Annotated in this window: 57 protein-coding genes (2 of these 57 only partly in view); 30 read left to right on the top strand and 27 right to left on the bottom strand. The window is 74.7% G+C overall.

Going from position 1 to position 54,652, the window contains the following annotated elements; all coding sequences use genetic code 11:
* Together GA0074696_RS22185 and GA0074696_RS22180 are read left to right on the top strand one after the other, a co-directional pair.
* On the top strand, positions 1 to 458 hold the end of the coding sequence (locus GA0074696_RS22185; protein ID WP_088962886.1) for a Na+/H+ antiporter. It extends 1,123 nt beyond the left edge of the window; the window shows 458 of its 1,581 coding nt (coding positions 1,124–1,581); the start codon falls outside the window, past its left edge; it ends in the stop codon at positions 456 to 458.
* Positions 455 to 712 carry a UBP-type zinc finger domain-containing protein gene (locus GA0074696_RS22180; RefSeq protein ID WP_088962885.1) on the top strand — a complete coding sequence of 86 codons (258 nt, stop codon included), beginning with the start codon at positions 455 to 457 and terminating at the stop codon, positions 710 to 712. The genes GA0074696_RS22185 and GA0074696_RS22180 overlap by 4 nt, the downstream gene beginning before the upstream one ends.
* Positions 713 to 785: 73 nt before the next feature.
* Here the strand turns inward: GA0074696_RS22180 and GA0074696_RS22175 are convergent, their stop codons facing one another.
* Both GA0074696_RS22175 and GA0074696_RS22170 read right to left on the bottom strand, forming a co-directional pair.
* Positions 786 to 1,319, bottom strand: a complete 534-nt coding sequence (locus GA0074696_RS22175) for a GNAT family N-acetyltransferase (RefSeq protein WP_088964719.1) — start codon at positions 1,317 to 1,319, stop codon at positions 786 to 788.
* A 13-nt stretch (positions 1,320 to 1,332) separates the two neighbouring features.
* Entirely contained in the window at positions 1,333 to 2,607 is a 1,275-nt protein-coding gene (locus GA0074696_RS22170) for an MFS transporter (protein ID WP_157746083.1), read from the bottom strand.
* A 24-nt stretch (positions 2,608 to 2,631) separates the two neighbouring features.
* On the opposite strand from GA0074696_RS22170, the gene GA0074696_RS22165 reads away from it, so the two are divergent.
* A complete protein-coding gene (locus GA0074696_RS22165) occupies positions 2,632 to 3,948 on the top strand; it encodes a snapalysin family zinc-dependent metalloprotease (RefSeq protein ID WP_407940505.1) in 1,317 nt (438 codons plus the stop codon).
* Between the two features lie 257 nt (positions 3,949 to 4,205).
* The gene (locus tag GA0074696_RS22160; protein WP_231925111.1) at positions 4,206 to 4,718 is read left to right on the top strand and encodes a GNAT family N-acetyltransferase; all 513 of its coding nucleotides are present in this window, start codon (positions 4,206 to 4,208) and stop codon (positions 4,716 to 4,718) included.
* 142 nt (positions 4,719 to 4,860) lie between these two features.
* Here the strand turns inward: GA0074696_RS22160 and GA0074696_RS22155 are convergent, their stop codons facing one another.
* Entirely contained in the window at positions 4,861 to 7,470 is a 2,610-nt protein-coding gene (locus GA0074696_RS22155; RefSeq protein WP_407940504.1) for a glycoside hydrolase family 9 protein, read from the bottom strand.
* 240 nt (positions 7,471 to 7,710) lie between these two features.
* Here GA0074696_RS22155 and GA0074696_RS22150 point away from each other — a divergent pair, with 240 nt between their 5' ends.
* Positions 7,711 to 8,436: a PP2C family protein-serine/threonine phosphatase gene (locus tag GA0074696_RS22150; protein WP_088962883.1), complete on the top strand. Its 726-nt coding sequence runs from the start codon at positions 7,711 to 7,713 to the stop codon at positions 8,434 to 8,436.
* Between the two features lie 12 nt (positions 8,437 to 8,448).
* Here the strand turns inward: GA0074696_RS22150 and hrpB are convergent, their stop codons facing one another.
* Genes hrpB through GA0074696_RS22135 form a run of 3 tightly spaced genes read right to left on the bottom strand, consistent with a single transcriptional unit; the run spans position 8,449 to position 12,073 of the window.
* A complete protein-coding gene (gene hrpB / locus GA0074696_RS22145) occupies positions 8,449 to 10,965 on the bottom strand; it encodes an ATP-dependent helicase HrpB (RefSeq protein WP_088964716.1) in 2,517 nt (838 codons plus the stop codon).
* Positions 10,966 to 10,989: 24 nt separating this feature from the next.
* The gene (locus GA0074696_RS22140) at positions 10,990 to 11,190 is read right to left on the bottom strand and encodes a DUF397 domain-containing protein (protein ID WP_088962882.1); all 201 of its coding nucleotides are present in this window, start codon (positions 11,188 to 11,190) and stop codon (positions 10,990 to 10,992) included.
* A gap of 40 nt (positions 11,191 to 11,230) precedes the next feature.
* Positions 11,231 to 12,073: a helix-turn-helix domain-containing protein gene (locus GA0074696_RS22135; RefSeq protein ID WP_088962881.1), complete on the bottom strand. Its 843-nt coding sequence runs from the start codon at positions 12,071 to 12,073 to the stop codon at positions 11,231 to 11,233.
* A 144-nt stretch (positions 12,074 to 12,217) separates the two neighbouring features.
* On the opposite strand from GA0074696_RS22135, the gene GA0074696_RS22130 reads away from it, so the two are divergent.
* The 3 genes from GA0074696_RS22130 to GA0074696_RS22120 are packed head-to-tail and all read left to right on the top strand — an operon-like array spanning position 12,218 to position 15,008.
* The gene (locus GA0074696_RS22130; protein WP_088962880.1) at positions 12,218 to 12,844 is read left to right on the top strand and encodes a GOLPH3/VPS74 family protein; all 627 of its coding nucleotides are present in this window, start codon (positions 12,218 to 12,220) and stop codon (positions 12,842 to 12,844) included.
* Between the two features lie 50 nt (positions 12,845 to 12,894).
* The gene (locus GA0074696_RS22125) at positions 12,895 to 14,418 is read left to right on the top strand and encodes an APC family permease (RefSeq protein WP_088962879.1); all 1,524 of its coding nucleotides are present in this window, start codon (positions 12,895 to 12,897) and stop codon (positions 14,416 to 14,418) included.
* Positions 14,415 to 15,008: a GNAT family N-acetyltransferase gene (locus tag GA0074696_RS22120; RefSeq protein WP_088962878.1), complete on the top strand. Its 594-nt coding sequence runs from the start codon at positions 14,415 to 14,417 to the stop codon at positions 15,006 to 15,008. The genes GA0074696_RS22125 and GA0074696_RS22120 overlap by 4 nt, the downstream gene beginning before the upstream one ends.
* 108 nt (positions 15,009 to 15,116) lie before the next feature.
* Here the strand turns inward: GA0074696_RS22120 and GA0074696_RS22115 are convergent, their stop codons facing one another.
* Complete coding sequence (locus GA0074696_RS22115) at positions 15,117 to 15,941, bottom strand: SigB/SigF/SigG family RNA polymerase sigma factor (protein WP_088962877.1); 825 nt, start codon at positions 15,939 to 15,941, stop codon at positions 15,117 to 15,119.
* Between the two features lie 376 nt (positions 15,942 to 16,317).
* Here GA0074696_RS22115 and GA0074696_RS22110 point away from each other — a divergent pair, with 376 nt between their 5' ends.
* A complete protein-coding gene (locus tag GA0074696_RS22110; protein WP_231925110.1) occupies positions 16,318 to 17,094 on the top strand; it encodes an acetoacetate decarboxylase family protein in 777 nt (258 codons plus the stop codon).
* Here the strand turns inward: GA0074696_RS22110 and GA0074696_RS22105 are convergent.
* On the bottom strand, positions 17,023 to 18,612 hold the full coding sequence (locus tag GA0074696_RS22105) for a phospholipase D family protein (RefSeq protein WP_088962876.1): 1,590 nt from the start codon (positions 18,610 to 18,612) through the stop codon (positions 17,023 to 17,025). The two genes, GA0074696_RS22110 and GA0074696_RS22105, sit on opposite strands and share 72 nt — an antisense overlap.
* Before the next feature lie 136 nt (positions 18,613 to 18,748).
* Here GA0074696_RS22105 and GA0074696_RS32315 point away from each other — a divergent pair, with 136 nt between their 5' ends.
* The gene (locus tag GA0074696_RS32315; RefSeq protein WP_257028442.1) at positions 18,749 to 18,877 is read left to right on the top strand and encodes a hypothetical protein; all 129 of its coding nucleotides are present in this window, start codon (positions 18,749 to 18,751) and stop codon (positions 18,875 to 18,877) included.
* A gap of 47 nt (positions 18,878 to 18,924) precedes the next feature.
* On the opposite strand, the gene GA0074696_RS22100 is transcribed toward GA0074696_RS32315, so the two are convergent.
* Entirely contained in the window at positions 18,925 to 19,911 is a 987-nt protein-coding gene (locus GA0074696_RS22100; RefSeq protein WP_088962875.1) for a pirin family protein, read from the bottom strand.
* Between the two features lie 10 nt (positions 19,912 to 19,921).
* Entirely contained in the window at positions 19,922 to 20,401 is a 480-nt protein-coding gene (locus tag GA0074696_RS22095) for a MarR family winged helix-turn-helix transcriptional regulator (protein ID WP_088962874.1), read from the bottom strand.
* A gap of 159 nt (positions 20,402 to 20,560) precedes the next feature.
* Between GA0074696_RS22095 and GA0074696_RS22090 the strand changes: the two genes are divergently transcribed.
* Entirely contained in the window at positions 20,561 to 21,103 is a 543-nt protein-coding gene (locus GA0074696_RS22090) for a GNAT family N-acetyltransferase (protein WP_088962873.1), read from the top strand.
* Between the two features lie 9 nt (positions 21,104 to 21,112).
* Complete coding sequence (locus GA0074696_RS22085; protein ID WP_088962872.1) at positions 21,113 to 21,703, top strand: DUF1684 domain-containing protein; 591 nt, start codon at positions 21,113 to 21,115, stop codon at positions 21,701 to 21,703.
* Between the two features lie 52 nt (positions 21,704 to 21,755).
* Here the strand turns inward: GA0074696_RS22085 and GA0074696_RS22080 are convergent, their stop codons facing one another.
* Complete coding sequence (locus tag GA0074696_RS22080) at positions 21,756 to 22,343, bottom strand: general stress protein (protein WP_088962871.1); 588 nt, start codon at positions 22,341 to 22,343, stop codon at positions 21,756 to 21,758.
* Positions 22,344 to 22,451: 108 nt separating this feature from the next.
* On the opposite strand from GA0074696_RS22080, the gene GA0074696_RS22075 reads away from it, so the two are divergent.
* The 3 genes from GA0074696_RS22075 to GA0074696_RS22065 are packed head-to-tail and all read left to right on the top strand — an operon-like array spanning position 22,452 to position 25,628.
* The gene (locus GA0074696_RS22075; protein WP_088962870.1) at positions 22,452 to 24,299 is read left to right on the top strand and encodes a glycoside hydrolase family 15 protein; all 1,848 of its coding nucleotides are present in this window, start codon (positions 22,452 to 22,454) and stop codon (positions 24,297 to 24,299) included.
* Positions 24,299 to 25,078 carry a glucose 1-dehydrogenase gene (locus GA0074696_RS22070; protein ID WP_088962869.1) on the top strand — a complete coding sequence of 260 codons (780 nt, stop codon included), beginning with the start codon at positions 24,299 to 24,301 and terminating at the stop codon, positions 25,076 to 25,078. The genes GA0074696_RS22075 and GA0074696_RS22070 overlap by 1 nt, the downstream gene beginning before the upstream one ends.
* A 49-nt stretch (positions 25,079 to 25,127) precedes the next feature.
* The gene (locus tag GA0074696_RS22065) at positions 25,128 to 25,628 is read left to right on the top strand and encodes a metallophosphoesterase family protein (protein ID WP_088962868.1); all 501 of its coding nucleotides are present in this window, start codon (positions 25,128 to 25,130) and stop codon (positions 25,626 to 25,628) included.
* Positions 25,629 to 25,631: 3 nt separating this feature from the next.
* Here GA0074696_RS22065 and GA0074696_RS22060 read toward each other — a convergent pair whose 3' ends face one another.
* Positions 25,632 to 25,847: a DUF3072 domain-containing protein gene (locus GA0074696_RS22060; RefSeq protein ID WP_088962867.1), complete on the bottom strand. Its 216-nt coding sequence runs from the start codon at positions 25,845 to 25,847 to the stop codon at positions 25,632 to 25,634.
* Positions 25,848 to 25,947: 100 nt separating this feature from the next.
* Here GA0074696_RS22060 and GA0074696_RS22055 point away from each other — a divergent pair, with 100 nt between their 5' ends.
* Complete coding sequence (locus GA0074696_RS22055; RefSeq protein WP_088964715.1) at positions 25,948 to 26,895, top strand: NAD(P)/FAD-dependent oxidoreductase; 948 nt, start codon at positions 25,948 to 25,950, stop codon at positions 26,893 to 26,895.
* 99 nt (positions 26,896 to 26,994) lie between these two features.
* Complete coding sequence (locus GA0074696_RS22050; protein ID WP_172894380.1) at positions 26,995 to 27,987, top strand: anti-sigma factor RsbA family regulatory protein; 993 nt, start codon at positions 26,995 to 26,997, stop codon at positions 27,985 to 27,987.
* Here GA0074696_RS22050 and GA0074696_RS22045 read toward each other — a convergent pair.
* The 3 genes from GA0074696_RS22045 to GA0074696_RS22035 form a co-directional block, all read right to left on the bottom strand.
* Positions 27,946 to 29,232 (bottom strand): cation:proton antiporter, encoded by a 1,287-nt coding sequence (locus tag GA0074696_RS22045; RefSeq protein ID WP_088962865.1) that lies wholly within the window; start codon positions 29,230 to 29,232, stop codon positions 27,946 to 27,948. The two genes, GA0074696_RS22050 and GA0074696_RS22045, sit on opposite strands and share 42 nt — an antisense overlap.
* 68 nt (positions 29,233 to 29,300) lie before the next feature.
* A complete protein-coding gene (locus GA0074696_RS22040; protein WP_088962864.1) occupies positions 29,301 to 30,014 on the bottom strand; it encodes an HAD family hydrolase in 714 nt (237 codons plus the stop codon).
* Positions 30,015 to 30,056: 42 nt separating this feature from the next.
* Positions 30,057 to 32,183, bottom strand: coding sequence for an ATP-binding SpoIIE family protein phosphatase (locus tag GA0074696_RS22035; protein ID WP_088962863.1), 2,127 nt, complete (start codon positions 32,181 to 32,183; stop codon positions 30,057 to 30,059).
* 201 nt (positions 32,184 to 32,384) lie between these two features.
* Here GA0074696_RS22035 and GA0074696_RS22030 point away from each other — a divergent pair, with 201 nt between their 5' ends.
* Entirely contained in the window at positions 32,385 to 33,260 is an 876-nt protein-coding gene (locus GA0074696_RS22030) for a mechanosensitive ion channel family protein (RefSeq protein ID WP_088962862.1), read from the top strand.
* Between the two features lie 68 nt (positions 33,261 to 33,328).
* On the opposite strand, the gene GA0074696_RS22025 is transcribed toward GA0074696_RS22030, so the two are convergent.
* The gene (locus GA0074696_RS22025; RefSeq protein WP_088962861.1) at positions 33,329 to 33,697 is read right to left on the bottom strand and encodes a DUF6401 family natural product biosynthesis protein; all 369 of its coding nucleotides are present in this window, start codon (positions 33,695 to 33,697) and stop codon (positions 33,329 to 33,331) included.
* 166 nt (positions 33,698 to 33,863) lie between these two features.
* Between GA0074696_RS22025 and GA0074696_RS22020 the strand changes: the two genes are divergently transcribed.
* On the top strand, positions 33,864 to 34,325 hold the full coding sequence (locus GA0074696_RS22020) for a hypothetical protein (RefSeq protein ID WP_088962860.1): 462 nt from the start codon (positions 33,864 to 33,866) through the stop codon (positions 34,323 to 34,325).
* Between the two features lie 80 nt (positions 34,326 to 34,405).
* Here the strand turns inward: GA0074696_RS22020 and GA0074696_RS22015 are convergent, their stop codons facing one another.
* Positions 34,406 to 34,615, bottom strand: coding sequence for a hypothetical protein (locus GA0074696_RS22015; RefSeq protein ID WP_088962859.1), 210 nt, complete (start codon positions 34,613 to 34,615; stop codon positions 34,406 to 34,408).
* 162 nt (positions 34,616 to 34,777) lie between these two features.
* Between GA0074696_RS22015 and GA0074696_RS22010 the strand changes: the two genes are divergently transcribed.
* The gene (locus GA0074696_RS22010) at positions 34,778 to 35,965 is read left to right on the top strand and encodes an MFS transporter (RefSeq protein WP_088962858.1); all 1,188 of its coding nucleotides are present in this window, start codon (positions 34,778 to 34,780) and stop codon (positions 35,963 to 35,965) included.
* Between the two features lie 97 nt (positions 35,966 to 36,062).
* On the opposite strand, the gene GA0074696_RS22005 is transcribed toward GA0074696_RS22010, so the two are convergent.
* From GA0074696_RS22005 to GA0074696_RS21990, 4 genes are all read right to left on the bottom strand, one after another.
* On the bottom strand, positions 36,063 to 36,323 hold the full coding sequence (locus tag GA0074696_RS22005; protein WP_088962857.1) for a hypothetical protein: 261 nt from the start codon (positions 36,321 to 36,323) through the stop codon (positions 36,063 to 36,065).
* 140 nt (positions 36,324 to 36,463) lie between these two features.
* Positions 36,464 to 36,925 carry an SRPBCC family protein gene (locus tag GA0074696_RS22000; RefSeq protein WP_088962856.1) on the bottom strand — a complete coding sequence of 154 codons (462 nt, stop codon included), beginning with the start codon at positions 36,923 to 36,925 and terminating at the stop codon, positions 36,464 to 36,466.
* A gap of 52 nt (positions 36,926 to 36,977) precedes the next feature.
* Positions 36,978 to 37,394, bottom strand: coding sequence for a DUF2795 domain-containing protein (locus tag GA0074696_RS21995; RefSeq protein WP_088964714.1), 417 nt, complete (start codon positions 37,392 to 37,394; stop codon positions 36,978 to 36,980).
* A 58-nt stretch (positions 37,395 to 37,452) separates the two neighbouring features.
* Positions 37,453 to 38,436, bottom strand: a complete 984-nt coding sequence (locus GA0074696_RS21990; RefSeq protein ID WP_088962855.1) for a YihY/virulence factor BrkB family protein — start codon at positions 38,434 to 38,436, stop codon at positions 37,453 to 37,455.
* 147 nt (positions 38,437 to 38,583) lie between these two features.
* Here GA0074696_RS21990 and GA0074696_RS21985 point away from each other — a divergent pair, with 147 nt between their 5' ends.
* A complete protein-coding gene (locus GA0074696_RS21985; RefSeq protein ID WP_088962854.1) occupies positions 38,584 to 39,006 on the top strand; it encodes a ChaB family protein in 423 nt (140 codons plus the stop codon).
* Positions 39,007 to 39,066: 60 nt separating this feature from the next.
* On the opposite strand, the gene GA0074696_RS21980 is transcribed toward GA0074696_RS21985, so the two are convergent.
* Entirely contained in the window at positions 39,067 to 40,500 is a 1,434-nt protein-coding gene (locus GA0074696_RS21980) for an aldehyde dehydrogenase family protein (RefSeq protein WP_088962853.1), read from the bottom strand.
* Between the two features lie 72 nt (positions 40,501 to 40,572).
* Here GA0074696_RS21980 and GA0074696_RS21975 point away from each other — a divergent pair, with 72 nt between their 5' ends.
* Complete coding sequence (locus GA0074696_RS21975; protein ID WP_088962852.1) at positions 40,573 to 42,177, top strand: phytoene desaturase family protein; 1,605 nt, start codon at positions 40,573 to 40,575, stop codon at positions 42,175 to 42,177.
* Between the two features lie 132 nt (positions 42,178 to 42,309).
* Here GA0074696_RS21975 and GA0074696_RS21970 read toward each other — a convergent pair whose 3' ends face one another.
* Positions 42,310 to 43,077, bottom strand: a complete 768-nt coding sequence (locus tag GA0074696_RS21970; protein WP_088962851.1) for a polyprenol monophosphomannose synthase — start codon at positions 43,075 to 43,077, stop codon at positions 42,310 to 42,312.
* An 82-nt stretch (positions 43,078 to 43,159) separates the two neighbouring features.
* A complete protein-coding gene (locus tag GA0074696_RS21965; protein WP_331716506.1) occupies positions 43,160 to 43,600 on the bottom strand; it encodes an SRPBCC family protein in 441 nt (146 codons plus the stop codon).
* Positions 43,601 to 43,808: 208 nt separating this feature from the next.
* Between GA0074696_RS21965 and GA0074696_RS21960 the strand changes: the two genes are divergently transcribed.
* Genes GA0074696_RS21960 through GA0074696_RS21925 form a run of 8 tightly spaced genes read left to right on the top strand, consistent with a single transcriptional unit; the run spans position 43,809 to position 52,482 of the window.
* Positions 43,809 to 45,509, top strand: a complete 1,701-nt coding sequence (locus GA0074696_RS21960) for an HAD-IIIA family hydrolase (protein ID WP_231925109.1) — start codon at positions 43,809 to 43,811, stop codon at positions 45,507 to 45,509.
* Entirely contained in the window at positions 45,506 to 46,480 is a 975-nt protein-coding gene (locus tag GA0074696_RS21955) for a glycosyltransferase (protein ID WP_088962849.1), read from the top strand. Before GA0074696_RS21960 ends, GA0074696_RS21955 begins: the two co-directional genes overlap by 4 nt.
* The gene (locus GA0074696_RS21950) at positions 46,465 to 47,682 is read left to right on the top strand and encodes a glycosyltransferase (RefSeq protein WP_088962848.1); all 1,218 of its coding nucleotides are present in this window, start codon (positions 46,465 to 46,467) and stop codon (positions 47,680 to 47,682) included. Before GA0074696_RS21955 ends, GA0074696_RS21950 begins: the two co-directional genes overlap by 16 nt.
* A complete protein-coding gene (locus tag GA0074696_RS21945) occupies positions 47,682 to 48,374 on the top strand; it encodes a D-sedoheptulose-7-phosphate isomerase (RefSeq protein WP_088962847.1) in 693 nt (230 codons plus the stop codon). Before GA0074696_RS21950 ends, GA0074696_RS21945 begins: the two co-directional genes overlap by 1 nt.
* A gap of 11 nt (positions 48,375 to 48,385) precedes the next feature.
* A complete protein-coding gene (locus GA0074696_RS21940) occupies positions 48,386 to 49,882 on the top strand; it encodes a PfkB family carbohydrate kinase (RefSeq protein WP_088962846.1) in 1,497 nt (498 codons plus the stop codon).
* On the top strand, positions 49,879 to 50,577 hold the full coding sequence (locus tag GA0074696_RS21935) for an SDR family oxidoreductase (protein WP_088962845.1): 699 nt from the start codon (positions 49,879 to 49,881) through the stop codon (positions 50,575 to 50,577). The genes GA0074696_RS21940 and GA0074696_RS21935 overlap by 4 nt, the downstream gene beginning before the upstream one ends.
* Positions 50,574 to 51,515, top strand: a complete 942-nt coding sequence (locus tag GA0074696_RS21930; protein WP_088962844.1) for a glycosyltransferase family 9 protein — start codon at positions 50,574 to 50,576, stop codon at positions 51,513 to 51,515. The genes GA0074696_RS21935 and GA0074696_RS21930 overlap by 4 nt, the downstream gene beginning before the upstream one ends.
* On the top strand, positions 51,499 to 52,482 hold the full coding sequence (locus tag GA0074696_RS21925) for a DNA topoisomerase IB (RefSeq protein WP_088962843.1): 984 nt from the start codon (positions 51,499 to 51,501) through the stop codon (positions 52,480 to 52,482). Before GA0074696_RS21930 ends, GA0074696_RS21925 begins: the two co-directional genes overlap by 17 nt.
* 185 nt (positions 52,483 to 52,667) lie before the next feature.
* Here GA0074696_RS21925 and GA0074696_RS21920 read toward each other — a convergent pair whose 3' ends face one another.
* The 3 genes from GA0074696_RS21920 to GA0074696_RS21910 all read right to left on the bottom strand — a co-directional run.
* Entirely contained in the window at positions 52,668 to 53,702 is a 1,035-nt protein-coding gene (locus tag GA0074696_RS21920; RefSeq protein WP_088962842.1) for an AraC-like ligand-binding domain-containing protein, read from the bottom strand.
* A gap of 124 nt (positions 53,703 to 53,826) precedes the next feature.
* A complete protein-coding gene (locus GA0074696_RS21915; RefSeq protein ID WP_088962841.1) occupies positions 53,827 to 54,330 on the bottom strand; it encodes a hypothetical protein in 504 nt (167 codons plus the stop codon).
* A gap of 49 nt (positions 54,331 to 54,379) precedes the next feature.
* A protein-coding gene (locus GA0074696_RS21910) for a RecQ family ATP-dependent DNA helicase (protein WP_088962840.1) crosses the window boundary here: on the bottom strand, positions 54,380 to 54,652 show its end. Its footprint extends 1,359 nt past the window's final position; 273 of the gene's 1,632 nt are visible here — the last part of the coding sequence; its start codon lies off the right edge, out of view — the gene reads right to left on this strand; it ends in the stop codon at positions 54,380 to 54,382.

Below are 54,652 nucleotides of genomic sequence, written 5' to 3'. Positions count from 1 at the left end.
ACCAGCGGGAGCTGTTCATCTGGCTGGCCTTCGCGGTGATCGTGGTGACCCTGGTGGCGCAGGGCGCCACCCTGCCGGTGGTGGCCCGCCGGCTCAAGCTGCCGCCGGACGACCCGGTGCAGGACGCGCTCTCCGCCGCGGCGGTGCAGCAGCAGGCCAGCAAGGCCGCCCGGGACCGGCTGTACGAGCTGGCGCCCGGCGCGCCGTCGTCGGTGGTGGAGCGGTTGCGCGAGCTGCTGGAGGCACGGACCAATCTGGCCTGGGAACAGCTCGGCGGCGGCGGCCGGGAGACCCCCTCCCAGGCGTACGGCCGGCTGCGGCACGAGATGATCGACGCCGAGCGGGAGGTGTTCCGGGCCGCGCGCGACTCCGGGCGGATCCCCGAGGAGGTGCTGGTGCGGGCCTACCGTGACCTGGACCTGGAGGAGTCGTTGCTGACCCGGGAGGTTGACGAATGAGTTGCCAGCACCTGACCGAGGCGGGGAACCCCGAGCCGCAGACCGAGGACGCCTGCCCGGACTGCGTCGCCATCGGCAACGACTACTGGGTGCACCTGCGCGCCTGCCTGAGCTGCGGGCACGTCGGCTGCTGCGACTCCTCGCCGTACCAGCACGCGACGAAGCACTTCGAGTCCAGCGGGCACCCGGTGATGCGCTCCATCCAGCCGGGGGAGACCTGGCGGTGGTGCTTCGTGGACGAGGAGATCGGCTGAGCGGTCCGCGGCGACGCCCCACTGCCGGCCGGCCGGACGAGATGGCGGGTCGGCCCGGGGGGGGTGCACCGGCTCAGGGCAGGCGGCGGGCGAGCACCTGGCCGGGCCATGGCTCGCGGCCGGGGCGCTCCACCGTGAACGGGTCGGTGGCGGTGAAGCCACAGCTCTCGTAGAAGCCGACGAGTGCCCGGTCCCCGCCGGCGTAGCAGTCCACCCGCAGCAGGTCCAGGCCGCGTTCGCGGGCCAGTTCCGCCGCGTGGGCCAGCAGCCGGGCCCCGATTCCCCGGCCGGCGTATGCCCGGTCGGTGACCAGCAGGTTGACGTACAGCTCCGGCGCGGTGGGCGGGGGAACGTAGTCGGTCGCCGCGCCGACCACCAGTGCACCGACCGGGGTGTCGCCGAGCAGGGCCAGGTGGAGTCCCCCGCCCGCCGCCCAGCTGTCGGCCTGGGCGATCCGGCGCGGATCGCCGGAAGCGGGCTCGGTGCCCCACTGACCGGTGCGACCCCGGGCCACCAGCCATGCGGTGGCGGCGTCGAGCAGTCGCAGCACGGTGGCCGCGTCGGCCGGGCCGCCGGGCCGGATGGTGACGGTTCGCTGATCGGTCATGGTCGACATGCTGCTACAGCGATGCGGGTCGATGCGCGACGTGTCCGCCGGAACCGGAAGCCGCTCGTCGGTCCCGGCTGGCGACCGCCCACCGCGTCAGGGCCGGGACGAGCAACCCGACGGCGGCGAACAGCGCGGCCACGCCGCACCATCCAGTGACCCCGCCGTCCAGCACCGCCCAGGTCAGCAGCGCCGGTCCGACGGCCCGGGCCAGGCCGGCGAGCAACCCGTCCACCCCCTGGTACGCCCCGATCGACTCCGGCGCGGCCAGGCCGTAGGCCAACCCCGCGCCGGCGGTGCTGTGCCACAGGTCGCCGACGGTGTAGACGGCGGTGGCGAGCAGCAGCAGGCCGGTCGCCGGCCCGGCCGGCCTGCCGGTGGTGGCCGAGTACAGCAGCATCGCCATCGCCAGCACCAGGCCGGCCCGGCGCATCGCCGCGGCGGCCGGGACGGCGGTGTCCGCGCCCCGGGCGAGCCGCACCGCCAGCAGCACCGTGAGCGACGTGTTGACCAGCAGCACCGCCGACACCACGGCAGGTGGGGCCCCGGTCCGGCTCACCGTCCACAGCGGCACGACCAGGGTGAGCACCGTCGCGTGCAGTGCCAGCACGGCCGACGCCCCGCTGACGGCCAGGAACGGCGGGTCCCGCAGCGCCCGCGCCCGACCCGACGTCGCCGGCCGCGCCGGCGTCGCTGTGGGCGGGTAGCCGGGCAGTCGCATCAGCAGCGCCGCCGACACCAGATAGGTTGTCGCGTTGCCGACCACCAGCACCTGGTACGCCAGATGGGTGTCGGCCGCCAGGGCGAACCCGGCCAGCCCGGCGCCGAGCGCGATGCCGAGGTTCGCCACCGCGCGCAGGGTGGCGAACGCGTGCACCCGCCCCTCGGGTCCACCGACGGCGGCGACCAGGGCGGCGCGGACCGCGAGGTTGCCGGCGGTGAGCAGCGCGTCCAGCACCGCCACCACCAGGAACGCGGGGAAGGACGCGACCAGCAGGTACGCCCCGGCGACCGCGGCCTGCAGCAGTTGCACGAGCGCGCGCAGCGTACGCGGGTCGCGGCGGTCGGCCAGTCCGCCGAGCGGGACGGCGGCGGTCAGCCCCAGCAGCCCGGCGAGGGTGAGCCCCAGCCCGACCGAGGCGGGACTCAGCCCGACGTCCCGGGTCAGGTAGAGGGGCGCGCCCGCCAGCCAGAGCCCCGAGCCGACGGTGTTGGCGAGCGTGGCCAGGGCCAGGGTGCGCAGCCGGCCGGGCGGCGGCAGTGGCGACCAGCGCGTGTGGACCCTCATGGGTCGACGGTAGGGGCCCAGCTGATGCCGCCGGTGTCCCGGCGCGGGCGACGACGGTCACATCCATGGCCGGCATATGACGATTCCGGTATTCCACAGACACCCATCGATGCGTCTAGCATCAATGGACATTTATCGATGGGAGGTCGGATGTTCCGACGACACAATCTTCCGCGTACGGCGGGCGCCCTGCTCGCGATGGTGCTGGCGGCGCTCGGCCTGGTGGCGGTCGAGGCGACGACGGCCTCGGCGGCCGTCCGGACCGTCTACTACGACGCCAGCCGGGCCGGCGAGTTCCGCACCAACTTCGACCAGGCCGCCACGATCTGGAACAGCTCGGTGAGCACCGTCCGACTCGCGCCGCGTACGCCCGGCAACGTCACCATCTACGTCGACGACGGCTGGCCCCGGGCGCAGCCGACCGGGCTCGGCTCCGGCCGGGTGTGGATGGGCCGGCAGGCGGTGAACCAGGGGTACGACCGGACCCGGATCGCCACCCACGAGATGGGCCACATCCTCGGCCTGCCCGACCGGCGTACCGGGCTCTGCTCCGACCTGATGTCCGGCAGCAGCGCGCCGGTGTCCTGCCGGAACGCGTACCCGAGCGCCGCCGAGGCGTCCCGGGTCAACTCGCTGTTCGGCGGCACGCTCACCGCGCCCACCACCGGGGTCAGCTACACCTGGACCGGCGCCGAGGATCCCGGGCCGTTCGTGGTCGGTGGCCGCCCGGCCAGCGAGAACTACCCGTGGATGGTCTACGTCTCCGGCTGCACCGGCACGCTGATCAAGGCGAACTGGGCGGTCACCGCCCGGCACTGCTCGACCCCGTCGTCGGTGCGGGTGGGCAGCGTCAACCGCACCACCGGCGGGACCGTGGTCCGGGTGAGCAGGGCGGTGAGCCACCCGTCCGTGGACGTCAAGCTGCTGCAACTGGCCAGCTCGGTCAGCTACGCCCCAGCGCCGATCCCCGGCACCTCCGGCGCCGTCGGCACGGCCACCCGGATCATCGGTTGGGGGCAGACCTGCCCGCAACGGGGCTGCGGCTCCGCGCCCGCGGTCGCCAACGAGCTCGACACCTCCATCGTCGCGGACAGCCGCTGCAGCGGCATCAACGCGACGTACGAGATCTGCACCAACAACACGAACGGCAACTCCGGCGCCTGCTACGGCGACTCCGGCGGCCCGCAGGTGCGGCGGATCAACGGGGTGTGGAACCTGATCGGCGCCACCAGCCGGGCCGGCAACAACAACCCCACCTGCGCCACCGGCCCGTCCATCTACGTCGACCTGCCGTCGATCCGCTCCTGGATCAACACCCAGGTGGGCGGCCTGCCTGCCTGAGCGCGACCCGTACCCCCGGGGTGTCCGTTCCTTCCGCAACGGGCGCGGACGCCCCACCGGGCCGCCCCGGCCGCCGCCGTTCCCGGAGGCGGTCGCGGCGGCCCGGTTCGCTCGGCGTTACCGCCAACCGCTCGGGCGCGGCCGGGCAGCCCGGGCCGGGCGGCGTGACCGCGGCCGGTCCGGGCGGGCGGTCCGGGTCGGCCGGGCGGCTCGAAATTCGGTGGGCGGCAACCGCCGCAGGTGGTTGGGTCTGGGCCGTGGAGCGGATCAGAACGGCCCGGACGGACCAACTCGTTGACCTGCAACGGATCGAGGTGGCCTCCGGCGCGCCGTTCCGGGAGATCGGCATGGTCGACATCGCCGACGCGCCGCCGCTCGACCTGGACGTGCTCGGGGAGGGGCAGCGGGCCGGCCGGGTCTGGGTGGCGGTCGGGCCGGACGACCAGCCGATCGCCTTCGCCGTGGCGCACCCGGTCGACGGCTGCGCCCACGTCCAGCAGCTCAGCGTCCACCCCACCCACGCCCGCCGGGGCGTCGGCCGGCGGCTGCTCGACCACGTGGCCGGCTGGGCGGAGCAGCGGGATCTGCCGGCGCTGACGCTGACCACTTTCCGCAGCGTGCCGTGGAACGCGCCGTACTACGCCCGTTGCGGCTTCGTCGCGCTGTCAGCGGCGGAGGTCGGCCCCGGCCTGGCGGAGGTGCTGGCGGCCGAGGCGGCGCTGGGGCTCGACATGACCGACCGGGTCGCGATGCGCCGGCCGACGCCCTAACGGTCGCCGCCGCCGAACGCCTCACTCCGCCCCGAAGTGGCGGCAGTTTCACGGAAAGAGTGGCCTTCCGGAGCCGGGAGGCCACTCTTTCCGTGAATTTGCGCGGATCTTTGACCGGCGGCGCGGGGCGCCGGGGTGGGGGTCAGGGCAGGGTGCAGGCGGCGCCGTTGAGGGTGATCAGGTTGGGGGCGGGGTTGGCGAGGGTGCCGGCCTTGCCGAGCAGGCCGAAGGTGATGCTGCCGCCGGGCGGGATCTTCCCGTTGTACGCCAGGTTCCGGGCCGTCACGGTGGCACCGGACTGACTGACCTGGGCCGTCCACGCCTGCTCGACCTTCTGGTCGCCGGTGAAGGCGTACCGGACGGTCCAGCCGTTCACCGCGCTCGTGCCGGTGTTGCGGATGGTCACCTGGGTGTTGAAGCCGTCCGGCCAGCCGCCGTGCACCTGGTACGTGGCGGCGCAGCTCTGCGCGGGCACCGCCCCGGCGTCGCCCTGGTCGGCGAGGAACGAGGCGAGCCAGGCCAGCGCCGAGTTCCAGTTGATCGCCACCTCGTTGGTCGCGTACGAGTTGATGTCGTCGACGTAGCAGAACATCGGCTTGCAGCCGGCGAGCAGCTGGGCGGCGTACGGATCCTGGAGGGCGGCGTTCGGGCCGCCGGCCAGCGAACCGGCCGGCGGATTCGGCAGGTTCGGGTCCAGCTGGTGGGCGAAGATCCGGCTGTGCTGGTTGCGGGCGTGCTGCTCGCCCCAGCCGGTCACGTACGACATGTTGAGCGCGTTGCGGCCGAGCAGGTAGTCCATCGCCTGCACCGCCCCGTCGCGGTAGGTCGCGTTCCGGGTCAGGTCGAAGGCGGTGGCCAGCACGATCGCGTTGTTGACGACGGTGCTGTTGCTGCCCCACACGTAGCTGCCGGCGTCAGCGGGCAGCGGCAGGCCGTACGCCTCGGCGCGCAGCGCCGCCAGGTACCGGTCGGCGGCCTCGGTCACCGAGGCGCGGATCCGGGCCTTCTCGGCGGCCGGCAGGCCGTTCGGCACGGTGGCCAGGTCGAGGCGGCCGAGGGCGGCCACGCTCTGCCAGCCGAAGGCTCCGCCGGCGGCGAAGACGTCGCCGCCGTGGTGCGGCGAGGCGGCCAGGTCGTCCAGATAGCTCTTCTTTCCGGTGGTCAGGTACAGCTCGACCGCCGCCCAGTAGAACTCGTCGGTGACGCTGGTGTCGTCGTACGCCCCGCCGCCGGTGCCGTCGGCCGCGCTGGCGTAGCTCGCCGGGTGCGCCTTGGCCGCCGCGTACGCGGTCCTCGCGGCGGTGCCGCAGCGGGCGGCGAAGGCGGCGTCGTAGGGGGCGAAGAGGCGGGCGCACTGGGCGGCGACGGCGGCCAGGTTGAGGGTGGCCGCGGTGGACGGCGGGTGCAGCTCGCGCGGCTGCGGGTCCTCGTGCGGGGCCAGCGGCAACCCGGTCCAGTTCCGGTCGTGGATCTTGTGGTGGGCCATCCCGGCGAGCGGCCGGCCGGCCGGCACCTGCATGCGCAGCAGGAACTCGAGCTCCCAGCGGGCCTCGTCGAGCACGTCGGGGACCCCGTTGCCGCGCTCGGGCACCCGCAGGGTCGCGTCGCCCAGCGCCGCGCCGCCGTCGGCGGTCTCCGCCGTCTTGGTCCGCTCGAAGGTGTTCAGCAGCTGGTAGGTGGCGATGCCGCCGTTGACCACGTACTTGCCGTGGTCGCCGGCGTCGTACCAGCCGCCCCGCACGTCGAGGGAGTAGTCGCAGACGCCGGGCTGGCAGGACACCTCGGTGTCGCCCTGGTTGGGTGCGACGCCGACGTGGCCGGCCGGGCGGGCGTACTCGGCGCCGATCAGGTCGCCGTCGATCGGGATGCCGCTGCGCTGGGCGTAGAAGAACTGGAGGGAGTCGGCGCGCAGCCGGTCGTAGCGGTCGCCGGAGATGTCGAACGGGTGGCTGGTCTCGCCGTCGGCGACCAAGGTGTAGCCGGTGCCCGGCGTGCGGTACGCGGAGAAGTCGACGGTCTGCACGTGCTGCCCGGAGGCGGCGTCCACCCCGTGCGTGGTGCTCTCGCCGCTGGCCACCACCGCGCCGGCGGCGGACCGCAGCTCCCAGCGCAGCGCGTCGGTCGCCTCGGTCACCACGGTGGCGTTCTTCGGCCCGCCCGGCAGGTAGCCGACCTGGTTGACCCGGACCCGGGGGCCGGTGTCCGGCTGGTAGGGCGGGGCCACCTCGCCGCCGCGCAGCGAGACGTTGTCGAGGCAGATCCGCTGCTCGGCGGCGGACCCGCCGACCTGGAAGATCAGCTGCGCGGCAGGGTTGTCGTCCGGCACGGTGAAGGTCTGCCCGACCCGGGTGCTCTCGGAGCCGGCGGTGGCGCCCACGGCCGCGTACGTGGTGTAGGGGGCGCTGCCGAGCTGGAGGACGGCCTTGACGGCGGCGCCGGGGATGGCGGAGACGTCGAAGCCCAGCCGGTACTCCGCGCCGGCGTTGAGCCGTACCCCGTCCTGGCCGATGCCGGCGTCCCAGGGGTTGGCCGACCCGCCGGGGACGGTGGTGCAGAGCCGGCCGTCGGCCGCGTCCAGCGTTCCGGTGCCGTAGGAGAACCAGGGGGAGACACCGGCGCTGAAGTCGCCGTTGCTGAGCTGTTCGGGTGCGTCCGGCGGGACCTCGGCGTGCGCCACGCCGGCGCCGGCGCTGGTGAGGGCCAGGGCGGTCGCCGTCAATAACGCGAGATGGCGGCGTCGGATTGGGATCACGGGGATTCCTTCCGGGCGGGGGAGCGGTGAGGTCGGGGAGGAGCGACGGCTGGGAGCGCTCCCAGCTTCGTCCCGATGTTTCCAGCGCAGCTCGTCCGTGTCAATTGATCGGGCTGGATGACCTTCCGGCCGGGATCGGCGGCTCCGGGAACGTGAAGGACAGTGAGATTCGCCGCGCCACGACCCGTCGTCGTGATCTCCTAGAGACAACAGCGCCCTTCGCCTGGCAGGCTGCCTCCCATGACCCTGAAGCTTCGTTCCGTCGGGACGAGCGACCGTGGGCTGATCCGCAGCGGAAACCAGGACGCCCTGCACGCCGGTGCCTGGCTCGTCGCCGTCGCCGACGGCATGGGCGGGATGGCGGCCGGCGACCTGGCCAGCCGGATCGCCATCGACGCGATCGCCCCCCTGGACGTGGAGACCCCCGAGGACGCTCTGGTGGCGGCGCTGCAGGGCGGCATCGAGCTGGCCACCGCGCGGATCCGCCAGGCGGTCGCCGAGGATCCGGAACGACAGGGCATGGGCACCACACTGACCGCCCTGCTCTTCTCCCGGACCGGCAGCTGCCTCGCCCTGGCCCACATCGGCGACTCCCGGGCCTACCTGTTCCGCGAGGGCACCCTCAAGCAGGTCACCCGGGACGACACCTTCGTGCAGATGCTCGTCGACCAGGGCGTGATCGGCCCCGAGGAGGCCGCCAGCCACCCCCGGCGGGCGGTGGTCACCCAGGCGCTGCAGGGTGAGGACGTCTCCCCGGCGTACGCGACCATGGTCCCCTGGGCGGGGGACCGCTGGCTGCTGTGCAGCGACGGCCTCTCCAACGTGGTCCGCCCGGACACCCTCGCCGAGGTGCTGGCCGAGACCGCCGACCGGGAGCTGTGCGCCCGCCGTCTGATCGACCTCGCGCTGCGGGCCGGCGGCCCGGACAACGTCACCGTGCTGATCGCCGACATCGTCGAGGAGTGAGCCGGAGCCGGTTCAGCGGCGCCGGGGTGTGGCGTGCCGGGTGGGCGTGGCGCTGCCCGGGTCCTCCGGCCACGGGTGGCGCGGGTAGCGGCCGCGCAGCTCGGCGCGGACCTGCGGGTACCCGGTACGCCAGAACGACGCCAGGTCGGCGGTGACCGCCACCGGCCGGCCGGCCGGGGAGAGCAGGTGCAGCAGCACCGGCACCCGGCCGTCGGCGATCCGGGGCGCGGCCGGCCAGCCGAACGTCTCCTGGAGCTTCACCGCCAGCACCGGCGCCGCCGGGTCCGCGTAGTCGAGGCGGATCTTCGAGCCGCTGGGCACCTCGATCCGCTCCGGCGCCAGCTCGTCGAGCCGGGCCGCCTGGCGCCAGGGCAGCAGCCGGCGCAGCGCGGCGGCCACGTCGACCCGGGACAGGTCGGTCCGCCGTCGCGCGGCGGCCAGCTCCGGGCCGAGCCAGTCGTCGACGGCCGCGAGCAGCGCGTCGTCGCTGACCTCGGGCCACTGGTCGCCGAGCGCCCGCCGACAGAACGCCATCCGCTCCCGCAGCGCCCGGGCCGCCGGCGTCCAGGTCAACAGCGACAGCCCCTCCTGGCGCAGCCCGTCGCGCAGCGCCGCCGCCAGCAACGCCGGCTCCGGCCGGGCCAGCGGGCGGGTCAGCAGCTCGATCGCACCCAGCCGGACCACCTCCCGGGCCACCACGTCACCGTCGACCCAGCCGACCTCCCGCGCCTCGCGCAGCAGCGGTCGGCCCGCCTCCCGGGCGGTGGCCTCGTCCAAGCCCGCCGCCAGCCGCACCCGGGCGGTCGGCGCCCCGGGTGACCGGTCGGCCACCGCGACGGCCAACCAGTCGACGCCCGCCAGCCCCGACCCGGGCGCCAGCTCCGCCGCCGTCCCACCCGCCATCAGGTACGACCGCCCGCTGGCCCGGCGGACCCGGGCCAGCCGTTCCGGGTACGCCAGCCCCACCAGCAGCCCGGCGGCCAGGTCGTCGGGCAGGTGGTCCCGGCCTCCCGACCCGGTGCCGCCGGTGGGCAGGGCGGCGCGCAGCCGGCGTACCTCGGTCCGCCAGCGGGCGGTGGCCCCCGGGTCGGCGTTGCCGCGCAGCCGCCGCCAGCCGGCGACCAGGTCGTCGTCCCGGCCGGTCAGGCCCTCCTCGGCCAGCAGCGCGACCAGCTCCGCCGCCCGGTCGGCGCCGACCCGCGGCGCGCCGTCGAGCAGGGCCCGGCCCAGCCGGGGATGGGCACCCGCGGCCGCGATCGCCCGGCCCCGCGCGGTGATCCGACCGTCCGGATGGACGGCGCCGAGGCTGGCCAGCGTCTCCCGGGCCACCGTCAGCGCCGCCGGCGGGGGCCGGTCGGGCAGGGCCAGCCCCGTGCCGTCCGGGCTGCCCCAGGCCGCCAGCTCCAGGGCGAAGCCGGTCAGGTCGGCGGTGGCGATCTCCGGCTCGGGCTGCGCGGCCAGCCGCTCGTGGGTGGCCGCCGACCAGCAGCGGTAGACGTGGCCGGGTGCCTCCCGGCCGGCCCGGCCGGCGCGTTGCGTGGCGGCGGCCCGGGAGACCGGGACGGTGACCAGGGCGCCCAGGCCGCGGGACAGGTCGGTGCGCGCCACCCGGCTCAGCCCCGCGTCCACCACCACCCGGACGCCGGGCACGGTGAGGCTGCTCTCGGCCACCGAGGTGGCCAGCACCACCCGACGGCGGTCGGTCGGCCGCAGTGCCGCGTCCTGGGCGGCGCCGGGCAGCCGCCCGTGCAGCGGCAGGACGGCGACCCGGTCGGTCAGGTCCGCCAGCCGCCGGGCGACGCCGGCGATCTCGCCGGCCCCCGGCAGGAAGACCAGCAGATCCCCCTCGCGCTCGTGCAGCGCCCGCCGGACGGTGGCCGCCACGTGGTCGAGCAGGGCCGGATCCACCCGACCGGCACCGGGCGGGGTCACCGGCCGGGGTGGGGGCGCCCAGATCCGGGTGACCGGGTGCAGCGCCGCCTCGGCCCGGACCACCGGGACCGGCCGGTCCGCGCCGAGCAGCGCGGCGAACCGGTCCGCCTCCGGCGTCGCGGACATCGCCAGCAGCCACAGATCGGGGCGCAGGGCCGCCCGGGAGTCCACCGCGAAGGCCAGCGCCAGGTCCGCGTCGAGTTGCCGCTCGTGGACCTCGTCGAGCAGCACCGCGCCGACCCCGGGCAGCTCCGGGTCGTGATGCAGCCGGCGGACCAGCAGGCCGGTGGTGACCACCTCGATCCGGGTGCCGGGGCCGACCCGGCGCTCCCCGCGCACCGCGTATCCCACCCGGCCGCCGACCCGTTCGCCAAGCAGGTCGGCCATCCGGCGGGCCGCCGCGCGGGCGGCCACCCGACGCGGCTGGGCCACCACCACCCGGCCCTCGACCCGGTCGGCCACCGCGAGGGGCGCGAGCGTGGTCTTGCCGGTGCCGGGCGGCGCCACCAGCACCGCGCCGCCCGCTTCGGCCAGGGCGGCGACCAGCGCCGGCAGGACCGGACTTACCGGCAGTCTCAGGGGTACGTCGGAGAGCACGGTGCCCACTGTGGCACCCGGCGGTCAGCCGGGGCGCACCGCGTCGACGCCGGTGACGAAGGCGGCCCAGGTCGCGGACGAGAAGACCAGCAGCGGCCCGCCCCGGTCCTTGCTGTCGCGGACGGCGACCCGACCGTCGACGGTGGCGACCTCCACGCAGTTTCCGTTGCCACTGCTGCGCGTGCTGGTGCGCCAGTCCGCCCGGGTCAGGTCGAGCGCGGTCATTCCCGTACCTCTCGTCTTCTGCGGGCGTGCCGCAATGCGGTCACGCAAAGTTACGAGACGCGGCCTCCAGGCGGGCCACGGAGTCCGCCGGATCCAGTGCCATGCGGCACAGCTCCTCATGCACAAGGCTATACCCGCGCACGTGACCGGCATCCTCCAGAGCCAGCCCCATCGTGAGATTGTCCAGGTAGACCACGGAGGCGTCGGCGGCGTCGGCGAACTGCAGGATGACGTACGGGGTGCTCATCGCCGGATGCGCCCCGGCCGTGAATGGAAGTACGTAAATAGTCACGTTCGGTGATTGTGCGATTCGGGCCATGTGGGTCAGCTGCTCGGCCATCACCGCCGCACCGCCGACCGGGCGTAGCAGCACCGCCTCGTTGAGCACCACGGAGAGCTGGACCGGGGACTCCCGGCGCAGCACCTCCTGCCGGCGCAGCCGGGCGGCGACCTTGCGCTCCAGCCCCTCCTCGCCCGCGGTGCGCCGGTAGATCTCCCGCGCGTACGCCTCGGTCTGGAGCAGGCCGGGCACCGACTCCGCCTCGTACGTGCGCAGCGTCGCCGCCTCGGCCTCCAGTCCGACGTAGAACTCGAACCACTCCGGCAGCACGTCGCTGTAGTTCTGCCACCAGCCGCGCTGCTGCGCGCCGCGGGCGATCTCGATCAGCGCCTCCGCGTCCGCGCCGGTGACCGCGTACAGCGCCAGGGCGGCGCGCACGTCGCGCGGCTTGATGCCGATCTGGGCGTTCTCGATCCGGGACAGGTTGCTCTTGGACATGTCGAGCTGGCGGGCGGCGACGTCGAGCGTCATGCCGGCGCGCTCGCGCAGTTGACGAAGTTCGCGGGCGATCCGGCGGCGGCGGACGGTGGGGCTGGCGGTCACCCTCTGAGTCTGGCACGGCAAGATCCGCAGGTCGCGCCAGCACGGAGTGCAACCGTCGAATCCGGGAGTTGCAATGGTCGCAGGGTGCGGGCATCCTGTCACCCGGCGTCGATCACTTGTGGACAACCCGCGTTGGAGGCTCGTTTGCTCATCGCCGACGAGTTCTTCCTCATCGCCCACAACGACAGCCGGGGCAAGGCGAAACTGCACCCGGCCGCGACCGGGCTGGGGCTCGCCGGCGCCCTCCTCGGCGAGCTGATCCTGTTCGGACAGATCACCGTCTCCGGTGGGCTCGTCACGGTGCTGGACCGGCGTCCACCGCCGGACGCCCTGGCGCACACCGTGCTGGACCAGTTGATCGGCGAGTCGCAGCACCAGTCGCTGCGTACCTGGCTGAGTTTCCTGGCCCAGACGGCGACCACGTCGGTGGGGGAGCGGCTGGCCCGCGCCGGGGTGCTGCGCCGGCAGGAGAGCCGGCGGTTGCTGCGTACCAGCGTCAGCTACGTCCCGATCGACCTCAACGTGGTGGCCTGGCCGGCCACCCGGCTGCGCGCCCTGCTGGAACGGCCGGATCCCCCTGGCGTGCCGGACGCCGCCCTGCTCGGCCTGGTCTGCGCCGCCGGGCTGAGCCGGGAGGTGCTCTGGAGCGCCGGACCCCGGGCGCACCACCGGCTCGGTGTGCTCATCCCCGCCCTGCCCGCCCCGCTGCGGGAACTCGTCGCGCACACCGAGGCCGCCGTCGGCGCGGCCGTGCTGCGGGGCATTCCCTGACCTGCGCCACCACCATCCCCCTCATCCCCCCTCGAACCGGAGCCGCCCCCATGTCTCCCACGTCGACGCTGGAACGCCCCAGCAACGTCTCCGACGCCCTGGCCCGTGGCCGGTTGGGCGTCCCCTCGGTCATTTTCTTCGTCCTCTCCGCCGCCGCGCCGTTCACGGTGGTCGCCGGGGTGGTCACCACCGGGTACGCGGTCACCGGCGTGACCGGCATCCCGCTGGCCTTCCTGGCGGTCGCGGCGGTGCTCGTGCTCTTCTCCGTCGGCTACGTGGCGATGGCCCGCCGGGTCGCCAACGCCGGCGCGTTCTACGCGTACATCTCCCGCGGGTTGGGCCGGCCGGCCGGCGTCGGCGCGGCCTGGGTGGCGCTGATCGCGTACAACGCCCTGCAGGTCGGGCTCTACGGCACCATCGGCATCGCCGCCGAGCCGGTGCTCGACCGGCTTTTCGGCGGGCACCCGCAGTGGTGGGTGGTGGCCCTGGTCGCCTGGGGCCTGGTCGCCGTGCTGGGCCTGCTGCGGGTCGACATCAACGGGCTGGTGCTGGCGGTGCTGCTGGTCACCGAGATCGCGGTGATCGTGGTCTACGACCTCGCCCAGCTCACCCACCCGGCCGGCGGGGAGGTCAGCGTCGCCGCGCTGTCGCCGGAGAACCTCTTCGTGTCGGGCGCCGGGGCGGCGCTCGTGCTCGCCATCACCGGCTTCGTCGGCTTCGAGTCCTCGGTGGTGTTCAGCGAGGAGAGCAAGGACCCGCGCCGGACGGTGCCGATGGCCACCTACCTCTCGGTCGCGATCATCGCGGCGCTCTACGCCCTGTCGTCCTGGACGATGACGGTGGCCACCGGGCCGGACCGGATCGCCGAGCGGGCCGGCCAGGACAGCGTCCTGCTCATCTTCAACCTGGCCGGCGAGCACCTCGGCGACACCGCGGTGCTGATCGGCCAGGCGCTCTTCGTGACGTCCGTGCTGGCCGCGATGATCTCGTTTCACAACACCACCGCCCGGTACGCCTTCGCGCTCGGCCGGGAGCGGGTGCTGCCCCCCGCGTTCGGGCAGACCTCGCCGCGCACCGGGTCGCCCCGGGTGGCGTCGCTCGCGCAGAGCGTCCTCGGTCTGGTGGTGATCGTGCTGTACGCGGTGAACGGCTGGGACCCGGTGCTGAAGCTGTTCTACTGGGCCGGCACCGGCGGCGGCTTCGGGGTGCTGCTGCTGATCGCGGCCACCTCGGCCGCGGTCATCTCGTTCTTCGCCCGGCAGGGGGTGCGGGAGACCCTCTGGCGGCGGGCGATCGCCCCGGGCCTGGCGGCGCTCGCGCTGGCCGTGATCATCGTGGTGGCGCTGGACAACTTCGCCACCCTGCTCGGCGTCGCGCCGGACTCCCCGCTGCGCTGGGCGATCCCCGCGGTCTACCCGGTCGCCGCGCTGCTCGGCGTGCTCTGGGGCCTGGTCCTGCGCCGCAGCCGCCCCGACGTGTACGCCCGGATCGGCCTGGGCGCGGAGAGCGCCGCGGCGGCCGTGCTGCCGGAGCCGGGCCCGCCGACGCCGGCCGGGGCGGGGGTACGGCGGTGACCGCACTGACCGTCGAGCGGCTCGGGCCGGCGGAGACCCGGGCGGTCGCCGAGCGGATCGCCGGCGCGTTCCACGAGCTGGCGGCGACGCGGTGGCTGGTGCCGGACGCCGCCAAGCGGGAGGCCGTGCTGGCGGACAACTTCGAGATCCTGGTCGAGTACGCGATGCGGCACGGCCTGGTCCACGCCACCGCCGACCGGTCCGGCGTCGCGGTCTGGTTCCCGCAGTCCGGCGACCCGGCGCCGCCACCGGCCGACTACGACGAGCGGCTGGCCGCGGCCTGCGGCGAGTGGACCGAGCGGTTCCAGCATCTCGACACGCTGTTCGAGGCGCACCACCCGCACGCCGACCACCACCACCTGGCGTTCCTGGCGGTGGCTCCGCAGCGGCAGGGGCGGGGCGTCGGCACCGCCCTGCTGCGGCACCACCACGCGGCGCTGGACGCGGCCGGCGTGCCGGCGTACCTGGAGGCGAGCAGCGAGCGCAGCCGCGACCTGTACGCCCGGCACGGCTACCGGGTTGGCGAGCCGTTCCGGCTGCCCGACGGCTCCCCGTTCTACCCGATGTGGCGCGAGCCCGGCAGCCGCTGAGCCCGGTACCCGACGGGAGCACGGAAAGGCCCGGTCGGCGAACCGCCGACCGGGCCCGAAGGACGCGACGGTGACCGGGTCCGCCGACCCGGCCGCCGTCAGCGCACCCTAGTAGGTTCCGTCGAGCTGACCCCGCAGCTTGGTCAGCGCCCGGGCCAGCAGCCGCGAGACGTGCATCTGCGAGACGCCGATCTGCTCGGCGATCTGCGACTGGGTCAGGTTGCCGTAGAAGCGCAGGGTGAGGATCTTCTGCTCGCGCTCGTCGAGCGTGGCGAGCGCCGGGCCGAGGGCCACCCGCAGCTCGGCCAGCTCGAACTCGCTGTCCTCGCCGCCGAGCATGTCGCCCAGCTCGGTCGCCCGGTCGCCGTCGCCGGTCGGGGTGGACAGCGACACCGCGTTGTACGCGCGGGCACCCTCCAGGCCTTCCAGGACCTCTTCCTCGGTGAGCTTGAGGTGGGCGGCGATGTCGGCGACCGTCGGCGAGCGGCCGAGGGTCTGCAGCAGCGAGCTGTTGGCGTCGGAGATGGCCAGCCGCAGCTCCTGGAGGCGGCGGGGCACCCGGATGTCCCACGTGCGGTCGCGGAAGTGCCGCTTCAGCTCACCGATGATGGTCGGGATGGCGTAGCCGGCGAAGTCGACGCCGCGGGAGGGGTCGAACTTGTCGATCGCCTTGATGAGGCCGACGGCGGCGGTCTGCGCCAGGTCGTCGGTGGGCTCGCCGCGACCGCTGTAGCGGTGGGCGAGGTGGTTGGCGAGCGGCAGCCAGGCTTCGATCGCCCGGTCCCGCATCGCGGCGCGGGACGGATGGTTGGCGGGCAGCGCGGCCATCGCGTTGAGCAGGTCGGCGGCGCTGTCGGTGAGCGCGCGCGGGTCCAGCTTCTCGGTGGTCGGCGCGGCGGTGGCCGGCTGCTCAGTGGTCGCTGGCGCGGTCATGGGTGGTCCTCCCTGCACCTCGTCCGCGGACAAAAAGACGTGACGCTTTGGTTTAGCTTCAGATGGTCCGTTCGGGACTCACCTTAGCCCGATCGGCTTGACGAAATCTAGCCGAAAGGACGATGTACTTAAGTAATTTCGAGTCATGAAAGGCACGCAACGGACAAAAACGTGCCGTCTTGTGATCACCGTTACCGGGTCGCTCGACCGATGGCGGTGTCCGACGGACTCCCGTTCGTCCCGTCCGGTCGGCTGCCCGGCCCGACCGACCGGTCAATCGTGAAACCGACATGGGGACGAGTGTCGGCTTTCCGTCGTTGTCCCGTTGACAGGACCGCACGTAGCGTCGGCCTACACCCATCGGTACGGAGGCGTCGTGCTGGACCCCGCGGATCCGCAACTCGTCGTCGACAGTCGCACGCTGCACTTCAGCTGGCTGCCGGCGGATCCGGACGCCGTCGCCGCGCTCGTGCCGCCCGGCCTGCGGCCCCGCCGGGACCGGCAGGTCTTCATGAACCAGTACGTGGTGGAGGACGACTCCCAGACCTCCGGCTTCGGCGCCTACTCGCTGACCTACCTCGGGGTGGCCCTGGAGGGGGTGAACGCGCCCGGTGGGGTGAGGCCGGGCGGCTGGTGGACGCACTACGTCACCTCCAGCCCGCTGGTGCGGGAGTACGCGGCCGCCCGCGGCGCTCCCGCGGTGCTCGGCCGGACCAGCATCGAGGTGCGGGGCGAGGCGCTGGTCGCCGAGACCGTGGCCGACGGGTCGCCGCTGATCCGGGCCCGGGCGCGGGTCGGCGAGACCGGGCACGTGGTCCACGCCGGGCACAACCGCTACTTCACCCGCTGCGCCGGGCAGCTGGTCAGCTCCGTCTACCCGTTCATCTCCGAGACGGTCGACCCGTTCGAGATCGAGTCGGTGGAGTTCCTGGAGCCCGGGCACCCGGTCTACGCGCTGCGCCCGGAGAACCCGCTGCTGATCACCTGGGGCTTCTACGCCCCGCGTACCGCGTTCGCGTACCCGGGTGGGCTGACCCCGTACCCCGGGCAGCAGGCGCGGGCGGAGGCGCGTGGCGACGCCTCACCACGTGCCGGCGCGCCGGGCCCGCAGCGGTCTGCCGTCCGGGTCGTAGACCAGCCGGTACGCCGGTAGCGCCCAGAGCCGGGTCAGCCAGGGCAGCCGTTCCGGCCGGTGCGGGCGCAGCCGGCCCGGGGGCCGGGGGCCCTGCCGGCCGCCGTCGTACCACCGCTGGAGGGCGTCGGCCGCCGAGATGATCGCCTGCACCGCCGCTTCCGGGTCCAGCAGGTCGGCGTCCTCGCCGCCGGCCGGGTCGCGGTCGAGGTGCTCGCGCCACAGCCGCAGCCGCAGCTCCCGGGCGAAGACCCGGGCGCCGTCGCCCGCGCCGGCCGGATCGGTGGGCGCCCGCTCGTCGCGGGTGTCGTCGAGCACCGCGCAGGACAGCTCGCTGTCGTGCGTCCAGGACCGGCGGTTGAAGTTGTCGCTGCCCACGCTCGCCCAGACGTCGTCGACCACGCAGATCTTCGCGTGCACGTAGACCGGCTCGCCCTCGCGGTTCTCCAGGTCGAACACGTGCACCCGGTCCGGGGCGGCCTTGTCGCAGAGCGAGAGCGCCTGCTCGCGGCCGACCATGTTCGGCGGCAGGGCCAGCCGGCCGTCCACGTCCGGGTAGCGGGGCACCACCGCCACCAGGTGCAGGTCGCGGTTGTCCCGCAGCGCGTCGGCGAACAGCTCGGCCACCTCGGTGGACCACAGGTACTGGTCCTCCAGGTAGATCAGCCGGCGGGCCCGGCGTACCGCCTTGGTGTAGCCACGGGCCACGGTGCGCTCGCCGTCCGGCGCGAAGGAGTAGCGCGGGCGGACCGCCGGGTAGGTGCGCAGCACCTGGATCCGGTGCGGGCCGCAGGGCGGCGGGTCGGCCGGCTGCTCGGGCAGGGGATCGGGGCTGAGGTCGGCGCCGCGCAGCCGGTCGCGCAGGTAGGCCAGCGGATTCTCCGAGTCCAGCGGCATCGGATCCGTCCAGCGCTCCCGGAACGTGGTGTCCAGCGCGCCGACCACCGGACCGCGGACGGCGAGCTGCACGTCGTGCCAGGGCGGGTGCGGGCCGTACCGGGGGGACATCTGCACGGCCTGCGGGTCGCCCCGGTGCGCCGCGTCGTCGCGCCGGCTGTGGCACAGGTCGATGCCGCCCGCGAAGGCGATGTCGCGCTCCGGCGCCCCGGGGTGGCGCAGTACCACCAGCTTCTGGTGGTGCGAGCCGCCGCGCCGGACCCGCTGGTCGAGCAGCACCTCGCCGCCGGCCGCGCAGATCGCCTCGCTGAGGCTGCGGTTCTCCGCCTCGCTGTAGGAGAGGGCGTCGAGGTGGGAGCGCCAGATCAGCCCCTTGACCACGACGCCCCGCTGAGCGGCCCCGGCGAAGAGCTGGACCACCGTCGGTCCGTCCGGGCGCATCCGCTGGTCCGGGTCGCCACGCCAGTCGGTGAAGAACAGGTGGTCACCGGCGCGCAGCGCCTCCACCTCGCTGACCAGCCGGTCGAAGTACGCCGCACCGTGAATCAACGGCTCGGCGAGGTTTCCCGCCGTCCAGACGGGTAACACCGAGACCGGGTTGGCGCGTTCGTCAGCGGTCAGGAACCAATCCTGGATCGCCACGTTCCAGCCCCCCGAGGTCGTCGACAACGTCCTCACGGTAGGTGTCCTGCCGCCGGTACGCACGCCGGGCCTGCTCCGCGTGCCCTGGTGGTGGCACCTGTCGGACCCGAGACGCGCACAGCGAGGAGGCCACACCATGCCCGCCGAGACGACGAACCCCGTGACCGAGTACCGCCCTCAGGCGGTGGAGAGTGAACGGGGTGCGCTGTTGGCGGTGTTGCTCATGGTGATCCTCGGGGTCGCCGGAATCTTCGCCGTCTCCTGAGGCCGACGCGGGGCGCCCCGGGGGGACCGGGGCGCCCTGGCGTGCGATCAGGGACGGTCGCCCTGGCCGCCGGTGTGCGGCAGCCGCTTGGCGGGGACGACCCCGAGCCGGCCGGCCTGGAAGTCCTCGAAGGCCCGGACCAGTTCAGCGCGGGTGTTCATCACGAACGGCCCGTAGTGCGCCACCGGCTCCCGGATCGGCCGGCCACCCATGATGAAGAGGTCCAGCGCCGGGGTGTTGGCGTCCTGCCGGGCGTCGGCGGTGACCCGCAGCGCGTCGCCCGGCCCGTGCACGGCCAGCTGGCCGGTGCGCACCGGCCGCCGGTCGGTGCCGACGGTGCCGCGGCCGCCCAGCACGTAGACCAGCGCGTTGAAGTTCGGCCGCCAGGGCAGGCTCAGCTCGGCGCCGGGCTGGAGCGTCACGTGCGCGATGGTGATCGGGGTGTGGGTCGAGCCCGGGCCCCGGTGCCCGGCCACCTCGCCGGCGATCACCCGGATCAGCGCCCCACCGTCCGGCGTGGTGAGCAGCGCCGCCTCCCGGCCCCGGATGTCCTGGTAGCGCGGCGGCTTCATCTTCGCCACCTTGGGCAGGTTGACCCAGAGCTGGAGGCCGTGGAAGAGGCCGCCGCTCGTCACCAGGTGCTCCGGCGGCGCCTCGATGTGCAGCAGGCCACGGCCGGCGGTCATCCACTGGGTGTCGCCGTTGGTGATGGTGCCGCCACCACCCTGCGAGTCCTGGTGGTCCATGATCCCGTCGATCATGTAGGTCACGGTCTCGAAGCCGCGGTGCGGGTGCCACGAGGTGCCCTTCGGCTCGCCCGGGGCGTAGTCCACCTCACCCATCTGGTCCAGGTGGATGAACGGGTCCAGCTCGGTCGTCGGCACCCCGGCGAAGGCCCGGCGCACCGGGAAGCCCTCGCCCTCGTAGCCGCGCGGGGCGGTGATCAGGCGGCGTACCGGACGGAAGTCGGTGCTCTCGTCGAGCCGGGGCAGGCGGGGCAGGACGAGGACGTCGTCGACGGTGATGGCGGGCATCGCGAACTCCTTAGTCGCTCAGGGTGGACGACGCGTCGCGGTCGGCGCGCAGGCGCCGGCCGAGTCGTTCGAAGACCCGGGTCAGGGTGGCGACCTCGGCGTCGTCGAGGTCGTCCATCAGGTGCCGGCGGACCGAGGCCAGGTGCCCCGGTGCGGCCTCGCGCAGGGCGAGCAGCCCGGCGGCGGTCAGCACCGCCTCGCTGCCCCGGCGGTCCTGCGGGCAGGACTCCCGGGCGACCAGCCCACGCCGCTGCATGGACGTGATCTGGTAGGTCAGCCGGCTGGGGGAGAAGACCAGGCGGTCGGCCAGCTCGCCCATCCGCAGCCGCTGCCCAGGAGCCTCGGCGAGCAGGACCAGCACGTGGTAGTCGGCGAAGCTCAGGCCGCGGTCGGCGCGCAGATCGTCCTCCAGCTGGGTGAACAACCGCTGACTCGCCTCGATGTACGCGCGCCAGCCGGCCATCCGCGCGCTGTCCAGACTCTCCGTCACGGCTACGACTGTAGCACTCCTTCAAATTTAAACAAGCCCTCTTTGAGCTGCCGGCGGCCGGCGGAGCGAGGGCGAGCGGGCGGGCATTTCAGTTGTGAAGGAAGACGATCGGCGGAAAGCGCGGGCGGGTCGGCGGCACCCCGTGCCACACTCCGGCCCGTGGATCCCGTCGAGCTGACCGCCCCGGGCCTGCTGCTGCGCGCCTGGCGGGCGCGGGACGCCCGCGCCGTGCTCGCCGCGCTGCGGGAACCCGAGGTCGAGCGGTGGAACCCGCAGGGCGTCCGGGACGAGGCCGGGGCGCGCGAGTGGCTGCGCCGGCGCGCGGACCCGACGGCGTTGGACCGGCTGTCCCTGGCGGTGACCGACGCGGCCGACGGCAGCCTGCTCGGCGGGGCCTCGCTCTTCCAGATCCACGACGGCAACGCCTCGATCGGCTACTGGACGGCCGCCGCCGCGCGAGGCCGGGGGGTGGCCTCCCGGGCCGTCACCGCGCTCGGCGGGTGGGCCTTCGCCCACCTGGGGGTGCACCGCATCGAGCTCTGCCACGCGGTCGCCAACCCGGCCTCCTGCCGGGTCGCCGCGCGGGCCGGGTACCCGATCGAGGGCACCATGCGCGACTCCCACCGGTACGGCGACGGCCGCCGCCACGACGAGCACCTGCACGCCCGGCTGGCGACGGACCCTGACCCGGGGCCCGGCTAGGCTCGGCGGGTGGACGATCTCGAGCTGCTCGACTGGCGGGAGCGGGTGGCCCGGCTCTACCTCTCCGACCTCGACCTGGCCGGCTTCCGGGCGGCCCGCGACGAGCTGTTCGCGGGGCACCCGCAGAGTCCGGTGCCCGCCGCCGACCGGGCGGCCTTCACCGGGCTGGGCTGGTTCCCGCCGAACCCGGAGGCCGTCGTGGAGGCGGCGCTGCGCCCCGCCTCGGGCACCGAGAGCATCGACACCGGCGGCCCGGACGGCGTGGTGACCTACCGGCGGGTGGCGGTGGCGCAGACCCCGTGGGGCCCGCTGACCCTGTGGTGGATCGAGGCGTACGGGGGCGGGCTCTTCGTGCCGCTGCGCGACGGCACCTGCGGCCGGGAGAGCTACGGCGGCGGCCGGTACCTGACCGACACCGTCAAGGGCACGTACGGCCGGGGGCTCACCGTGCTGCCCGGCGGGCGGGTACGCCTGGACGGCAACTACCTCTACAACCCGAGCTGCGCCTACGACGACCGGTGGGCCTGCCCGCTCGCCCCGCGGGAGAACCGGGTGGACGTGCCGATCCGGGCCGGCGAGCTGGCGTACCACCGGGCCTGACCCCACGTCGCGACGCCCCGGCGCGTGGTGCGCCGGGGCGTCGGGAACGTGCTCAGCGGGCGGTCGCGCCGGTCGGGGTGAGGTGCATCCGGCCCAGCAGCTGACGCGCCTGGTCGGCGAGGTTCGCGTCCACGGTCACCGCGTACTGGCCGGCGCGCAGCGAACTGGCCGAGGTGAAGTCGCGCTGGCCGCCGGACATGGCGTGCGCGACCGCACCGAAGACGGCACCCCAGATCGCGCCGATGACCAGCCCGACCAGGATCACCGCCAGCCAGTTGCCGACCGTGAAGATGCCGAACAGCAGGCCGATGAAGAGCCCGAACCAGGCTCCGGTGCCCGCGCCGAGCAACGCGGCCCGCCCGGTCGTCAACCGCCCGAGCACGGTCTCCACCAGGGTCAGGTTCGTCCCCACGATCGCGGTGTGTTCCACCGGGAACCGGTTGTCGGCCAGGTAGTCCACCACCCGCTGCGCGGACGGATAGTCCGGGTACGAGCCGATCGTCACGGTGGGCGACCCGGTCTGCGGGCCGTGCCCGTCACCGCTGGGCGCGGCCGGCCGGCCGGCCGGACCGGACGGGAGGTTCTCGTCGCCCGGCATCCCGGGACGCCAGGCCGCGGTCGGGTTCGAGGGTCTGGTCATCGCTGCCTCCTTCGTCGACCACCCGTCTTCCCGACGGTCCCCACCGGTAACGCCCAACCACGGCCGACGTCGAGGAATGCTGCTTCGCCGGCCCGGGTAGGCACCGGCGTGCAGAGCGGACGGATCAGTGAGCACGGGTTCCTGGCCGACGGCAGCAGCGCCGTGCTGGTGGATCGTGCCGGCTCGGTGAACTGGTGGTGCCCCGCCCGGTTCGACGCGCCGTCGGCGTTCGGGCGGCTGCTCGACGACCGGGCGGGGCACTGGTCGATCCGGCCCGAGGGCGGGTACACCAGCGAACGCTCCTACCTGGACGACACGCTGGTGCTGCGTACCGTCTTCACCACCGCGACCGGCGCGGTGGCCGTCACCGACGCCCTGGCGCTGGAGCCCGGGGCGCGCGGGCACGACATCGGCCGGCGTTCCCCGCGGGTGCTCGCCCGGGTGGTCGAGGGACTCGCCGGCGAGGTGCCGGTGCTGGTGGACTACCAGCCCCGGTTCGAGTACGGGAGGGTCAGCGCCTACCTGACGAACTCCGATGGAATGATCGACGCGGCCGGCGGCGGCTGCCGACTGCGACTGCGCGCCGACGTCGCGCTGGACTGCGGGGAGGACGGAGCCACCGCCCGGATCACGGTCCGCGCCGGCGAGACCTACCGCTTCACCCTCGGGCACGCCCCGGCCTACGGCGACGCGCAGCCGGCCACGCCCGACGCCGACCAGGTGGTCGCCGACGCCGTCGCCGGCTGGCGGTCCTGGGCGGGGCTGCACGACGACTACCAGGGCCGCTACCGCGACGCCGTGCGGCGCAGCGCGATGGTGGTGCAGGGCATGACCTACGGGCCCAGCGGAGCGGTGGTGGCCGCGGCGACCACGTCGCTGCCCGAGCAGCTGGGCGGTGACCGCAACTACGACTACCGCTTCGTCTGGGTGCGCGACTTCAGCCTCACCCTCCAGGCGCTCTGGCTGGCGGCCTGCCCGGACGAGGCGAACCGGCAGTTCTCCTGGGTGGGCCAGGCGATGGGCCGGATCGGCGACGAGCCGGTGCCGATCATGTACGGCGTCGACGGCGGACGGGACCTCACCGAGCACGCCCTCGGCCACCTCTCCGGCTACGACGGCAGCCGGCCGGTCCTGGTCGGCAACGACGCCTGGCGGCAGCGGCAGACCGACGTGCTGGGCGAGATCCTCGACGCGGCGTGGCTGATGCGGTACTACCTGGATCCGATGTCGCCGGACGTTCGCCGCCTGCTGCGCGCGCTGGCCGACCGGGCGGTGTCGGACTGGCGGCGGCCGGATGCCGGGATGTGGGAGGCGCGCGACGCTGAGCGGCACTACGTCTCGTCCAAGGTGCAGTGCTGGACGGCGCTGGACCGGGCGGTCCGCTTCGGCTCCCGGCTGGGCGACCCGGCGGACGTGGCCCGCTGGGCGGCGGCCCGCGACGAGGTGCGGGCGGCGGTGCTCACGCGCGGCTGGAACGAGCGGCTCGGCGCCTTCACCGGGGCCTTCGACTCCGACCAGCTGGACGCCTCGGTGCTGCTCATGCCGCTGGTCGACTTCCTGCCGGCGGACGACCCCCGGATGCGCTCCACGATGGACGTGGTGGAGCGGAGGCTGTCTCGCGACGGCCTGCTGCGCCGCTGGGAGGACGATCCTGCGGGCTTCGTCATCTGCTCGTTCTGGCTGGTCGGCTGCCTGGCCAGGGCGGGGGAGCGGGACCGGGCGGGCCGGGTGTTCGAACAGCTCGCCGCCCGGGTGAACGACCTCGGGCTGTACGCCGAGCAGATCGACCAGGTGACCGGCGAACACCTCGGCAACTTCCCGCAGGCGTTCTCGCACATCGGCCTGATCAACGCGGCGGGTCATCTCACCGCCGCCGACGAGCGGGCCCGCAGGGCCGCGGAAGGCGACCGACAGCCCGTGCCGGCCGGTACGGGACCCAGGGAGGGAGCACGCTGATGACCGGACGACTGGCAGGCAGGACCGCCCTGATCACCGGCTCGGACTCGGGGATCGGGCAGGCCACGGCGATCGAGTTCGGCCGCGAGGGCGCCGACGTGGTGGTGCACTACCTGCACGACCACGCCGGGGCGAACCACACCAGGGCCGAGGTGGAGAAGGCCGGCCAGCGGGCCATGGTGGTGCAGGGCGACATCAGCGTCGAGCAGCAGGTGGAGGCGATGTTCGACGAGGCGCTGGCCGAGTTCGGCGTGCTGGACATCCTGATGAACGACGCGGGGGTGGACGCCTCCGGCATCCCGGTGGCCGACCTGGACACCGAGACCTGGGACCGGGCCATCCGGATCAACGTCTACGGGACGTTCTTCTGCTCCCGCCGGTTCGTGCGGCACCGCCGCGACCAGGGCGGGCAGGGAAAGATCATCAACATCACCTCGATCCACCAGGAGGTGGCCCGGGCCGGCGGCGCGGACTACGACACCAGCAAGGGCGCGATGTTGGAGTTCGCCAAGAGCCTCGCCCTGGAGGTGGCGCCGATGCGGATGAACGTCAACAACATCGGACCCGGGATGGTGCTCACCCCGTTCAACCAGCGGGCCATCGACGACCCGCAGTACCTGGAGGAACAGGTGCAGTCCATCCCGTGGAAGCGGGCCGCCCAGCCCGGCGAGATCGCCAAGCTGGCCGTCTTCCTCGCCAGCGCCGACGCCGACTACGTCACCGGGTCGACGTACTTCATGGACGGCGGCCTGATGCAGAACCAGGGCCAGGGCGCCTGATCGCGCGCCGGGTGTCCACCCGGCTCCAGGACTGGCGGAGAATGACGGGATGCGCCTGGTCATCCTCGCCGACACCCACGTACCGAAGCGGGCGCGCGACCTGCCGGCGCCCGTCTGGTCGGCGGTGGAGGCCGCCGACGTGGTGGTGCACGCCGGCGACTGGGTCGACGCGGCGCTGCTCGACGCGATGACCGCCCGGGCCCGCCGGCTCGTCGGCGTGTACGGCAACAACGACGGCCCGGAGCTGCGGGCCCGACTGCCCGAGGTGGCCCGGGTCGACCTGGACGGCCTGCGGGTGGCGGTGGTGCACGAGACCGGGCCGAGGACCCGGCGGGAGGAGCGCTGCGCGACCCGCTTCCCCGACCGGGACCTGCTGATCTTCGGCCACTCGCACATCCCGTGGGACAGCGTCGCCCCCGGCGGGTTGCGGCTGCTCAACCCCGGCTCGCCCACCGACCGGCGGTCCCAGCCGTACGCCACCTACCTGACCGCCCGGGTGGCGGCGGGGCGGCTCGACGAGGTCGAGCTGCACCGCCTGCCCCCGCGCTGAGGGTCACCGGCCCCGGCCGGTCTCCTCCTGCAACTCGTCGATCCGCCGGGACGCCTCGGCCTTGGTCAGGTCGTCCGGCACCTCCTCGCCGGCCTCCCGGGCCAGCGTGTGCAGGTACGACTCCTGGGCGGCGGTCGGCGGCTCCTCGCCGGTCACCCAGTCGTCCGGGTCCTTGATCGCACCCCGCGGGTCGGGTTGCTGCCTGTTGCGGTCGGCCATGGTGTCCACCTTTCTTCGAACAGGTGTACCCCTACCCATGGTGTCGGTCCTTCATGCCGCCCGCCGACGACCCGCATACGATCACCCGGTGAACTCGGGCGTGATCGTGGTGGGAGCCGGCATCGCCGGCGTGGCGTGCGCGACGGAGCTGGTCCGGGCGGGCGTTGACGTGCAGATCCGGGAACGGGGCCGGGTGGCGGGCGGGCGGATGGCCAGCCGCCGCTTCGACGGCCGCCCCGCCGACACCGGCGCCGCGTACCTCACCGTCGACGACCCCGACTTCGCCGAGGTCGTGCGGGGGTGGCGGGCCGCCGGACTGGTCCGGGAGTGGACCGACACCTTCGTGGCGTACGGCCCGGACGGCCGGCGCGAGGTGACCGGTCCGACCCGCTGGGCCGCTCCGCGCGGCCTGCGCTCACTGGTCGAGGAGCTGGCCCGCGACCTGCCGGTGAGCGTGGACCGGCTGGTCATGTCGGTGCGGCCGGGCCCGACGGTGGACGGAGCCGGGTGCGCCGGGGTGGCCCTGTGCATGCCCGGCCCCCAGGCGGCGCTGCTGCTCGACCCGGAGCTGGCCGACGCGACGCGCGCCGCGCTGGAGCAGCGTTGGGCGCCGACGCTCACCGCGGTGCTGAGGTTCCCGAGCCGCCGCTGGCCCGACTTCCGGGGCGCCTTCGTCAACGACCACCCGCTGCTCGCGCTGGTCTGCGACGACGGCGACCGGCGCGGCGACGGCGCCGCGGTGCTCGTCGCGCACACCACGCCGGAGTTCGCCGCCGGCCACCTGGCCCAGCCCACCGCCGCGGGGCCGGCCGTCGAGGAGGCGGTGCGCGACCTGCTCGGGCTGCCCGAGCAGGCGGAGCTGGTGCACGTGCACCGCTGGACGTACGCCCGCCCGACCGCCGGCGGGGACGGGACGTACCACCTCGACGACGACGGGGTCGGGCTGGCCGGCGACGCGTTCGGCCGGCCCCGGGTGCAGAGCGCCTGGCGCTCCGGGCGGGACCTGGGGCGGGCCCTGGCCGAGCGGGTGCTCGCCGTGCGTGGCTGACCGGTACCGGTGCGCGCACCGGCCGCCGACGGGGGCGTATCGTCGCCTCGGGGGAGGTGTGCGCGACGTGGACGGGGATTCCGGACGGCGGGGGACGGCGTGACCCGGCGGGGCCTGCGGCACGACGCGCTGCTCTACGCCGACGACCACGACTACCTCGACGCCATCACCGCCTTCGTGGCGGCCGGCCGGGCGGCCGACGAGCCGGTCCTGGTCGCCGTTCCCGCGTACCGGCTCGCCCAGGTCGGGACCGCTCTCGCCGGGGTCGCCGGGGTGACCCTGGCCGACATGAGCGCCATCGGGCGCAACCCGGCGGCGATCATCCCCACCGCCCTGCGCGACTTCGTGCACCGGTTCCCCGGCCGCCGGCTGCGCATCGTGGGGGAGTCGCTCTGGCCGGGTCGCCGGCCGGCGGCGTACCGGCACTGCGTCGAGCACGAAGCCATGATCAACCTGGCGCTCCGGGCGTACCCGGTGAGCGCGCTCTGCCTCTTCGACCGCTCCCGGCTGCCCGCCGACGCCCTCGCCGACGTGGGGCGGAACCACCCCTTCGTACGCAGCGGGGCGCTGGCCCGGCCCAGCGCCGGCTACCAGCATCCCGAGACGGTGCTGGCCGACTGCGCCGAGGCGCTGCCCCCGGCCCCGGCCGACGCGGCGACGCTGCGGGTGGAGGCGGCCGGCCTGGCCGCGCTGCGGGCCGCCGTCGCCGCCACCGCCGTCGCCGCCGGACTGCCCGCCGACCGCGTCGACGACCTGCGGATCGCCGTCACCGAACTGGCCGCCAACGCGATCACCCACGCGGGCGGTCCCGCCACGGCCCGCTGGTGGGTGGCGGCGCCGGACGAGCTGGTCTGCGAGATCAGCAGCCATGGCAGGCTGGCCGACCCGCTCGCCGGCCGGATCCCGGCCCCGCCGTCGGCCGAGCGGGGACGCGGGCTGCTGCTCGTGCAGCAGCTCTGCGACCTGGTCGACATCCGCACGGTCGACGGTGGCACCACCGTCCGGGTGCACCTGGACCTGCCGGCGCCGGCCACGGTGCCCGCGCCGCGGTCAGCCCCGGACGCCGCCGAGTGCGGGCTCGCCCCGCTCTGACGGGTCGGCGGTGCGCTCGCCCGCCCGGTCGAGCAGCTGCATGACCGGGGTCGCGGCGATCCCGTGCACCACCACGGACACCACCACCACTAGCCCGACGGTCGCCCAGATCAGGTCGGCCTGGGGAAAGTCGGTCCTGCTGGTCGCGTACGCCAGGTAGTAGAACGACCCGACGCCACGGATGCCGAACAGCGAGATCACCCAGTGCTCGGCCGGTCGGCCGGGCGCGCCCCGCAGCGACAGCCAGGCCACCAGCGGCCGGACCACGAAGAGCAGGGCCAGTCCGACCGCCGCCGCCGGCCAGGTCAGCGGGGCCAGCAGGCCGTCGATCACCGCGCCGCCGAAGAGCAGCAGCAACAGCACCGTCAGCAGCCGCTCGACCTGCTCGGCGAAGTCGTGCAGCACCGAGTGGAACTCGTGGGTCCGCTCGGCCGCCCGGATCGCCCGCGCGGCCACGAAGACGGCCAGGAAGCCGTACCCGCCGACCACCTCCACCAGCCCGTACGCCAGGAAGGTGGCGGCCAGGGCGAGGAAGCCCTCGGCGTGCCGGGCCAGCCGTAGCTCGCTGGGGGCGCGGAAGAACAGCTTGCCGAGCAGCCAGCCGATGAGCAGGCCGCCCCCGATGCCGACGGCGAGCTTGTAGAGCACGTCGACGGTGAACCAGTCGGCGAGCCAGTCCGCCGGGGCGAGGCTGGTGGTGGCGATGGCGATGGCGGCGTACACGAACGGGAACGCCAGCCCGTCGTTCAGGCCGGCCTCCGAGGTGAGGGCGAAGCGGACCTCGTCCTCGGAGTCCTCCACGTCGGTGGGCTCGCCCACCTGCACGTCGGCGGCGAGCACCGGGTCGGTCGGGGCCAGCGCCGCCCCCAGCAGCAGCGCGGCGGCCGGTACCAGGCCGGCCCACCACCAGCCGAGCAGCGTCACCGCCGCGACGCACACCGGCATCGCGATCGCCAGCAGGCGCCAGGTGGACGACCACCGCCGCCAGCTCAACGGTCGGTCGATCTTGAGGCCGGCGCCCATCAGGGCGACGATCACCCCGATCTCGGTCAGGTGGGTGGTCAGCTCCGGATGGGCCAGCGGGTCCGGCGACGGCAGCCCGGTGGGCAGCAGGAAGACCAGCATGCCCAGCCCGAGGAACGCGATCGGCATGGACAGCGGGCGGCGCTCCAGCACCCGGGGCAGGATCCCGGCCAGCAGGGCGCCCACGCCCACCAGCGCGAACGCGACATCGACCGGTTCCACGGCACCACCTCTCGCACCTCGCCCGCGCCCGCGCGCGAGGTGGGGACTGTGCCCCGTGCTCCGGGAGGCTAAGCCTCGGTGTCCGGCTTGTCCCGCGGTGACGTCCGCCGCGGTGTGCGGAGGGGGGAGTCGGCCAGCGCGGCCAGCAGGGCCGCCGGGTCGTCGTAGACGGCGACCGCGCCCGCCCCGGCCAGCTCACCTCGGCTGGTGCCGCCGCAGGTCAGCCCGACGCAGGGGATGTCGAGCTTGGCGGCGGCGGCGACGTCCCAGACCGAGTCGCCGACGAAGACCACCCGCCGGGCGTCCAGGCCGGACTGCTCCAGGGCGGCCACCAGGATGTCCGGCGCCGGCTTGCTCTGTTGCGCGTCGGCCGACGAGGTGACGGTGTCGACCGCGTCGTCGGCGTCCAACGCGGCGCGCAACGCCCCGACCTCGTGCTCGGCGGCGGAGGTGGCGAGCACCACCCGCAGGCCCCCGGCGGCGCAGGCGCGCAGCAGTTCCGCCGCGCCGGGCAGCGGGGCGAGGCGCTCCCAGTACTCGGCGAAGAGGCTGTCGTGCGCGTCGCGCAGCTTGCCGTCGGCGGCCCGATCCCGTTCCGGGCCGAGCAGGTGGTCCAGGAGCTTGTCCGAGCCCATCCCGATGGACCGGTGGATCAGCGACATCGGCACCCGGTGCTCGGCCTGCCGCAGCGCCTCCCACCAGCTCACCGTGTGCAGGTAGGTGGTGTCGACCAGCGTGCCGTCGACGTCGAAGAGGACGCCGGAGGGACCTTCTGCGCTCATGGGCGTCCTCCTACCCCGCTCGGGCGGCGCTGACGCCCGTGCTCATCCCGCCGGGATGAGGATCTCGAACCAGACCGTCGAACCACGGACCGTGGGGTCGGTGCCCCAGGCGTCGGAGAGCTGCTCGATCAGGCCGAGGCCCCGGCCCCGGCTGCTCAACGTGTCGGTCTGCGCCCGGGTCACGGTGCCCCGGGTGCCCGAGTCGGCGACCGAGACCAGCAGCCGCTCCGGGCTGAGGTCGATCTCCACCCGGGCGGCCGTGCCGGCGTGCAGCAGCGCGTTGGTGGTCAGCTCGCTGGTGCACAGCACCGCCGCGCCGATCACCGCCTCCGGCACCCGCCAGTCGGTCAGCTGCCCGGTCAGCCAGTGCCGCACCCGGCTCGGTGCGGTCGGCTCGGCCGGCATCTCCATGCTCGCCGAGCGGCTCGGCTTCAGCGCGTGCTCCACCGCCAGTACCGCGACGTCGTCCTCGGTCGCCCCGTCCACCGCGCCGGTGGCCACCGCGCAGAGCGCGCGCGGGTCGCCGCTGGCCGCGTGGGCCACCGCCGTGACCAGTACGTCCAGCCCCGCGGTGAGGCTCTGCCGCCGCCGTTCGACCACCCCGTCGCTGTACAGCAACAGGGTGTCCCCGGGCTGGAACGGCACGGTCGCGGTACGCGGCCGGCAGCCCAGCCCCAGCGGGGCGCCCGCCGGCAGCTCGACGAAGGCGGCCGTCGCCGAGCCGTCGGGGTGGCAGCGCCGGATCAGCGGCGGCGGATGCCCGGCGCTGGCCAGCGTGATCTCGCCGCGGTCGGCGTCCACCACGCCGAAGACCACGGTGACGAAGAGTTCCTGGGTGCCGGTCTCGGTGCCGAGGCTGGCCACCAGCCGGTCCAGCCCGGTGAGCACGGCGTCCGGGCGCGGATCGGCCAGCGCGAGGGCGCGCAGCGCCGCGCGTACCTGGCCCATCCGGGCTGCCGCCTGCACGTCGTGGCCGGCGACGTCGCCGAGGACCACGCCCAGGTCGCCGGTGGGCAGCACGAAGGCGTCGTAGAAGTCACCGCCGGCGGCGTTGCCGTCGACGCCCGGGTCGTACCGGGCGGCGATGCGCAGCCGGGGCAGCGCCGGCAGCCGCTCCGGCAGCATGCTGCGTTGCAGCAGCTGGGCGGTGCCGTGCTGGGTCTCGAACCGGCGGGCCCGCTCGGCCGCCTGGCCGACCAGCTCCGCCGAGGCGGCCAGCAACGCCCGCTCCGCCGCCGACCAGCCGTGCGGCGTCCGGTAGCCGACGGCGAGGCCGCCGCGGATCACCGAGGAGCGCAGCGGCAGCGCGGCCAGCGAGCGGATCTTCTGGTCGTGCCGGTCGATCGCGCTCGCCCGCAGCGGTTCGCCGTCGCCGACGAAGTACGGCACGCCGCTGCGCGCGGTCACCACCACCGGGGTGGGGGAGTCCGCGGAGGTGGGCCGCCACAGCGGCGGCAGCCGCTCGTCGGCCTCGTCGAGCAGTTCGCCCCGGATGCGCCGGACCATCCGCCAGCCGGGGCCGTCGTCGACGGCGAAGGTCACCCGGTCGGCGTCGAAGGAGTGCAGCGCGTAGCGCAGGGTCACCCGGGCCACGTCGTCGAGGGTGAGCGTGCCGGAGAGCGCGGCGGCGAAGTCGCTGAGGCTCTGCAACTGCTGGGTGAGCTGGGTGGTCTGCGCGGCCACGGTGAGCACGCCGACGATCCGGCCGGTGCTGTCGCGCACCGGCGAGTGGCCGCGGGTGAAGACGGCGTGGTCGCCGGCGGCGGCCAGGTGCCGGTCGACCGGCAGCATCGACTCCCGCTGGAGGAAGGACTCGCCCCGCCGGTAGGCCCGTTCGATCACGTCGCCCACCCCGGGGGTGTGCCACAGGTCCGCGAAGACCTCACCGGCGGGCCGGCCGAGGGCGTCCGGGTGCCGGTCTCCGATCAGCTCGGAGTAGCCCTGGTTGTAGAGCAGCACGAACTCGTCGCCGTAGTAGAGCGCCATCGGCACCGGCGAGGAGAGGATCACGTCGACCAGGGCGCGTACCGCCGGGTCCCAGCCCTGCGGCGGCCCGAGCGGGGTGCCCGCCCAGGGGTGGGCGAGCACGGCCGCCGCCACCTGCGAGACCGGGGCCGGTCCGGGGGCGGCGGGTGGTGGCGTGGGGACTCGCCCGACCGTGCCTGGCATGTCACGCAGCCTAGCCGGAGCGTCGCGCAGAGGTTTGGATCATGCCCCCCGACCGTGCCGGACGGCCCGCCGGCGGTGATGTTAGGGCAGGTCAGGAGGCCTTTAGGGGGACATGTCGGGAAATTGATCCAGGGTGTCGCGGCGTGCACCCTGAGCGACCGGGTATCCGCCCGGCGCAGTCCATGCGACAGGAGGGACATCATGCCGGAAACCCTTGCGGTCAGGCAGGCCGACATCGGCGACGCCGTGGCCGACATGTGGAGGTCGGTGCTGCTCTTCATCCCGAGGGCGATCGCGTTCATCGCGATCCTCGTGGTGGGCTGGATCATCGCCCGAGCGGTACTCAAAATCGTGGACAAGGTACTGGAACGGGTGGGGTTCGACCGGGCGGTCGAACGGGGTGGCATCAAACGCGCCCTGGAACGCACGAAGTACGACGCCAGTGACATCCTGGCGAAGCTCGCGTACTACGCGGTCCTGCTGTTCACCCTGCAGTTCGCCTTCGGGGTGTGGGGACCCAACGCGATCAGTGACCTGATCCGCGGCGTGGTGGCCTGGCTGCCGCGCGCGTTCGTGGCCATCGTCATCGTGGTCGTGGCGGCCGCGATCGCCAACGCCGTCCGGGACCTGGTCACCGGCGCGCTGGGCGGCCTCTCGTACGGCCGGATCCTCGGCGACCTGGTGGCGGTCTTCATCCTGGCGCTCGGCATCATCGCCGCGCTGAACCAGGTGGGCGTCGCCACCACGGTGACCACGCCGGTGCTGATCGCGGTGCTCGCCACGGTGGCCGGCATCCTGATCGTCGGCGTCGGCGGTGGTCTGGTGAAGCCGATGCAGAGCCGCTGGGACCGCTGGCTGGACCGGATGGCCGAGGAGTCGCGGGCGATCCAGGTGCACCGCCAGGCCCAGGCGGCCGGGCGGGGCGACATGAGCCGGCAGATGGCCGACCGGGGCGGCGAGCGCGTCGCTCCCATGGCGAGCGCCGAGGAGGCCAGGGCGGCGGCCGGGGGCCGGGGGACGTACCAGTCCGGCAACGTGGGCGAGGAGACCCAGCAGTTCCGCCGGCCGGGGACCTGAGTCGGAGGCGTACCGGTGGAGGGGGTCCGTGCGGGGCGCGGACGCCCCTCCGTCGTGTCCGGAGCGGGTCAGGCCGCTTCGAGGTGACGCGGATCGAGCGTGCGGGCCAGCGCGCAGATCGCCAGCAGGCGGATGCGCAACCAGTCCGGCTCGGTCCAGTCGACCGCGCCGGTGGGCGGGGTCAGGCCGTGCTCCAGTGCGGCCGCCCGCAGCCCGTCGGCGTACCCGACCAGCGCCGCCGGGGTCAGCGGTCGCCGGTCGCCGTCGAGGCTGTCGCGTACCGCGGCCGCGTGCTGGTCGACCATCGCGAGCAGGCCGGGGTTGGCGGCCGCCGCGGCGAGGCCGGAGACGCCGACCGAGGCGCAGAGCAGGGCGAGGGCGGACCGCGCCGCGCTCGCGGCGGTCCGGTTCGCGACCTGGGAGTACGGCACACGCATGGGGACCGAGGCTAGTCACCCGGCGGCCCGGGCGGCCTCGGCCGCTCGGCCGGTCCCGGGTCCTCTTCCGGTCGGCCGCCCTCCTCCGCCGGGATTGACCCGGCGGACGGTGGGCAGAAGGAGAACCGCGCGCGAACGGGCGCAGCCGGCACCTTGGGGGGACGGATTGGGACAGCACGACGACGGCCCGGACCGGCAGCACCGGCGGCCGGACGGGGTGACCGACGAGACGGTGGCCGCGCTGGGCAAGCTCAGCGAGGCGCTGGAGACGGTGGAGCGGGCGCGCGGGCACCTCTACTCGCTGCACCAGTTGATCGGGCACGCCGACCTGATGCTCGACGACGCGGTCGCGCAGTTGCGGGCCGCCGGGCATGAGGACCTCGCGGAGCGGGTCCGCACCGAGCTGCTCGGCCGGAACGTGATCGCCGGTCGGTGGACGTTCCAGATCGTCGAGGACTTCGACGACAACTACTACGCGGTCTTCCGCGAGCTGGACCGCGCCGCCCGGGACAAGCTGGTGGGCGGCCGGCGCCACCTCTACGAGGCGGAGATGAAGGAGCGGCGGCGGACCCGGGGCCGGCCCGGGCACGAGTCCCGCCCCGCCGAGCCCGGCTCACCCCGGGACTGACGCGAACAGCACGTTCCCCGCGCACCGGTACACCTGACCCCGGCCACTCGGGTGTCGCGAGGCCGCCCGCCAGGTGGGTGTCAGTCGGCCGACGCGTCGGCCGGCCGGCGACGGCTGGTGTCGTCGGCGATGATGACGGTCGCCACCATGAGCGCGACGCAGAGGCTGAACAGCCAGGAGTCGTCGGCGACCAGCTTGGCCGAGACCGGGGCCTGGAGCGCGGCGAGCAGAAAGCCGAGCCAGGCCAGACGCCGCTGACGTGGGGTGAGGATGCCGGAACCCTGTTGCATCCCGAAAGTCTGACGCGGCACCCCCCGGTTGCCGTCACCCGATCGGCCGATTCTGGATGGGCTGTCCGCATTCCTGCCCGTCCGGGCGTTGCTTTTTGCCGGTTCGGAGGAAGTCGTCGCCGGCTGGAAGTGTTCTCGGCGGATGCGGCAGGATGGCCCCCCGTGTCCGTCACCCCGCCCCGCGCCTCCCTGCTCCTGCTCGCCTACCTCGCCTTCGTCAGCCTCGGCCTGCCCGACGGGCTGATCGGGGTCGGCTGGCCGTCGATCCGCGCGGACCTCGGCGTACCGACGGAGGCGGTCGGGCTGGTGCTCATTGCGGGCACCGTCGGCTATCTGACCTCCAGCGTGCTCGCCGGCTTCACTCTGGCCCGACTCGGCGTCGGTCGGCTGCTGGCCGGCAGCACGGTGCTGGCCAGCCTGGCGCTCACCGGGTACGCCTCGACGCCGGAGCTGGCCCTGATGATCGGCTGCGCGCTGGTCCTCGGGCTCGGCTCGGGCGCCGTCGACTCCGGGCTCAACGCGTACGCGGCCGGGGCGTTCGGGCCTCGGCACATGACCTGGATGCACGCCTGCTTCGGCCTCGGGGTGGCGATCGGCCCGCTGATCATGACCGGCGCGCTCGGCGCCGGCCTGAGCTGGCGCTGGGGCTACGGTCTCGGCGCCGCGGCGCAGCTCGCCCTGGCCACTGCCTTCGCGCTGACCGTGCGGGCCTGGCGGGGCCGGCCGGCGGACCCGGCCGTACCCGTCGTGGCCGGCAGCGGGCCGGTGCCGGTACGCGAGACGCTGCGGCTGCCGGCGGTCTGGCTGGGCGCGCTCGCCTTCGCGGTCTACGTGGCGATCGAGATCAGCGCCGGGCTCTGGGCGTTCCTGCTGCTCACCGAGGGGCGCGGACTGTCAGCGACCACCGCCGGCCTGTGCGTCTCCGGCTACTGGGGGAGCCTCTTCGTGGGGCGGGTCGTGCAGGGCGTGGTCGCCGAGCGCCTGGGCGTCGGTCGGGTGCTGCGGGGCAGCCTGCTCGGCATGGCGGCCGGCGCCCTGCTGATCGCGCTGCCGGCTCCGGCCTGGGTGGCGGTGGCCGGCCTGGTCCTGGTGGGCTTCGCCGCCGCGCCGGTCTTCCCGCTGCTCACCCTCGCCACCCCGGAGCGGGTCGGCGCGGCGCACGCGGACCGCGCCATCGGCGTCCAGATCGGGACCGCCGGGCTCGGCGCGGCGCTGATCCCCGGCGGGCTCGGGGTGCTGTTCGGCCACACCTCGGTGGCGTTGCTGGGGCCGGCGCTGACCGTGCTGGCGGCGCTGCTGCTGCTCCTGCACGCCCTGGCCGGGCGCAGACCGGGGGCCGCCACGGGGTGAGCCGACCAGCCGCAGCACCGGGACAGGCTCGGGCGGCCCGGCAGCGCCTTCGAACACCCCGGGGCACCGGACACGTCGTCCCGCCCGGGCCCCGCCGTCACATCGTGTCGGGGCCGGTCCGGCCGGTGGTGGAGGGGCGGTAGGCCCGCTCGGAGTCGGTCATCTCGCGCCGCTCGGCTTCCCCGGCACCCCGGTCCGCCGCTTCCGGCCCGTGACCGAAGGCGGCCTCCTCGCCGGCGTCGTTGCCGGTGACGTCGTCGGCCTGCCCGTCGAGCGTGGAGCGGGCGATCGCCCGGTCCAGCTCCCTCAGCGGGATCTTCTGCTCGTCCCGCCACACGCTGTCGTCGTTCTCCGTCATTCCTTGGCGGTACCCGGGGCTGATGATCGCAAACGGCCGCGCCCACTCGTCGGGCCCGGCGACGGCACCCGGAACCGGACACGGCGATGGCCGCCGGATTCTCCGGCGGCCATCGGACGGGTGAGGTGCGGGGGAGAGGATCACGGCTGCGGGCGGTCCACCTTGCCGCGCCAGGCGCCGGTCTCCTGACCGCGGCGCTCGATGAACTGCTTGAACCGCTCCAGGTCGCCCTTGGCGCGCCGGTCCACCACACCCAGCTTGTCGCCGGCCTTCTCCACCACGCCGTGCGGCTCGAAGTCCATCTGCAGGGTGACCCGCGTCCTGCCCTCGTCGAGCCGGTGGAAGGTGACCACGCCGGCCTGCTGGGTGCCGCCGGTCGACTTCCAGGCCACCCGCTCGTCGGGGAGCTGCTCGGTGATCTCGGCGTCGAACTCACGCTTGACCCCGGCGATGTCGACGGTCCAGTGGGTCATCGTGTCCGTCAGCTGCCGGACCTCCTGCACCCCCTCCATGAAGTGGGGGAACTCCTCGAACTGGGTCCACTGGTCGTACGCGGTGCGGATCGGGACGGAGACGTCCACGTGCTCGGTAACGCCGCTCATGAAGATTCCTCCTCTGGCCGCCGGTGTTCGTCCGGATCGTGGGCCGATCCGGTCACCAGCGGGTCGTCTCGTTCTTGTGACCGAGGGCGGCCCATACCTCGGAAACGGTGCGATACCGCGTACCGTCGGGCAGCCGCTCCAGGTCCTCGATGAGGTCGGCGGGCGCCTGGTTCTCGCGGGCGTTGGCGATCAGCGTCTCGCGGTCGCCCGGCAGGGCCGCCATCGTGATGAACCGCCCGAGCCGGCTGCGGTCCTCGACGTCCCGGGAGCTCATGCCCTTCGGGGCGCCGCTGCGCAGCTCACCGGCCGGGGCCGTGGTCGTGCCCGGCTGGTCCTCGCCGGCCGGTTCGGGCTCGCGGAACTCCTCGGCGCGCGAGCCCCCGGTGCCCGGGCCCTGGACCAGGCCGGCGACCTCCTGGCTCATCTGCTCGTCGAGCCTCGGTCCGTGCTTGCTGCTGCCACGTTCCAGTTCCATGCTGTGGTGCTACCCCTGGCGGCCCCCGGGAAACGCCGAACCCGGCACGCGGTCACGAATCGGCGGGGGCCTTCGGAGGCAGGACCGGCTCGCCCGGATCCGCCGCCCCCGCCTGGAGCACCCGGCCCCGTTGCAGCTCGGCGTTGATCTGCACGCCGAACATCAGCGCGCAGTTGGACAGGTAGAGCCAGACCAGGAAGGCGATCACCGCGCCCAGGCTGCCGTACGTCACGTCGTAGGAGCCGAAGTTCGCGACGTACAGGCCGAAACCGGCGGAGGCGACGATCCAGGAGAGCAGGGCCACCGCCCCGCCGGGGGTGAGCCAGCGGAACCTCGGCTGCCGGACGTTCGGGGCGATCCAGAACAGCAGGGACAGCAGCGTCATCATCACCAGCGCCAGCACCGGCCACTTGGCCACGCTCCACACCGTGCGGGCCAACCCGCCGGCGCCCAGCAGGTCGCCCACCGCGTCGGTCACCGGCCCGCTGACGATCAGGCCGAGGGCCACCACGGCGAGCAGGACCAGCGACAGGGCCGCCAGGCCGATCTGCATCGGGCGCAACCGGTAGAACGGCCGCCCCTCCTCGACCCCGTAGATCGCGTTGGAGGCCCGGGTGAACGCGCCGATGAAGCCGGACGCCGACCAGAGCGCGCCGAGCAGACCGAAGCTGAGCAGCACCTTCGCCCCGCTCTGCTGGTCGACCACGGTGCGCACCACCGACACGAAACCGTCGTTGGCGACCACCGAGCCGGCGCCGATGTCGCGGGCCAGCCCCAGCACCGTGTCGACGGTGCGCTCGCCGTCGGAGACCAGGCCGACCAGGGCGACCACCACCACGGTGGAGGGGAAGAGCGCGAGTACGCCGTAGTAGGTCAGCGCCGCCGCCCAGTCCGCGCAGTTGTCCTTGACGAAGTTGCGCCCGCTGCGCACCACCGCCCCGCGCCAGGTGGACCAGCGTAGCTGGCGTACCTGGCGGGGGATCCGCAGGCCGTCCCGGCCGCCGGCGACCGCGGTCGGCTCCGTCGTCGCTGCCATCTCCCGCTCCCGTCCCCGCCGGCGCACCCGGCACCCGCTGGCCCCGCCGGTACCCGGTGCCGGAAATCGACAAACCCGGCGGGTGAGTTTGCCGATCAGGGCCCGGGGAACCGTTCATACGCAGACATCGACGCGGAGGAGGACGAGATGCCCGGGCGCGAGGTACTGCCCAGCACGCTGCGGCGCTCCCCGGACAAGGCGCAGCGCACCTGGGAGAAGACGCACGACTCGGCGGTGGAGACGTACGGCGAGGGCGAGCGGGCGCACCGCACCGCGTTCGCCGCGGTCAAGCACGAGTTCGAGAAGGTCGGCGACCACTGGGAGCCGAAGGGACGCAAGGGACCCAGCGACCGCCAGGCGCAGGGTGGCGGACCGGCCCGACGGGCTCCCACGGCGGGCGGCGTGGACGCCAACGCCAAGAAGGAGCACCTGATGGAGGTGGCCAAGAAGCTGGACGTACCCGGCCGGTCCCGGATGACCAAGCCGGAACTGGTCAAGGCGATCCAGAAGGCGAACCTTCGGCAGACCACGGAGGCCCGCGAGAGGTCCAAGGCCCGCAGCGGGCGCTGAGCCAGGGGTACGACGCACGGGAGCCCGGGACCGCACGGTCCCGGGCTCCCGCGTCACCGCTCACCAGTGGCCGCCACCCGGGGCCTCCAGGTGCACCGTCTTCACCGTGCTGAACTCGTCGAGCAGCTCCGGGCCGTACCCGAAGCCCTGGCCGCTGCCGCGACGCGGCTGCGCGGCGCCGCCCGGTGCCCCGCCGAACACCGCGTTCACCTTGACGGTGCCCACCGGCAGCTCCCGCCAGGCCCGCTGCGCGTGGCTCATCGAGGCGGTGAGCACCGTGCCGGCCAGCCCGTACGGGGAGTCGGCGGCGCAGCGCAACGCCTCGCTGAACGAGTCCACCACCACCACGGGGGCCACCGGCCCGAACGTCTCCTCGCGGACCAGGGTCATCTCGTGCCGGCAATCGGTGACCACCGTCGCCGGGTAGAACGCCCCCGACCCCTCCGGCAGCACCCCCCCGGTGCGGAGCGTCGCCCCCTCGGCCACCGCCGCGGTCACCTGGCCGTGCACGTGGTCGCGGTGCCGCCGGTCCACCAGCGGGCCCAGCTCGGTCTCCGGGTCCCGGCCCGGGCCGACCCGCAGTGCCTCCGCCCGCTCGACCAGCGCGTCGACGAAGTCCTCCGCCACGTCCCGGTGCACGTAGATCCGCTCGACGGCGACGCAGATCTGGCCGGCGTTGGCGAACGAGCCGATCGCCGCCTGCCCGGCCGCCCAGACCGGGTCCACCCCGGCGTCGACGATCAGCGGGTCGCTGCCGCCGTTCTCCAGCAGCGCCTTCGCGCCGGTCCGGGCGCAGGCCGCCGCGATGGCCCGGCCGGTGGCGGTGGAGCCGACGTGGGCCACCACGTCCACCTCCTGCGCGGCCAGCGCCGCGCCCACCTCGCCACCGCCGGTCAGCAGGGACAGCACCCCGGCCGGCAGCGCGCCGTCGAGGATCCGGGCCAGCAGCCAGCCGGTGGCCGGGGTCCGCTCGCTCGGCTTGTACAGCACCACGTTGCCGGTCACCAGGGCCGCGCCGAGCAGCCCGCAGGAGACCGCCACCGGGTCGTTCCACGGGGTGATGGCGGCGAGCACCCCGCGCGGCTCCGGCGCCATGAAGTCGATGGCGTGCGCGCCGCCGTGCAGCGTCCGCCCGCCCCGCACCGGGCCCAACTCGGCGTACTGTCGCAGCGTGCCGATGCCCGCCTCCACGCCGCCCCGGGCGTCGGCGAGTGGCTTGCCCATCTCCGCCGTCGTCGCCTCGGCCAGTTCGTCCGCCGCCGCCGCCAGCGCGTCCGCGGCCCGGTGCAGCGCCGCCGCCCGCTCCGCCGGGGCCGTCGCCGCCCACTCCGCCGCCGCGCCCCGGGCCGCCTCGACCGCCTTGGCCACCTCGTCCGCCGTCGCCACCGGTACGGTGCTGACCGGCGTGCCGTCGGCGGGATCGTGCACGACCAGTTCACCGCCCGCGCCGCCCGCGCCCCACACTCCACCGATGAGCTGTTCAACCCTGTACATGCGGCAGTGGATGCCCCGGTCCCGGCGAGGCAAACGCGTTTCGCCCGGTTGCTGGCCGGGTAGGCGGATCGGATGACCGGGACCGGCATCGAGACCGCGGACGCCGTCGTCATCGGCGCCGGGCACAACGGACTGGTGGCCGCCAACCTGCTCGCCGACGCCGGCTGGGACGTGCTGGTCCTGGAGGCCACCGGCGCCCCCGGCGGGGCGGTCCGCTCCGCCGAGGTGACCACCCCCGGTTACCTGAGCGACCTCTACAGCTCCTTCTACCCCCTCGGGTACGCCTCGCCGGTGCTGCGCGGGCTCCGCCTCGACGCGTACGGACTGGCCTGGACGCACGCGCCCGACGTGCTGGCGCACGTGCTGCCCGACGGCCGGGCGGCGGTTCTGAACCGCGACCCCGACCGCAGCGCCGCGTCGATGGAGGCGTTCGCGCCCGGCGACGGGCAGCGCTGGCTCGACACGTACGACGACTGGCGGGCGATCTCCCGTCCCCTGGTGAACGCGCTGTTCACTCCCTTCCCGCCGGTCCGCGACGGGTTGGCGCTGCTGGGCCGGCTGCGCACCGCCGGGGCGCTGCGGCTGGCCCGCCGGCTGGTGCTGCCGAGCCGCCAGTTCGGCCGCGAGGTGTTCCGGGGCGAGGGCGCGCCCGCGCTGATGGCGAGTTGCGCCCTGCACACCGACCTGTCGCCCGACGACGCCGGGTCGGGCATCTACGGCTGGCTGCTCGCCATGCTCGGTCAGCAGGTCGGCTGGCCGGTGCCGGTGGGCGGCGCGCAGCGGATCACCGACGCGCTGGTCGCGCGGCTGATCGCCAAGGGCGGCCGGATCACCTACTCCGCCCGGGTGGACCGGGTGCTCGTCGCCCGGGGCCGGGCGATGGGCGTACGGACCGAGGGCGGCGCCACCTGGCGGGCCCGTCGGGCGGTGCTGGCCGACGTGCCGGCGCCCGCGCTCTACCTGGACCTGGTCGGCGCGGCCTGGCTGCCGCCCCGGCTGGTCGAGGACCTCGACCACTTCCGCTGGGACGGCTCGACGGTCAAGGTCGACTGGGCGCTGGACGGGCCGATGCCGTGGACCAACCCGCAGGTCGCCGGGGCGGGCACCGTGCACCTGGCCACGGACGTCGACGGGCTCACCCGCTACGCGGCGGACCTGGCCTGCGGGCAGCTGCCGGAGGACCCGTTCCTGCTGCTCGGCCAGATGACCACCGCCGACGCGAGCCGGTCACCGGCCGGCACGGAGTCGCTCTGGTCGTACACCCACCTGCCGTTCCGGCGGGACTGGCGGGCCGAGGACGTGGCCGCGCACGTGGACCGGATGGAGGCGGTGCTGGAGCGCCACGCCCCCGGCTTCAAGGGGCTCGTCCGGGGCCGCTTCGTGGCCGGCCCCGCCGACCTGGAGGAGCGCAACCCGAGCCTGGTCGGCGGCGCGGTGGGCGGCGGCACGGCCGCCGCGTACCAGCAGCTCTTCCTGCGCCCGGTGCCCGGCCTGGGCCGGCCGGACACCCCGGTCGACCGGCTCTACCTGGCCAGCGCCTCGGCGAACCCGGGCGGCGGGGTGCACGGCGCCCCGGGCGCGAACGCGGCGCAGGCGGCGTTGAGCCGCAACCGGGCCCTCACCGGCGGCCTGTACGCCCGGGCGATCGGCGCCGCCCACCGCGCGGTCTACCGCTGACCCGGCGCCGCTTTCCCGGCCCGAAGCAAGCGACCTGCCCGAGCGGCATTCGCATGCTCCTCGGGCAGGTCGCTCACGACGGTGTCCGCCGCAGCCGTCACGTGGCGTGACGGTCCGGTTGCGACGGGTGGGTCAGCGCTCCAGGTTGCGGTGCCGGGTACGCAGCTTGAACGGCATCAGCGCGCTCTCCACCTTGGTGGCGGTGGTCATCTTCGAGGCGCCGTCGTGGCGCTCCTCGAAGCGGATCGGCACCTCCAGGATGGTGTGCCCCAGCTTGGTGGCGAGGTAGTGCATCTCAACCTGGAAGCTGTACCCGTTGGACTGCACCCGCTCCAGGCCGATGTCGCGCAGCGCGTCCGCCCGCCAGATCTTGAAGCCGGCGGTGAGGTCACGGATCCGCACCCGCAGCAGGGTGTGCACGTAGAGGTTCGCCCAGCCGCTGAGCGCGCGGCGGTACAGCGGCCAGTTCTCGTCCAGCTCGCCACCGGGCACGTACCGGGAGCCGATCACCACGCCGGCCTGGGTGGAGAGCAGCGCGCCGAGCATGCCGGGCAGCGCCTCCGCCGGGTGGGACAGGTCGGCGTCCATCTGCGCGACGTAGTCGGCGCCGCCGTCGAGCGCCCGGCCGATCCCGTCGACGTACGCCCGGCCCAGGCCCTCCTTGCCGGCCCGGTGCAGGACCTGGATCCGGTCGGGGTGCTCGATGGCCAGCTTGTCGGCCACCTCGCCGGTGCCGTCCGGGGAGTTGTCGTCCGCCACCAGCACCTTGAGGCCGGGCAGCGGCAGGGCGAGGAGCCGCTCGACCAGCACCGGGAGGTTGCCCGCCTCGTTGTAGGTGGGGACCACGACGGTCAGGCGTGCTTCCCGCCACGGCGAGGGCAGCTCCACGGGTTCGATCATGACGGACATCCTCTGGTTGCCGACGGTTTTCCCCCAAAGGGTAGCCAGTGCCCCGCCGGGCCCTGTCGAGGCTCCCCGCCCCTCAGCTCTCCGCGGCCTCGTCCGCCTTCTGGCGGGTGGCGATGTCGGCGAGCCGCCGCAGGGTCTCCTTGTTGCGCTGGTGCAGAACCAGGTCGTTGAGCTTGTTGCGGATCCAGCGCAGCGGCCCGGCGGCGAAGTCCTCGCCGATCCGCACCCGGGTGGCGTCGGCGCCGACCGGATCCAGGGTGAACACCACGATCGCCTCACCGGCCGGCCAGAGCCCGGCCTTGATGACCAGCTTGTGCGGCGGCTCGCAGGCCAGCACCGTCGAGGAGTCCTGCAACGAGAGCGGCCACGGCCCCGCCTTGTGGTGCAGTTGGCTGCCCACCCGCGGCCAGCTGTCGTCGACGTCCCGCACGTGCACGGTCCCGACCACCCAGTCGCTGTACGTCCACCCGTCCGCCAGCACGTCGAACACCTGCTGGGGGGGAGCGTCGATCACTTTCTCCACAATCGCCACTGGCGTCCAGTACCCCGCCGGCGACCGGGGCTAACCGGCGGGTCGGACCGGGCGTTAGCTTCTCCGGGGCGACGGGTAAGGCCGGGTCGGCGACCGCTGCGCGGCCGGGACGGCGACGAGCCGTACCGCCGGGTAGATGATGTTTACTCCCCGGGGCTCCGGGAACCCGCCGCCCGTGCGACGGGACCAGATGGAGCCGGATCAGCGCAGGTCAGGCCGGGTCGACCCGGCCGTCGACCGGGCCGTGATCCGGCCGGTCCTGTTCGACGCGGTGCTGCTGGACCGGGACGGCACCCTGGTCGAGGACGTGCCGTACAACGGTGACCCGGAGAAGGTGCGGCCGATGCCGGGCGCGCGGGCGGCGCTGGACCGGCTGCGCGCGGCCGGCCTGCGCCTCGGCGTGGTGAGCAACCAGTCCGGGCTGGCCAAGGGATTGTTCACCGCCGCGCAGCTGCGGGCGGTGCACGCCCGGATCGAGGCCCTGCTCGGCCCGTTCGACACCTGGCAGGTCTGCCCGCACGACGACGGCGACGGCTGCTCCTGCCGCAAACCCGCCCCCGGCCTGGTCCACCGGGCCGCCGCCGCGCTGGGCACCACGCCCGCCCGGTGCGTGCTGGTCGGTGACATCGGCCGGGACCTGACCGCCGCGCTCGCCGCCGGCGCCACCGGGCTGCTGGTCCCCACCCCGGTCACCCGGCCCGAGGAGGTGGCCGCCGCCCCGCACGTCGCCCGCGACCTGCCGGCGGCCATCGAGGAGATCCTCCGGCGGCAGGCCGCGCTGCGCCCCAGCGCGCCCCGCCGGGCCGGCACCGTGCTCGTCGTCCGCAGCGACTCGGCCGGCGACGTGCTGGTCACCGGCCCGGCCGTCCGCGCCGTCGCCGCCGGAGCCGACCGGGTCGTCCTGCTCCACGGGCCACGCGGTCGGCACGCCGCCGCCCTGCTGCCCGGCGTCGACGAACTCGTCGAATGGCCCCTGCCCTGGATCGACGGCGACCCCGCCCCGGTCGACCCGCACGACATCCGCCGGCTCACCGACCGCCTCGCCGCGGTGCGCGCCGACGAGGCGGTGGTCTTCACCTCCTTCCACCAGTCACCGCTCCCGCTCGCGCTGCTGCTGCGGATGGCGGGCGTGCCCCGGGTCAGCGCGATCAGCGACGACTACCCGGGCGCGCTGCTCGACGTCCGGCACCGGGTGCCGGACGGGCTGCCCGAGCCCGAGCGGGCGCTCTCGCTGGCGGCGGCCGCCGGCTTCCCGCTCCCGGCCGCCGACGACCCGGCGCTGCGCATCCGCACCGACCGGCTGCCGCCCGCGCCGGCCAGGCTCGGCCGCCCCGGCTACGTGGTGCTGCACCCCGGCTCGGCGGTGCAGACCCGGGCCTGCCCGCCCGAGCTGGCCGCCCGGATCGTCCGGGTGCTCACCGCGGCCGGCCACCGGGTGGCGGTCACCGGCGGCCCGGACGAGGCGGAGCTGACCGCCCGGGTGGCCGGCGACACCGGCGTCGACCTGGGCGGGCGGACCGGTCTGGCGGAACTCGCCGCCGTGCTGGCCGACGCCGGCGCGCTGGTGGTCGGCAACACCGGCCCGGCGCACCTGGCCGCCGCGCTGGGCGTACCGGTGGTGAGCCTCTTCGCCCCCACCGTCCCGTTCGGACAGTGGGGGCCGTACCGGGTGCCGGCGGTACGCCTCGGCGACGCCGCCGCGCCCTGCCGGGACACCCGGGCCACCCGCTGCCCGGTGCCCGGCCACCCCTGCCTGTCCGCCGTCGAGCCGGGCCACGTCCTGGCGGCCGTACGCCTGCTCGGGGTACCCGCCGACGCGCCCCCGCCGGGCGCGGCGCCGGCCACCGTCGGCATCGATCCGGTGATCGCCGGCGGCGGGAGCGCCCGATGAACATCCTGGTGTGGCACGTGCACGGCTCCTGGACCACCTCGTTCGTGCACGGCAAGCACCGCTACCTGGTGCCGGTCACCCCCGACCGCGGCCCGTACGGGCTGGGCCGGGCCCGCACCTATCCCTGGCCGGACAGCGCGGTGGAGGTCACGCCGCAGCAGCTGCGCCGGGAGGAGGTCGACGTGGTGCTGCTGCAACGGCCCGAGGAGATGGACCTGGCCTGCGACTGGCTGGGCCGGCGGACCGGCCGGGACCTGCCGGCGATCTACGTCGAGCACAACACCCCCAAGGGCGACGTGCCCAACACCCGCCACCCGATGGCCGACCGGGACGACCTGCTGCTCACCCACGTCACGCACTTCAACGAGTTGTTCTGGGACAACGGCGGCACCCGCACCGCCGTGGTCGAGCACGGGGTGGTCCCGCCGGCGGTGCAGTGGACCGGCGAGCTGGACCGGCTCGCCGTCGTCATCAACGAGCCGGTACGCCGCTGGCGGGTCACCGGCACCGACCTGCTGTCCCGCTTCGCCGAGATCGCCCCGCTGGACGTGTTCGGCATGAAGGTCGCCGGGCTCGCCGAACACCTCGGCCTCCCGGCCGACCGGCTGGTCAGCCACGACGACGTGCCGCAGCACCGGATGCACGCCGAGCTGGCGCGGCGGCGGGCGTACCTGCACCTGTGCCGGTGGACGTCGCTGGGGCTGAGCCTGATCGAGGCCATGACGATGGGCATGCCGGTCGTCGCGCTGGCCACCACCGAGGCCGTCGAGGCCGTGCCGCCCGGGGCCGGCGCCCTCTCCACCCGGGTGGACGCGCTGCTGGAGGCCGCGGGGCGGTTCGTCACGCAACCCGCCGAGGCCCGCCGCGCCGGCGCCGAGGCGCGCACCGCCGCCCGGGCCCGCTACGGCCTGGACCGTTTCCTCGCCGACTGGGACCGCCTGCTGGAGGAGGAAGTATGCGCATCGCGATGATCTCCGAGCACGCCAGCCCGCTCGCCATCCTGGGCGGTGAGGATGCCGGTGGGCAGAACACCCACGTCGCGGAGCTCTCCGCCGCGCTGGCGGCCGCCGGGCACGATGTCCGGGTCTACACCCGACGCGACGCGGTCGACCTGCCGGTCACCGTCCGCGCCCCGAACGGGTACGACGTGGTGCACGTACCGGCCGGTCCGGCCGAGCCGTTGGCCAAGGACGCGCTGCTGCCGCACATGAAGGAGTTCAGCGGCTGGCTGGTGGAGCGGTGGCGCGGCGGCGACTGGGTGCCCGAGGTGATCCACGCGCACTTCTGGATGAGCGGGCTCGCCGCGCTGGCCGCCAGCCGGCAGACCGGGGTGCCGGTGGTGCAGACGTACCACGCGCTCGGCACCGTGAAGCGGCGCTACCAGGGCGTGCAGGACACCAGCCCGGCGCGGCGGATCGCGTACGAGCGGGAGCTGGGCCGCGCGGTCGACCGGGTGGTCGCGCAGTGCCAGGACGAGGTGGGCGAGCTGGTCCGCCTCGGCGTCCCGCGCTCGCGGATGACCGTCGTGCCGTCCGGGGTCAACCTCGCCAGCTTCGCCCCGCTCGGCCCGGCCGCCGAGCGGGAGCCCGACCGGCCCCGGATCCTCACCGTCGGGCGGCTGGTGGAACGCAAGGGCTTCCAGACGGTGATCCGGGCGATGGCCCTGGTGCCCGACGCCGAGTGCGTGGTGGTGGGCGGCCCGCCGGCCGGCCTGCTGGAGACCGACCCGTACGCCCGCCGGCTGCGCGCCCTCGCCACCACCTGTGGGGTGGCCGACCGGGTCAGGCTGGTCGGCGCGGTGCCCCGGGAGGAGATGGGGCGCTGGTACCGCTCCGCCGACGTGCTGGTCGCCGCCCCCTGGTACGAGCCGTTCGGGCTCACCCCGCTGGAGGCGATGGCCTGCGGCGTGCCCGTGGTCGGCACCGCCGTGGGCGGGATCAAGGACACCGTGGTCGACGGGGTGACCGGGGACCTCGTCCCGGCCAGGGACCCGCAGGCCCTGGGCACGGCGATCCAGCGCCTGCTCGACGACCGGATCCGCCGCTTCGGCTACGCCACCGCGGCGCTGCAACGCGCCCGGCGCAGCTACTCCTGGTCGACCACCGCCGAGCGGCTGGCGGAGCTGTACGGCGAGGTGGCCGCCGTGCGCCGGCCGACCCGGGTGGTCGCCTGATGACCACGGCCACCGACGGGCTGCTGGACGCGCACCTCACCCTGCTGGCCGAGGCGCTGCTGCCGTACCGGTCCTCGGAGCAGCAGCTCGCCCGCTGGGGCACCGAACTGGCCGCCACGCTGGCCGGCGGGGGCCGGCTGCTGGTCGCCGGCAACGGCGGCAGCGCGGCCGAGGCCCAGCACCTCACCGCCGAACTGGTCGGCAAGCTCCGCGACGACCGGCAGCCGCTGTCGGCGATCGCGCTGCACGCGGAGACCTCCGCGATGACCGCGATCGGCAACGACTACGGCTACGACGAGGTCTTCGCCCGCCAGGTCCGCGCGCACGGCCGGGAGAACGACATCCTGCTGCTGATGTCCACCAGCGGGGCCAGCGCCAACCTGCTGGCCGCCGCCCGTGCCGGCCGGGAGGTCGGGCTGCGCTGCTGGGCGTTCACCGGCCCGGCGCCCAACCCGCTCGCCGAGGCCTGCCACGACACGCTCGCCATCGCCTCGCCGGAGAGCCAGGTGGTGCAGGAGCTGCACCTGGTCTCCACCCACGTGCTCTGCGAGTACGTCGACCGGGCCCTGCCGGCGGCGCTGGCGGTGGCCGGGACGGCCGGTCCGGCCACCGTCGAGCGGCCCGGCGCGCCGGTGCGCACCGGCGTCGAGGTGGTGCTCGACGGCGGCGACCGGCGGGTCGAGGCGGGATGAGGCGGCCGGCCGTGCGGGGACCCCTGGTGGTCATCGGCGACACCCTGCTGGACCGCGACGTCGAGGGCGTGGTGAACCGGCTCTGCCCGGACTCACCCGTACCGGTGCTCGACGAGACGACGTACGCCGACCGCCCCGGCGGCGCCGGCCTGGCCGCGGTCTTCGCCGCCGCCCAGGGCGCCGGCGAGGTGGCGCTGGTGACGGCGCTCGCCGACGACGCCGGCGGCGCCCGGCTCAGCTGCCTGCTCAGCGCCGCCGGCGTGCAGGTGTACGCGCTGCCGCTGCCCGGCGCCACCGCGGAGAAGATCCGGCTGCGGGCCCGCGGCCGGGTGCTGCTGCGCCACGACCGGGGCGGGGCGGCCGCCGACCCCGGGCCGCCGAGCGAGGCGGTGCTCCGGCTGATCGCCGAGGCGTCCGCCGTGCTGGTCAGCGACTACGGCCGGGGCGTCACCCGGCAGCCGGCGCTGCGCGCGGCGCTCGCCGCGACCCGCGCGCCGGTGGTCTGGGACCCGCACCCGCGCGGACCGGCGGCGGTGCCCGGGGTCACCCTGGCCACCCCGAACGAGGCGGAGGTACGCGACCTGACCGAGGTCCCGCCGGGCTCGTCCCGGCTGGCCACCGCCTCCAGGGGCGCGCAGGGGCTGCGCGAGCGGTGGCGGGCCGGCGCGGTGGCGGTGACCCTGGGTGGCGACGGCGCGCTGCTCTGCCACGCCGGCGCCACCCCGCTGGTGGTCGCGGCCCCGGTCAACGCCGAGGGCGACACCTGCGGGGCCGGGGACTGGTTCGCCTCGGCGGCCAGCCTCGCGCTGGCCCGGGGCGCGCTGGTCTCCGAGGCGGTGCAGGAGGCGGTGGCGGAGGCGTCGGCGTACGTGGCCGGTGGGGGAGTGGCGGCCGCGCTGCCGCCCGAGGTCCGCGCCGCCGCACCGGTGCCACTGGGCGGCGGCGGGGAGCGGATCGGGGCCGCCGCGGCCGGTGCGGTGGTGGCCGAGGTACGCGCCGCCGGCGGCACCGTGGTCGCCACCGGCGGCTGCTTCGACCTGCTGCACGCCGGGCACGTGGCGACCCTGCAGGCCGCCCGGCAGCTCGGTGACTGCCTGATCGTCTGCCTCAACTCCGACGCCAGCGTCGCCGGGCTAAAGGGGCCGGAGCGCCCGGTCGTGCCGCAGGGCGACCGCAGCCGGCTGCTCGCGGCGCTGAGCTGCGTCGACGCGGTGCTGGTCTTCGACGAGTCCACCCCGGACGCGGTGCTGAGCTGGCTGCGCCCGGACATCTGGGTCAAGGGCGGCGACTACGCCACCGGCGGCGGCGACCCGGCGAGCCTGCCGGAGGCCGAGGCGCTGCGCCGCTGGGGCGGGCACTCGGTGGTGGTGCCGTACCTGGACGGGCGCTCCACCACCGACATGATCGCGGTGGCCCGCGGCGAGCGCCCCGGGGCGTACCGCGCCGCACCGACCGGCGCCGCCAGGGCAGCCGGTGCGCAGCGTCCGACGGCGGAGGGAGCGCGATGAGCAGTGCACCGGGTGCCGGCCCGATCGTCCTGGTCACCGGCGGATCGAGCGGGCTCGGCGCGGCGGTGGTCACCGCGGTGGCCCGGGCCGGCGGTCGGCCGCTGGTGCTGGACCGGCAGCGCCCCGGTGACGGGGTGCCCTGGATCGAGTGCGACCTGGCCGACACCCGGGCCGCCGAGGAGGCCACCCGGGAGCTGGCCGAGCGCTCCGGCGGCCTCGACGCGGTGGTCACCGCGGCCGGCATGGACGTGCCCGGCAAGCTCGCCGACGTGCCCCGGGAGACCTGGGAGCGGATCGTCGCGGTCGACCTGCTCGCCACGGTGGCGGTGGTCCGCGCGGCGCTGCCGTACCTGGAGGCGTCCCGGGGCGGGATCGTCACGGTGGCCTCCACCCTCGGGGTGAAGGCGGTCAGCGACGCCACCGCGTACTGCGCGGCCAAGTTCGGGGTGGTCGGCTTCACCCGGGCGCTCGCCGCCGAACTCGCCGGCCGGGTGAACGTGACGCTGCTGATCCCCGGCGGGATGCGCACCGCCTTCTTCGACGAGCGCGACCCGCAGTACCGGCCCGGCCCGGACGCCAAGCTCAACGCGCCGGGCGACACCGCCGCTGCGGTGATGTTCGCCCTCTCCCAGCCGCCCGGCTGCGCGGTACGCGAGATGGTGGTCTGCGCCGAGCAGGAGACCTCGTACCCGTGATCCTCGTGCTCCGCGCCCTCGGCGTGGGCGACCTGGCCACGGCGGTGCCCGCGCTGCGCGCGCTGCGGGCCGCGTACCCCGACCGGGAACTGGTGCTGGCGGCGCCGGCCTGGCTCGGGCCGCTGGTCGACCTGGTCGGCGGCGTCGACCGGCTGCTGCCCACCGACGGCCTGGGCTCCCCGCCGTGGCCGCCCCCGCCGGTCGCGGTCAACCTGCACGGGCGCGGGCCCGACTCGCACCGGATGCTGGCCGGCGCGGGCCGGCTGCTGGCGTTCCGCTGCCCCGAGGCCGGCCACCCGGACGGCCCGCGGTGGCGTCCCGGGGAGCACGAGGTGCACCGCTGGTGCCGCCTGCTGGCCTGGTACGGCATCCCCGCCGACCCCGGCGACCTCGCCCTGCGCCGGCCGGCGGCGGACCGGGCGCCGACCGGGGTCACCGTCGTCCACCCGGGCAGCAAGATCCCCGAGAAGCGCTGGCCGGCGGCGCGCTTCGCCGCGCTGGCCCGGACCCTCGCCGAGCGCGGCCACCGGGTGGTGGTGACCGGCTCGGCCGACGAGCGGGAGCTGGCGCGTCGGGTGGCCGCCGGGGCGGGTCTGCCCGACTCCGCCGTCCTGGCCGGCCGGACCGACCTGGGCGAGCTGGCCGCGCTGGTCGCCCACGCCCGCCTGGTGGTCAGCGGCGACACCGGGGTCGGCCACCTCGCCACCGCCTACGCCACCGGGTCCGTGCTGCTCTTCGGCCCGGTCCCGCCGGCCGAGTGGGGTCCGCCGCCGGACCGGTCCCGGCACCGGGTGCTGTGGAGCGGCGCGCGGGATTGGCCCGGCCGGCCCGGGGTAGGAAGCCACCCGACGGTGGCGGCCCTGCCCGTGGACCGGGTGCTGGCCGCCGTGGAAGAGGCCGAAGAGGCGGTGCGGGTCTCCGGTGCGATTGCGGCGTAGTGATCCGGGCCGGGCGGGGTACGGGCGCCGCCGGGCCGGCAAGGGCTTGGTGTTCCTCGACCCCCGGGGCGAGGCGGTCCGCGACCCCGACGAACTGTCCCGACTGCGCGAGCTGGTCATCCCGCCCGCCTGGCAGGACGTCTGGATCTCGCCGTACCCGAACGGGCACATCCAGGCGACCGGCGTTGACGCGGCCGGCCGCAAGCAGTACCTCTACCACCCGGAGTGGCGGCGCAAGCGCGACGAGGCGAAGTTCGACCACGTGCTCGAGGTCGCCCACCGGCTGCCGGTGCTGCGCGCGCGGATCGCCGACGACCTGGGCCGGCGGGGCCTGAACCGGGACCGGGTGCTGGCCACCGTCGCCCGGCTGCTGGACATGGGGATGTTCCGGGTCGGCAACGACCAGTACGCGGTCGGCGAGGACGCCACCTTCGGGGTCTCCACCCTGCGCCCCGAGCACGCCCGCTCGAAGGGCGGCTGCGTGGTCTTCGAGTTCCCCGCCAAGGGCGGCATCGAACAGGTCCGCCGGATCGAGGACGCGGAGCTGTGCCAGGTGCTGACCAACCTGCGCCGGCGGCGGCGGACGGAGGACCGCCTCTTCGGCTACTGGGACGGGCGGCAGTGGCGCGACGTGCGCAGCGACGAGGTCAACGAGTACCTGCGCGACGCCAGCGGGGGCGAGATGACCGCCAAGGACTTCCGCACCTGGCACGCGACGGTGCTCGCGGCGACGGAGCTGGCCACCGTGGGCGTGCAGCGGTCCGCCACCGCCCGGAAGAAGGCGGTCGCCGGGGTGATGAAGGAGGTCGCCGAGCTGCTGGGCAACACCCCCACGGTGGCCCGGACGTCCTATGTGGACCCACGGGTGGTCGACCTCTACCACGACGGGGTGGTGGCGCCGGTCCGGCCGGACACCCCGAAGCCCGAGGCCGAGCGGACGGTCCTGGAGTTGTTGGAGGAGGCCTGACCGGCCCCGTCGTCGGTCCTGGGGGGAAGAGCGACGGGGCCGGAATCGGTGTGGCCGGGTGGCTGGCGGTGGCGGGCCGTCCGCGCGGCAACCGGGGCGGCCGCCCGTGACAAGGAGGTCACGGGCGCCACCACGGTCCCCCGTTACCGGTGGCCGGCACGGGCCTGCCGACCGCCGGTTCGGAATCAGTATGTCGACGTCGAGTTGACGACGGATGCCGCGTCGTTGACGATCCGTGCCTGTTCTCGCCGGGCCGAGCGGTACCCCTGCGGGGTCTCGCCGTAGGCGGCGCGGAAGGCGCGGCTGAAGACCGCCTTGTCACCGAAGCCCCAGCGAGCGGCGACGGCCTGGACCGCCCGGTGTGCCTGCGCCGGGTCGGCGAGGTCGCGGCGGCACCGGCCCAGGCGCAGGTCGCGCACGTAGGACGCCACCGTGCTCTCCTCCGTCTCGAAGAGCCGGTGCAGGGTCCGGACGGAGACGTGGTGCGCGTCGGCGATCGTCTGCGGGCTCAGCGCGGAGTCGCCCAGGTGCCGCTGGATGTAGCCGCGTACCTGCGCGAGCAGCGCCCGACGACGTACCTCCCGGGGAACCGCGTCCTCGGCGACCAGGTGCCGGCCGAGCATGGTGGCGATCAGGTCGAGTGCGGTCGTGCCGAGCCGGTCGGCGTCCGCCGCGTGGTACTGCTCCGGATGACCGGTGATCTGCACCAGGTACTGGGCCAGCAGGGCGCCCACCCCCTCGGTGCCGGACATCCGGCCGGCGAGCAGGGGAGCCAGCCGATCGGGGGGCAGCGGCAGCGCGCCGAACGGGATCAGGGCCACCACTGAGCTGGCGTGCTGCTGCCCGCCCTGGGCGCCCTCGTGGCTGACCTGGTGGGGGCGCGACCCGTCGTAGAAGGTGAACTCGCTCGGCCCGAGCACGCTCTGCCGGCCGGCCTGCCCGGACGAGCCGGTACCGGTGGTGGTCAGGGCGAGCAGGAAGTAGTCCACCTCGGTCTGCCGGGCCAGCTTGGCGGTCCGTACGGCGTCCAGCGAGGGGTAGCGGTAGTTCACCAACTGGATCGGGCCGAGGGGGATGATCTCGGCGCGGGCGGTGAAGTCGTCGGCGTGCGCGGACCGCATCCGCAGTGGCGACGCGGTGCGGGCGACGAGGTCCAGCCACATCCCGAACCGCTCGCGCGGCGGCAGTGCCTCCGTGTCGATGACGTTCCGGTCCAGCATCTTTCCCGCCTCCGTGGTTCCGCGTGTGTCCTGCCCATTGTCGATGACGGCCCGGCCGGCGAAAGAGCGCGGAGACGACGGATCCGCGCGACCGGGTGGGCGCGCGGATCCGAGGCGGGGCCGATCAGTCGTTGAGCACGTGCGAGAGCCGGTCGCGGAAGCGCCGCTCCGAGTCGCTGACCTGGTCGCCGCCGAGGCCGAGGAGGCCGCCGCTGGCGGCGGCGCCGACCACCTGCTCGGCGATCTCCACCAGCCAGTGCTTGTACGCCCCGGCCTCGCCCTCGTCCACCCGGGCGGCCAGCAGCGCCGACGCCTGGCCGGCCCGGGCCAGCACGTCGTCGATCAGGGCCTGCGGGTCGGCCGGCTCGATGACCGGCAGTTCCTCGCCGGCCTCCGGGTCGCCCACCCGGGACACGATCTCCCCGGCGACCGCCGCGACCAGCGGGTTGGCCGACTCGCGGCCGGCGGAGATGGTCTCCAGCCCGGCGGCGTTCTCCGCGCGGGTGCGCCGGCTGCCGTCGTGCTCCGCGGCGCTGGCCGCGGTCAGGACCGCCTGCGGCAGGCCGACCAGCAGCCCCCACTCCTCGTCGGAGAACCCGAACCCGGTGTACGCCGGCTGTTCGATCACGACTGAGCCCCTCTCGTTTCGTTGCGTCTGCGCCCGGTGCCCGGTCAGGCTAGTCCAGCGTCAGCAGGCCCTGCTCCGACACCACGGGCACGGAAAGCGTCTTGTAGCCGACCTCGTCGAAGAGCACCGTCATCCGGTCCTCCTCGTAGTTGAGCACCAGTCCCGCCCCCCACTCGGGGTGGCGGACCTGGCTGTGCACCGGGAACGGCCCGACCGCGCCGTCGTCGGCGGTGCTGGTGCCGGCGTGGCAGTTGTCGCAGTGCCCGCAGACCTCCGACATCTGCTCACCGAAGTACGCCAGCAGCGTCTGCCCCCGGCAGGC

Origin of the sequence: Micromonospora purpureochromogenes, from assembly GCF_900091515.1 — a bacterium.
Classification (GTDB): domain Bacteria; phylum Actinomycetota; class Actinomycetes; order Mycobacteriales; family Micromonosporaceae; genus Micromonospora; species Micromonospora purpureochromogenes.
The sequence above is the reverse complement of the archived record's forward strand: the minus strand, read 5'-3'. Positions and strand labels throughout refer to the sequence as shown.

What these genes read in the sequence shown, in the direction of transcription:
- GA0074696_RS22165 (WP_407940505.1), top strand. Translation starts at nt 2,632, where the DNA reads ATGCCGCCGGTGTCCCGGCGCGGGCGACGACGGTCACATCCATGGCCG.
- GA0074696_RS22030 (WP_088962862.1), top strand. Translation starts at nt 32,385, where the DNA reads ATGCCGGAAACCCTTGCGGTCAGGCAGGCCGACATCGGCGACGCCGTG.
- GA0074696_RS22040 (WP_088962864.1), bottom strand. Translation starts at nt 30,014, where the DNA reads ATGAGCGCAGAAGGTCCCTCCGGCGTCCTCTTCGACGTCGACGGCACG.
- GA0074696_RS22170 (WP_157746083.1), bottom strand. Translation starts at nt 2,607, where the DNA reads ATGAGGGTCCACACGCGCTGGTCGCCACTGCCGCCGCCCGGCCGGCTG.
- GA0074696_RS22100 (WP_088962875.1), bottom strand. Translation starts at nt 19,911, where the DNA reads ATGCCCGCCATCACCGTCGACGACGTCCTCGTCCTGCCCCGCCTGCCC.
- GA0074696_RS22000 (WP_088962856.1), bottom strand. Translation starts at nt 36,925, where the DNA reads ATGAGCGGCGTTACCGAGCACGTGGACGTCTCCGTCCCGATCCGCACC.
- GA0074696_RS22115 (WP_088962877.1), bottom strand. Translation starts at nt 15,941, where the DNA reads ATGACCGCGCCAGCGACCACTGAGCAGCCGGCCACCGCCGCGCCGACC.
- GA0074696_RS22015 (WP_088962859.1), bottom strand. Translation starts at nt 34,615, where the DNA reads ATGCAACAGGGTTCCGGCATCCTCACCCCACGTCAGCGGCGTCTGGCC.
- GA0074696_RS22065 (WP_088962868.1), top strand. Translation starts at nt 25,128, where the DNA reads ATGCGCCTGGTCATCCTCGCCGACACCCACGTACCGAAGCGGGCGCGC.
- GA0074696_RS21985 (WP_088962854.1), top strand. Translation starts at nt 38,584, where the DNA reads ATGCCCGGGCGCGAGGTACTGCCCAGCACGCTGCGGCGCTCCCCGGAC.
- GA0074696_RS21960 (WP_231925109.1), top strand. Translation starts at nt 43,809, where the DNA reads ATGGAGCCGGATCAGCGCAGGTCAGGCCGGGTCGACCCGGCCGTCGAC.
- GA0074696_RS22140 (WP_088962882.1), bottom strand. Translation starts at nt 11,190, where the DNA reads ATGACCGCGCTCGACCTGACCCGGGCGGACTGGCGCACCAGCACGCGC.
- GA0074696_RS22150 (WP_088962883.1), top strand. Translation starts at nt 7,711, where the DNA reads ATGACCCTGAAGCTTCGTTCCGTCGGGACGAGCGACCGTGGGCTGATC.
- GA0074696_RS22125 (WP_088962879.1), top strand. Translation starts at nt 12,895, where the DNA reads ATGTCTCCCACGTCGACGCTGGAACGCCCCAGCAACGTCTCCGACGCC.
- GA0074696_RS32315 (WP_257028442.1), top strand. Translation starts at nt 18,749, where the DNA reads ATGCCCGCCGAGACGACGAACCCCGTGACCGAGTACCGCCCTCAGGCG.
- GA0074696_RS22005 (WP_088962857.1), bottom strand. Translation starts at nt 36,323, where the DNA reads ATGACGGAGAACGACGACAGCGTGTGGCGGGACGAGCAGAAGATCCCG.
- GA0074696_RS21945 (WP_088962847.1), top strand. Translation starts at nt 47,682, where the DNA reads ATGACCACGGCCACCGACGGGCTGCTGGACGCGCACCTCACCCTGCTG.
- GA0074696_RS21980 (WP_088962853.1), bottom strand. Translation starts at nt 40,500, where the DNA reads ATGTACAGGGTTGAACAGCTCATCGGTGGAGTGTGGGGCGCGGGCGGC.
- GA0074696_RS22035 (WP_088962863.1), bottom strand. Translation starts at nt 32,183, where the DNA reads ATGCCAGGCACGGTCGGGCGAGTCCCCACGCCACCACCCGCCGCCCCC.
- GA0074696_RS21975 (WP_088962852.1), top strand. Translation starts at nt 40,573, where the DNA reads ATGACCGGGACCGGCATCGAGACCGCGGACGCCGTCGTCATCGGCGCC.
- GA0074696_RS22070 (WP_088962869.1), top strand. Translation starts at nt 24,299, where the DNA reads ATGACCGGACGACTGGCAGGCAGGACCGCCCTGATCACCGGCTCGGAC.
- GA0074696_RS21970 (WP_088962851.1), bottom strand. Translation starts at nt 43,077, where the DNA reads ATGATCGAACCCGTGGAGCTGCCCTCGCCGTGGCGGGAAGCACGCCTG.
- GA0074696_RS21955 (WP_088962849.1), top strand. Translation starts at nt 45,506, where the DNA reads ATGAACATCCTGGTGTGGCACGTGCACGGCTCCTGGACCACCTCGTTC.
- GA0074696_RS22180 (WP_088962885.1), top strand. Translation starts at nt 455, where the DNA reads ATGAGTTGCCAGCACCTGACCGAGGCGGGGAACCCCGAGCCGCAGACC.
- GA0074696_RS21950 (WP_088962848.1), top strand. Translation starts at nt 46,465, where the DNA reads ATGCGCATCGCGATGATCTCCGAGCACGCCAGCCCGCTCGCCATCCTG.
- GA0074696_RS21920 (WP_088962842.1), bottom strand. Translation starts at nt 53,702, where the DNA reads ATGCTGGACCGGAACGTCATCGACACGGAGGCACTGCCGCCGCGCGAG.
- GA0074696_RS22025 (WP_088962861.1), bottom strand. Translation starts at nt 33,697, where the DNA reads ATGCGTGTGCCGTACTCCCAGGTCGCGAACCGGACCGCCGCGAGCGCG.
- GA0074696_RS22080 (WP_088962871.1), bottom strand. Translation starts at nt 22,343, where the DNA reads ATGACCAGACCCTCGAACCCGACCGCGGCCTGGCGTCCCGGGATGCCG.
- GA0074696_RS22175 (WP_088964719.1), bottom strand. Translation starts at nt 1,319, where the DNA reads ATGACCGATCAGCGAACCGTCACCATCCGGCCCGGCGGCCCGGCCGAC.
- GA0074696_RS21990 (WP_088962855.1), bottom strand. Translation starts at nt 38,436, where the DNA reads ATGGCAGCGACGACGGAGCCGACCGCGGTCGCCGGCGGCCGGGACGGC.
- GA0074696_RS21935 (WP_088962845.1), top strand. Translation starts at nt 49,879, where the DNA reads ATGAGCAGTGCACCGGGTGCCGGCCCGATCGTCCTGGTCACCGGCGGA.
- GA0074696_RS22060 (WP_088962867.1), bottom strand. Translation starts at nt 25,847, where the DNA reads ATGGCCGACCGCAACAGGCAGCAACCCGACCCGCGGGGTGCGATCAAG.